This is a genomic window from Micromonospora rubida, from assembly GCF_009908295.1.
GTDB lineage: Bacteria > Actinomycetota > Actinomycetes > Mycobacteriales > Micromonosporaceae > Micromonospora > Micromonospora rubida.
The window spans coordinates 57,672-114,701 of the sequence record NZ_JAAALO010000003.1; the positions used below are offsets into that span (position 1 = coordinate 57,672).

General features: G+C 73.9%; 52 protein-coding genes (2 of these 52 running past the window's edge). 25 read left to right on the plus strand and 27 right to left on the minus strand.

Translation table 11 applies throughout. The features are described 5' to 3' along the window. The 4 genes from GVV04_RS09950 to GVV04_RS09965 all read left to right on the plus strand — a co-directional run. Window positions 1–842, plus strand: the 3' portion of a protein-coding gene (locus GVV04_RS09950) for an ABC transporter permease (RefSeq protein WP_161686917.1). Its footprint begins 439 nt before the window's first position; the window shows 842 of its 1,281 coding nt (coding positions 440–1,281); the start codon falls outside the window, past its left edge; it ends in the stop codon at window positions 840–842. A 176-nt stretch (window positions 843–1,018) separates the two neighbouring features. Beyond that, window positions 1,019–1,726 carry a cytidine deaminase gene (locus GVV04_RS09955; RefSeq protein ID WP_161686919.1) on the plus strand — a complete coding sequence of 236 codons (708 nt, stop codon included), beginning with the start codon at window positions 1,019–1,021 and terminating at the stop codon, window positions 1,724–1,726. 58 nt (window positions 1,727–1,784) lie between these two features. Continuing rightward, window positions 1,785–3,065 carry a thymidine phosphorylase gene (locus GVV04_RS09960; protein ID WP_161686921.1) on the plus strand — a complete coding sequence of 427 codons (1,281 nt, stop codon included), beginning with the start codon at window positions 1,785–1,787 and terminating at the stop codon, window positions 3,063–3,065. A gap of 111 nt (window positions 3,066–3,176) precedes the next feature. Then, window positions 3,177–3,857 (plus strand): DUF4272 domain-containing protein, encoded by a 681-nt coding sequence (locus GVV04_RS09965; RefSeq protein WP_161686923.1) that lies wholly within the window; start codon window positions 3,177–3,179, stop codon window positions 3,855–3,857. 27 nt (window positions 3,858–3,884) lie between these two features. On the opposite strand, the gene GVV04_RS09970 is transcribed toward GVV04_RS09965, so the two are convergent. From GVV04_RS09970 to GVV04_RS09980, 3 genes are all read right to left on the minus strand, one after another. Continuing rightward, window positions 3,885–4,763 carry a putative RNA methyltransferase gene (locus tag GVV04_RS09970; RefSeq protein WP_161686925.1) on the minus strand — a complete coding sequence of 293 codons (879 nt, stop codon included), beginning with the start codon at window positions 4,761–4,763 and terminating at the stop codon, window positions 3,885–3,887. A gap of 1 nt (window position 4,764) precedes the next feature. After that, window positions 4,765–4,962, minus strand: coding sequence for a hypothetical protein (locus tag GVV04_RS09975; RefSeq protein WP_161686927.1), 198 nt, complete (start codon window positions 4,960–4,962; stop codon window positions 4,765–4,767). 85 nt (window positions 4,963–5,047) lie between these two features. Next, window positions 5,048–5,521 (minus strand): MarR family winged helix-turn-helix transcriptional regulator, encoded by a 474-nt coding sequence (locus GVV04_RS09980; RefSeq protein WP_161686929.1) that lies wholly within the window; start codon window positions 5,519–5,521, stop codon window positions 5,048–5,050. A 59-nt stretch (window positions 5,522–5,580) separates the two neighbouring features. On the opposite strand from GVV04_RS09980, the gene GVV04_RS09985 reads away from it, so the two are divergent. The 4 genes from GVV04_RS09985 to GVV04_RS10000 all read left to right on the plus strand — a co-directional run bounded on the left by GVV04_RS09985 (window position 5,581) and on the right by GVV04_RS10000 (window position 7,664). Next, on the plus strand, window positions 5,581–5,757 hold the full coding sequence (locus GVV04_RS09985) for a hypothetical protein (protein ID WP_161686931.1): 177 nt from the start codon (window positions 5,581–5,583) through the stop codon (window positions 5,755–5,757). Beyond that, the gene (locus tag GVV04_RS09990; protein ID WP_235965946.1) at window positions 5,745–6,023 is read left to right on the plus strand and encodes an NADPH-dependent FMN reductase; all 279 of its coding nucleotides are present in this window, start codon (window positions 5,745–5,747) and stop codon (window positions 6,021–6,023) included. The genes GVV04_RS09985 and GVV04_RS09990 overlap by 13 nt, the downstream gene beginning before the upstream one ends. After that, entirely contained in the window at window positions 6,020–6,433 is a 414-nt protein-coding gene (locus GVV04_RS09995) for a PPOX class F420-dependent oxidoreductase (RefSeq protein WP_161686933.1), read from the plus strand. Before GVV04_RS09990 ends, GVV04_RS09995 begins: the two co-directional genes overlap by 4 nt. Before the next feature lie 151 nt (window positions 6,434–6,584). After that, window positions 6,585–7,664, plus strand: coding sequence for an adenosine deaminase (locus GVV04_RS10000; protein WP_161686935.1), 1,080 nt, complete (start codon window positions 6,585–6,587; stop codon window positions 7,662–7,664). On the opposite strand, the gene GVV04_RS32985 is transcribed toward GVV04_RS10000, so the two are convergent. Continuing rightward, window positions 7,665–8,003, minus strand: coding sequence for a hypothetical protein (locus GVV04_RS32985; protein WP_235965948.1), 339 nt, complete (start codon window positions 8,001–8,003; stop codon window positions 7,665–7,667). A 460-nt stretch (window positions 8,004–8,463) separates the two neighbouring features. Between GVV04_RS32985 and GVV04_RS10010 the strand changes: the two genes are divergently transcribed. From GVV04_RS10010 to GVV04_RS10025, 4 genes are all read left to right on the plus strand, one after another. Continuing rightward, window positions 8,464–12,021: a sensor histidine kinase gene (locus GVV04_RS10010; RefSeq protein ID WP_161686939.1), complete on the plus strand. Its 3,558-nt coding sequence runs from the start codon at window positions 8,464–8,466 to the stop codon at window positions 12,019–12,021. After that, a complete protein-coding gene (locus tag GVV04_RS10015) occupies window positions 12,018–12,422 on the plus strand; it encodes a roadblock/LC7 domain-containing protein (RefSeq protein WP_117671056.1) in 405 nt (134 codons plus the stop codon). The genes GVV04_RS10010 and GVV04_RS10015 overlap by 4 nt, the downstream gene beginning before the upstream one ends. 103 nt (window positions 12,423–12,525) lie before the next feature. Continuing rightward, window positions 12,526–12,903 (plus strand): DUF742 domain-containing protein, encoded by a 378-nt coding sequence (locus tag GVV04_RS10020; protein ID WP_161688301.1) that lies wholly within the window; start codon window positions 12,526–12,528, stop codon window positions 12,901–12,903. 1 nt (window position 12,904) lies between these two features. Then, the gene (locus GVV04_RS10025; protein WP_117671057.1) at window positions 12,905–13,498 is read left to right on the plus strand and encodes a GTP-binding protein; all 594 of its coding nucleotides are present in this window, start codon (window positions 12,905–12,907) and stop codon (window positions 13,496–13,498) included. A gap of 148 nt (window positions 13,499–13,646) precedes the next feature. Here the strand turns inward: GVV04_RS10025 and GVV04_RS10030 are convergent, their stop codons facing one another. The 11 genes from GVV04_RS10030 to deoC form a co-directional block, all read right to left on the minus strand. Then, window positions 13,647–14,870 (minus strand): ABC transporter substrate-binding protein, encoded by a 1,224-nt coding sequence (locus tag GVV04_RS10030; protein ID WP_161686941.1) that lies wholly within the window; start codon window positions 14,868–14,870, stop codon window positions 13,647–13,649. Between the two features lie 325 nt (window positions 14,871–15,195). Further along, the gene (locus GVV04_RS10035) at window positions 15,196–17,799 is read right to left on the minus strand and encodes a transposase (RefSeq protein WP_161686943.1); all 2,604 of its coding nucleotides are present in this window, start codon (window positions 17,797–17,799) and stop codon (window positions 15,196–15,198) included. A gap of 64 nt (window positions 17,800–17,863) precedes the next feature. Continuing rightward, window positions 17,864–18,880: a DNA primase gene (locus tag GVV04_RS10040; protein ID WP_161686945.1), complete on the minus strand. Its 1,017-nt coding sequence runs from the start codon at window positions 18,878–18,880 to the stop codon at window positions 17,864–17,866. Window positions 18,881–19,155: 275 nt separating this feature from the next. Then, a complete protein-coding gene (gene cydC / locus GVV04_RS10045; protein ID WP_161686947.1) occupies window positions 19,156–21,144 on the minus strand; it encodes a thiol reductant ABC exporter subunit CydC in 1,989 nt (662 codons plus the stop codon). Continuing rightward, complete coding sequence (gene cydD / locus GVV04_RS10050) at window positions 21,141–22,817, minus strand: thiol reductant ABC exporter subunit CydD (protein WP_161686948.1); 1,677 nt, start codon at window positions 22,815–22,817, stop codon at window positions 21,141–21,143. Before cydD ends, cydC begins: the two co-directional genes overlap by 4 nt. Next, window positions 22,814–23,368 carry a cytochrome d ubiquinol oxidase subunit II gene (locus GVV04_RS10055; RefSeq protein WP_328822299.1) on the minus strand — a complete coding sequence of 185 codons (555 nt, stop codon included), beginning with the start codon at window positions 23,366–23,368 and terminating at the stop codon, window positions 22,814–22,816. Before GVV04_RS10055 ends, cydD begins: the two co-directional genes overlap by 4 nt. 62 nt (window positions 23,369–23,430) lie before the next feature. Beyond that, entirely contained in the window at window positions 23,431–24,336 is a 906-nt protein-coding gene (locus GVV04_RS10060) for a M56 family metallopeptidase (RefSeq protein ID WP_161686950.1), read from the minus strand. A gap of 10 nt (window positions 24,337–24,346) precedes the next feature. Continuing rightward, window positions 24,347–24,793, minus strand: a complete 447-nt coding sequence (locus GVV04_RS10065; protein WP_161686952.1) for a BlaI/MecI/CopY family transcriptional regulator — start codon at window positions 24,791–24,793, stop codon at window positions 24,347–24,349. Window positions 24,794–25,187: 394 nt separating this feature from the next. Further along, window positions 25,188–26,012, minus strand: a complete 825-nt coding sequence (locus GVV04_RS10070; protein WP_161686954.1) for an aldehyde dehydrogenase family protein — start codon at window positions 26,010–26,012, stop codon at window positions 25,188–25,190. Further along, window positions 26,005–27,429 carry an aldehyde dehydrogenase family protein gene (locus GVV04_RS10075; RefSeq protein WP_161686956.1) on the minus strand — a complete coding sequence of 475 codons (1,425 nt, stop codon included), beginning with the start codon at window positions 27,427–27,429 and terminating at the stop codon, window positions 26,005–26,007. Before GVV04_RS10075 ends, GVV04_RS10070 begins: the two co-directional genes overlap by 8 nt. Window positions 27,430–27,434: 5 nt before the next feature. Next, window positions 27,435–28,394: a deoxyribose-phosphate aldolase gene (gene deoC, locus GVV04_RS10080; protein WP_161686958.1), complete on the minus strand. Its 960-nt coding sequence runs from the start codon at window positions 28,392–28,394 to the stop codon at window positions 27,435–27,437. A 179-nt stretch (window positions 28,395–28,573) separates the two neighbouring features. Between deoC and upp the strand changes: the two genes are divergently transcribed. Next, a complete protein-coding gene (upp, locus tag GVV04_RS10085; RefSeq protein WP_161686960.1) occupies window positions 28,574–29,206 on the plus strand; it encodes a uracil phosphoribosyltransferase in 633 nt (210 codons plus the stop codon). 130 nt (window positions 29,207–29,336) lie between these two features. Further along, the gene (locus tag GVV04_RS10090; protein WP_161686962.1) at window positions 29,337–30,014 is read left to right on the plus strand and encodes a GOLPH3/VPS74 family protein; all 678 of its coding nucleotides are present in this window, start codon (window positions 29,337–29,339) and stop codon (window positions 30,012–30,014) included. 196 nt (window positions 30,015–30,210) lie between these two features. On the opposite strand, the gene GVV04_RS10095 is transcribed toward GVV04_RS10090, so the two are convergent. Beyond that, window positions 30,211–31,935 carry a phospho-sugar mutase gene (locus tag GVV04_RS10095; RefSeq protein ID WP_161686964.1) on the minus strand — a complete coding sequence of 575 codons (1,725 nt, stop codon included), beginning with the start codon at window positions 31,933–31,935 and terminating at the stop codon, window positions 30,211–30,213. Window positions 31,936–32,001: 66 nt separating this feature from the next. After that, window positions 32,002–34,275 (minus strand): serine/threonine-protein kinase, encoded by a 2,274-nt coding sequence (locus tag GVV04_RS10100; protein ID WP_161686966.1) that lies wholly within the window; start codon window positions 34,273–34,275, stop codon window positions 32,002–32,004. Window positions 34,276–34,481: 206 nt separating this feature from the next. Here GVV04_RS10100 and GVV04_RS10105 point away from each other — a divergent pair, with 206 nt between their 5' ends. Then, the gene (locus GVV04_RS10105; protein ID WP_161686968.1) at window positions 34,482–36,065 is read left to right on the plus strand and encodes an acyl-CoA mutase large subunit family protein; all 1,584 of its coding nucleotides are present in this window, start codon (window positions 34,482–34,484) and stop codon (window positions 36,063–36,065) included. 456 nt (window positions 36,066–36,521) lie between these two features. Beyond that, complete coding sequence (locus GVV04_RS10110) at window positions 36,522–37,784, plus strand: amidohydrolase (protein WP_161686969.1); 1,263 nt, start codon at window positions 36,522–36,524, stop codon at window positions 37,782–37,784. Here the strand turns inward: GVV04_RS10110 and GVV04_RS10115 are convergent. Further along, window positions 37,741–38,667 (minus strand): DUF4349 domain-containing protein, encoded by a 927-nt coding sequence (locus GVV04_RS10115; protein WP_161686971.1) that lies wholly within the window; start codon window positions 38,665–38,667, stop codon window positions 37,741–37,743. The genes GVV04_RS10110 and GVV04_RS10115 overlap by 44 nt on opposite strands. A 114-nt stretch (window positions 38,668–38,781) precedes the next feature. On the opposite strand from GVV04_RS10115, the gene GVV04_RS10120 reads away from it, so the two are divergent. Genes GVV04_RS10120 through GVV04_RS10135 form a run of 4 tightly spaced genes read left to right on the plus strand, consistent with a single transcriptional unit; the run spans window position 38,782 to window position 41,587 of the window. Beyond that, entirely contained in the window at window positions 38,782–39,411 is a 630-nt protein-coding gene (locus GVV04_RS10120) for an MBL fold metallo-hydrolase (protein ID WP_161688305.1), read from the plus strand. A 4-nt stretch (window positions 39,412–39,415) separates the two neighbouring features. Next, complete coding sequence (locus GVV04_RS10125) at window positions 39,416–40,417, plus strand: hypothetical protein (protein WP_161686973.1); 1,002 nt, start codon at window positions 39,416–39,418, stop codon at window positions 40,415–40,417. After that, the gene (locus GVV04_RS10130; RefSeq protein ID WP_161686975.1) at window positions 40,414–41,190 is read left to right on the plus strand and encodes an SCO6745 family protein; all 777 of its coding nucleotides are present in this window, start codon (window positions 40,414–40,416) and stop codon (window positions 41,188–41,190) included. Before GVV04_RS10125 ends, GVV04_RS10130 begins: the two co-directional genes overlap by 4 nt. A gap of 25 nt (window positions 41,191–41,215) precedes the next feature. Then, window positions 41,216–41,587, plus strand: coding sequence for a GNAT family N-acetyltransferase (locus tag GVV04_RS10135; RefSeq protein WP_328822378.1), 372 nt, complete (start codon window positions 41,216–41,218; stop codon window positions 41,585–41,587). 74 nt (window positions 41,588–41,661) lie between these two features. Here the strand turns inward: GVV04_RS10135 and GVV04_RS10140 are convergent, their stop codons facing one another. After that, window positions 41,662–42,117, minus strand: coding sequence for a gamma-glutamylcyclotransferase (locus GVV04_RS10140; RefSeq protein WP_161686977.1), 456 nt, complete (start codon window positions 42,115–42,117; stop codon window positions 41,662–41,664). A 106-nt stretch (window positions 42,118–42,223) separates the two neighbouring features. Between GVV04_RS10140 and GVV04_RS10145 the strand changes: the two genes are divergently transcribed. Further along, window positions 42,224–43,627 (plus strand): NAD(P)H-quinone dehydrogenase, encoded by a 1,404-nt coding sequence (locus tag GVV04_RS10145; RefSeq protein WP_161686979.1) that lies wholly within the window; start codon window positions 42,224–42,226, stop codon window positions 43,625–43,627. A gap of 22 nt (window positions 43,628–43,649) precedes the next feature. Here GVV04_RS10145 and GVV04_RS10150 read toward each other — a convergent pair whose 3' ends face one another. The 5 genes from GVV04_RS10150 to GVV04_RS10170 form a co-directional block, all read right to left on the minus strand. Continuing rightward, on the minus strand, window positions 43,650–44,258 hold the full coding sequence (locus GVV04_RS10150) for a DedA family protein (protein ID WP_161686981.1): 609 nt from the start codon (window positions 44,256–44,258) through the stop codon (window positions 43,650–43,652). Window positions 44,259–44,683: 425 nt separating this feature from the next. Next, a complete protein-coding gene (locus GVV04_RS10155) occupies window positions 44,684–46,831 on the minus strand; it encodes an ABC transporter transmembrane domain-containing protein (protein WP_407938782.1) in 2,148 nt (715 codons plus the stop codon). Further along, on the minus strand, window positions 46,828–48,561 hold the full coding sequence (locus GVV04_RS10160; protein WP_161686983.1) for an ABC transporter ATP-binding protein: 1,734 nt from the start codon (window positions 48,559–48,561) through the stop codon (window positions 46,828–46,830). The genes GVV04_RS10155 and GVV04_RS10160 overlap by 4 nt, the downstream gene beginning before the upstream one ends. Continuing rightward, entirely contained in the window at window positions 48,555–49,037 is a 483-nt protein-coding gene (locus tag GVV04_RS10165) for a MarR family winged helix-turn-helix transcriptional regulator (protein WP_161686985.1), read from the minus strand. The genes GVV04_RS10160 and GVV04_RS10165 overlap by 7 nt, the downstream gene beginning before the upstream one ends. A 25-nt stretch (window positions 49,038–49,062) precedes the next feature. After that, window positions 49,063–49,509, minus strand: a complete 447-nt coding sequence (locus tag GVV04_RS10170) for a DoxX family protein (RefSeq protein WP_161686986.1) — start codon at window positions 49,507–49,509, stop codon at window positions 49,063–49,065. A gap of 86 nt (window positions 49,510–49,595) precedes the next feature. On the opposite strand from GVV04_RS10170, the gene GVV04_RS10175 reads away from it, so the two are divergent. Further along, on the plus strand, window positions 49,596–50,165 hold the full coding sequence (locus tag GVV04_RS10175; RefSeq protein WP_161686988.1) for a TetR/AcrR family transcriptional regulator: 570 nt from the start codon (window positions 49,596–49,598) through the stop codon (window positions 50,163–50,165). Between the two features lie 25 nt (window positions 50,166–50,190). On the opposite strand, the gene GVV04_RS10180 is transcribed toward GVV04_RS10175, so the two are convergent. Together GVV04_RS10180 and GVV04_RS10185 are read right to left on the minus strand one after the other, a co-directional pair. Beyond that, window positions 50,191–51,630 carry a GuaB1 family IMP dehydrogenase-related protein gene (locus GVV04_RS10180; protein WP_161686990.1) on the minus strand — a complete coding sequence of 480 codons (1,440 nt, stop codon included), beginning with the start codon at window positions 51,628–51,630 and terminating at the stop codon, window positions 50,191–50,193. A gap of 81 nt (window positions 51,631–51,711) precedes the next feature. Continuing rightward, on the minus strand, window positions 51,712–52,308 hold the full coding sequence (locus tag GVV04_RS10185) for a LysE/ArgO family amino acid transporter (protein ID WP_161688309.1): 597 nt from the start codon (window positions 52,306–52,308) through the stop codon (window positions 51,712–51,714). Window positions 52,309–52,404: 96 nt separating this feature from the next. Between GVV04_RS10185 and GVV04_RS10190 the strand changes: the two genes are divergently transcribed. Further along, window positions 52,405–53,295, plus strand: coding sequence for a LysR family transcriptional regulator ArgP (locus tag GVV04_RS10190; protein ID WP_161688311.1), 891 nt, complete (start codon window positions 52,405–52,407; stop codon window positions 53,293–53,295). A 115-nt stretch (window positions 53,296–53,410) separates the two neighbouring features. On the opposite strand, the gene GVV04_RS10195 is transcribed toward GVV04_RS10190, so the two are convergent. Next, the gene (locus GVV04_RS10195; protein WP_161686992.1) at window positions 53,411–55,162 is read right to left on the minus strand and encodes an acetyl/propionyl/methylcrotonyl-CoA carboxylase subunit alpha; all 1,752 of its coding nucleotides are present in this window, start codon (window positions 55,160–55,162) and stop codon (window positions 53,411–53,413) included. A gap of 131 nt (window positions 55,163–55,293) precedes the next feature. On the opposite strand from GVV04_RS10195, the gene GVV04_RS10200 reads away from it, so the two are divergent. Both GVV04_RS10200 and GVV04_RS10205 read left to right on the plus strand, forming a co-directional pair. Then, on the plus strand, window positions 55,294–55,956 hold the full coding sequence (locus GVV04_RS10200; protein ID WP_328822301.1) for a PadR family transcriptional regulator: 663 nt from the start codon (window positions 55,294–55,296) through the stop codon (window positions 55,954–55,956). Window positions 55,957–56,078: 122 nt separating this feature from the next. Continuing rightward, a protein-coding gene (locus GVV04_RS10205) for an ATP-binding cassette domain-containing protein (RefSeq protein WP_161686994.1) crosses the window boundary here: on the plus strand, window positions 56,079–57,030 show its 5' portion. The gene runs 8 nt beyond the window's last position; 952 of the gene's 960 nt are visible here — the first part of the coding sequence; its start codon is at window positions 56,079–56,081; its stop codon lies beyond the right edge, outside the window.

Below are 57,030 nucleotides of genomic sequence, written 5' to 3' on the forward strand. Positions count from 1 at the left end.
TGCTCTGCGAGCGCTCCGGCGTGGTCAACGTGGCCATCGAGGGACAGTTGCTGATGGGCGCGTTCAGCGGCGCGCTGTTCGGCAGCCTCTCCGGGAGCGTCTGGGTGGGCCTGGTCGCCGCCGCGATCGGCGGCGCGTTCATCTCGCTGCTGCTGGCCGTGTTCGCCATCCGTTACCTGGTCGACCAGGTGGTCATGGGCATCGTGCTGAACCTGCTGGCGGTCGGCATCACCGGCTTCCTCTACGAGCGGCTGATGCAGACCAACGCGGAGAAGTACAACTCCGCGCCCAGGTTCAGCAACTGGGAGATTCCCCTGCTCAGGGACATCCCGGTGCTCGGGCCGGCGCTGTTCCGCAGCAACATCTTCCTCTACCTCGGCCTGCTGCTGGTGCTGGTGATCCACATCGCGCTGTTCCGCACCCGCTGGGGCCTGCGCACCCGGGCGGTCGGCGAGCACCCCACCGCCGCCGACACCCTCGGCGTGAAGGTGCTGGGGCTGCGCTACCGCAACGTCCTGCTGGCCGGAGTGGTGGCCGGGATCGGCGGCGCGTCGTACACGCTGGCGCTCTACTCGTTCACCAAGAACATGATCGGCGGCAAGGGCTTCATCGCCCTGGCCGCGCTGATCTTCGGCCGTTGGAGCCCGACGGGGGCGCTGCTCGCGGCGCTGTTCTTCGGCTTCGCCGACCAGCTCGGCACGTACCTCGGGGCGATCGGCAGCAGCATCCCGAGCCAGTTCCTGGCCATGCTGCCGTACCTGGCGACCATGCTGGCCGTGGCCGGGCTCGTCGGCAAGGTCCGCGCGCCGGCCGCCGACGGCAAGCCGTACATCAAGGGCTGAGGCCCTCGTCGAAACCGCGCCCGGTGGGAAAACCCCGCCGGGCGCGGTCGTGCCTGCGGCACGTGACGCAGCTGGGCGCCCGCCGCCGACGGGGCCTCGTATACGTCGACCCCGGTGTCGAGGCACGGCCCTGCCCTGCCCGCGCCTGGCCGGCGTGAATTGGGCAGAATGGCGGGATGACCGACATCGACTGGGAGCGGCTGCGGGCCGCCGCCACCGAGGTGATGCGACACGCGTACGTGCCGTACTCGAAGTTCCCGGTCGGGGCCGCCGCCCTGGTCGACGACGGCCGGATCGTGGTCGGCTGCAACGTCGAGAACGCCGCGTACGGCGTGGTGCTCTGCGCCGAGTGCGGGGTGGTCTCCTCGCTGCACGCCACCGGCGGCGGCCGGCTGGTCGCGCTCTCCTGCGTCGACGCCACCGGCGAGCCGCTGATGCCGTGCGGCCGGTGCCGGCAGCTGCTCTGGGAGCAGGGCGGCCCGCAGTGCCTGGTCGAGGCCAAGGACGGCCCGCTGAGCATGGCCGAGCTGCTGCCGCACGCCTTCGACGTGGCCGACATCGAGGCGGTGACCGGCGAGCGGCCGGTGCCGGTGGTGCCGGACCGGCTGGCCGCCTGGCGGGGGCGGGGCACCGTCTTCGTGCACCCGGACCTGTCCGCCGGGCAGCAGGTGTGGACGGCGTACTGGGAGCGGTCGGCCGGGGACACGGAGGGCGCCGAGACCGGCGTGCTGGAGGAGGGCCCGAGCTGGGGCGATCCGGCCGAGGCGATCGCCTGGGGTCATGCCCGCACCCCGCGCGTGGTGGTGGTCGACGCGACCGGCACCATCTTCTGGGCCGGCGAGGGCGAACCGCCGATGGAGGTGCCGGTCCGCTGGGCGGGCTGAGCCGGGTGGTGGCTGGCCGCGGGCCGGAAGTTGCGAGGACGAGAAGAGGAACTCAACGGTGAGTGCTTTCACGGCGGTCGACGTCATCCGGGCCAAGCGGGACGGTGGCGTGCTGAGCGACGCCCAGATCGACTGGGTGGTCGACGCGTACACGACGGGTCTGGTGGCCGACGAGCAGATGTCGGCGCTGGCCATGGCGATCCTGCTGCGCGGCATGACCGGGCCGGAGATCGCCCGGTGGACCGCCGCGATGATCGCCAGCGGGGAGCGGCTGGACCTCTCCGCCGTCGACCGGCCGACCGTCGACAAGCACTCCACGGGTGGCGTCGGTGACAAGATCACCCTGCCGCTCACCCCGCTGGTCGCCGCCTGCGGCGCCGCCGTGCCGCAGCTCAGCGGCCGGGGCCTCGGGCACACCGGCGGCACGCTGGACAAGCTGGAGTCGATCCCCGGCTGGCGGGCGGCGCTGAGCAACGACGAGTTCATCACCCAGCTCCGCGACGTCGGAGCGGTCATCTGCGCGGCCGGCGCGGGGCTCGCCCCCGCGGACCGCAAGCTGTACGCGCTGCGCGACGTGACCGGGACCGTCGAGGCCATCCCGCTGATCGCCAGCTCGATCATGAGCAAGAAGATCGCGGAGGGCACCGGCGCGCTGGTGCTCGACGTGAAGGTCGGCTCCGGCGCGTTCATGAAGTCCGTCGAGCAGGCCCGCGAGCTGGCCCGGACGATGGTCGAGCTGGGCGGCGCGCACGGCGTGCGGACCATCGCCCTGCTCACCGACATGTCCACCCCGCTCGGCCTGACCATCGGCAACGCCGTCGAGGTGACCGAGTCGGTCGAGGTGCTCGCCGGGGGCGGCCCCGCCGACGTGGTGGAGCTGACCCTGGCGCTGGCCCGCGAGATGCTCGACGCGGCCGGGCTGCCGGACGCCGACCCGGCGGCCGCCCTGCGCGACGGCCGGGCGATGGACTCCTGGCGGGCGATGATCCGCGCCCAGGGCGGTGACCCGGACGCCCCGATGCCGACCGCGAAGGAGGTCGAGGTGGTCCGCGCGGACGCGGACGGCTTCGTGGCGGCGGTCGACGCGTACGCCATGGGGGTGGCCGCGTGGCGGCTCGGCGCCGGGCGGGCCCGCAAGGAGGACCCGGTCAGCGTGCCGGCGGGGGTCGTGCTGCACCGGCGTCCGGGCGACCCGGTGCGGGCGGGCGACCCGATCTACGAACTGCGCACGGACGACGCCGCCCGGATTCCGGCGGCGGCCGACGACGCCGCGCGGGCGGTACGGATCTCGTCGGTCGCGCCCGCCGCGACGCCGCTGGTCATCGAGCGGATCGGCTGAGCGCGACGGTCGCCCGGGCGGCATGGTGCCGGCCGACCCGGAGCGCTATCCTCCCTGGCCAGGGGGACAAGCCGGCGCTGAGTCGTCGCGAGCAGACAGGAATTTTCCGCCGTGACCGTACCCGCCCCGGATCCACGGGAGGTGCGTGAGGCGAGCCTGGACGAGTTGTCCCGGCTGCGTCTCCCGCTGCCGCCGGCCCAGTTCCCGCTCGTGTGGGAGCCCGGCGACCAGATCGAGCTCCGACCCACGGTGGAGATCGAGGCCCGCATCGCGGTGCTGCACCTGATCCTGGCCCGCTGCTTCGGGATGCCGCCGCAGTCGGCGATGAGCTGGCTGCTCGCCTCGCACCTGGTCGACATGGTCACGCCGCCGGAGTTCCAGTTCGTGACCGGCGGCAAGGGCGACCACCGGTCGTTCGTGCTGCACCACGACGCGCTCTTCGCGCTGGCGTGGGTGCTCGGCCTGACCAAGCAGCTCGACCCGACGCTGCCGGTCGACGAGCGGCTGGTGGAGCGGATGCCGCAGATCCCCGACGGGGAGACCCTCGGCCTTTGGCGGGCCCGGATCCTCACCGCCCCGCAGCATCCCGCCGACGCGGCGGCCCTGCTGGACCTGCACTACTGCCTGGACTGGGCGTACCTGGAGACGGAGCGGGCCGGCCGGACGCCGCCGGGGCTGGTGGACGCGAACGCGATCGGCCAGCGCCGGTGGGCCCTGGAGTGGGCGGTGATCCTGCGCGGGCCGTACCACGACGAGCCCCCCGGCTGGGAAGAGGTGGACCTCTCCACCTGACCGGCCGGCACGGAAAGCGGCGGGCGGTCAGCGGGGCGTCGGGCGCCAGACGGCCAGCCGCACCGCGACGGTCACCCGGACGGGCTCGGGGAGGGCGGCCACCCGGGCGGCGAGCCCGGCCGGGTCGGTGTGCCAGGCGCTGGGGCCCATCCCGACCAGCGTCGCGACCTCCGGGCCGGTCAGCGCCAGCTCCCGCCGGTGCGCCGTGGACGTCGCCGGGGTGAAGTGCCCGCCGAGGCTCTCGGCGACCCGGTCCGCCTTGGCCGGGTCCACCCGCAGCAGGCCGAGGGCGCCGACCAGTTCGGTGAGGTGATCCTCGGCCGGGGTCACCACGAGCAGGGACCCGGCCGGGTCGAGCACCCGGTGGAACTCGGCCCCGTTGCGCGGGGCGAAGACGTTCAGCAGCACGGCCGTGGCGGCGTCGGCCAGGGGCAGCCGCTGCCAGGTGTCGGCGAGCGCCGCCGCCGCGCGCGGGTGCGCCCGCGCGGCCCGGCGCAGCGCCGGCTTCGACACGTCCAGGGCGAGACCCGCGGCGTCCGGCAGCGCCGCCAGCACCGCCGCGAGGTGCCGGCCCGTCCCCGCCCCGGCATCCACCACCAGGGGGTACGCCCCGACGGCGCGCGCCCCGACCAGGTGCTCCACGGCCTGCGTGGCGGCGGCGGCGAGGGCGGTGGAGATCAGGTCGTAGTGGCCGGCGGAGAGGAAGTCGGCGCGGGCGGCCACCATCTCGGCGGTGTCCCCGACGTGCGGGGCGCGGCCGGCGAGCAGGTTCACGTAGCCCTGGCGGGCCACGTCGAAGCTGTGCCGGCGCGGGCAGCGCAGCGCGCTGGCACCGCCGGCGACGACCTCGGCCAGCGGCTCGGCGCAGACCGGGCAGCGGAGCCGGTCGACGATGCGGGGGTCCACGTCAGGCGTCCAGGTAGGTCAGCACCGCGCGTACCCGGCGGTGGTCGTCGTCGCAGTCGCGCAGGGGCCGGCCGACGCCGAGCAGGCTGAGCCCGGCGGTCAGGAGGGTGGCCAGGAAGTACACGATGCCCAGGAAGGCCAGCCCCGCCGCGACGGTCAGCCGGGTGACCTGCCGCCAGATCTGCCGCACGCCGCTCATCGGACCATTCTCCCAGCCGGCACGACGGCCTCCGGTGGCGCGGGGCGCGTACGCCGGTCCGAAGGTGGCGTGGGCACCACCAGGGTCACCGCCGCGCGTCGTCCGGGCCGGTCAGGTGGTCGACCACCCGGTGGGTCAGCGCGTCCAGCGCGGCGATCTCGTCGGGGGTCAGCAGGTCGATGAGGTGCCGGCGGACCGCCGCCACGTGGCCGGGGGCCGCTGCCTCGACGGCGCGTCGGCCCTCGGCGGTGAGCGCGACGACCGCGCCCCGCCCGTCCGCCGCGCACTCCTCGCGGGTGACCAGGCCACGCTGCTGCATGCGGGTCAGATGGTGGGAGAGCCGGCTGCGCGACCAGAGCATCCGGTCGGCCAGCTCGCTGAGCCGTAGCCGCCGGTCGGGCGTCTCCGCCAGGTCGGAGAGGACGTCGTAGTCGGGCTCGGAGAGCCCCGCGTCCCGCATCAGCTCGCGGGCCAGCTCCAGGTCGAGCAGGCGGCGCATCCGCCGGTATCCGCGCCAGGCGCTCTGCTCCCGCTCGTCGAGCCAGCGTGGTCGTTCCATGCCATCCATCCTAGACATCTGGTTGACATGTCATCAATCTGCCTCCTAATGTAGGTGACATGTCAACCAGATGGCCGAGCCGGCTGGTCCGCCTGCTGGCCGGCCGCGTCGGCCCCGGCACCCTCCTCTTCGCCGTCAGCATCGGGCCGCTGGCGCACCACCTCATCCCGAAGTTCACCGTGCCGGCCCCGCGCCGGCCCCCCACCACAGGAACGACACCGCCATGCCCTGCCTGACCGTCATCGTCGCCAGCACCCGGCCCGGCCGGGTGGGCCGCCGGACCGGCGACTGGTGCACCGCGATCGTCGCCGAGCACGACGCCTTCGACGACGTACGCCTCGTCGACCTCGCCGAGGTGGGCCCGCCCTTCCACGACGAGCCGCACCACCCCTCCGAGAGGCGCTACCTGCACCGGCACACCGCCGCCGTCGACGCCGGGGCCGCCTTCGTCTTGGTGGCCCGGCTGTCCGCCGCCCTCGCCCCGCTGCGGGTGCCGGCATGAACGCCCGCCTGTGGGAGCTGTTCGGGGAGCGCGGCCGGGGCGTGCTGGTCACCCTGCGGCGCGACGGTCGGCCCCAGCTGTCCAACCTCGACTACCTCGCCGAGCCCGGCCTGATCCGCTGCTCCACCACCGGCGACCGGGCCAAGGTGCGCAACCTGCGCCGCGATCCCCGGGCCAGCCTGCACGTCACCACCTCCGACGGCGGGGCGTACGCGGTCGCGGAGGGCGTGGTCACGCTCACCCCGCCGGCGGCGGCGCCCGACGACGCAGGCGTCGAGGAGCTGGTCGAGGTCTACCGGCGGATCCGCGGCGAGCACCCCGACTGGGCCGACTACCGGGCGGCGATGGTCGCCGACGGTCGGCTGGTGCTCCGGCTCGCCGTCGAGCGGGTGTACGGCTGGCGTCCCTGACCAGGCGCGGGGCCGGCCCCGCGGCCCGGCCACGCGGGCCGGGCCGGTCGGGTGACCCGGGGCGCCTGGCCGGACCGGACCGGCGGTACGCCGACCGCCGATCCCCGCCGGTCCCGTAGGCGGGCTCGGCGGGGCCGACTAGGGTCTGAGCATGGTCGCGACAATCCGTTACGAGGACATCGTCAAGATCCCGAAGGCGCTGCTGCACGATCACCTCGACGGCGGCCTGCGGCCGGCGACGATCGTCGAGCTGGCCGCCGAGGTGGGTCACGAGCTGCCCACCACCGACCCCGAGGCGCTGGGCCGGTGGTTCGTCGAGGCGGCCGACTCCGGCTCCCTGGAGCGCTACCTGGAGACGTTCGCGCACACCGTCGCCGTCATGCAGACCGCGTCGTCGCTGCGGCGGGTGGCCAGGGAGTGCGCCCAGGACCTGGCCGCCGACGGGGTGGTCTACGCCGAGGTGCGGTTCGCCCCCGAGCAGCACCTGGAGCGGGACCTGACGCTGGACGAGGTGGTGGAGGCCGTCGTCACCGGGTTCACCGAGGGCGCGGCGCTGGCCGCGGAGGCCGGCACCCCGATCCGGGTCGGCACCCTGCTCACCGCGATGCGGCACGCCGCCCGGTCGCAGGAGATCGCCGAGCTGGCCGTCCGGCACCGGGACGCCGGGGTGGTCGGCTTCGACATCGCCGGCGCGGAGGCGGGCTTCCCGCCCACCCGGCACCTGGACGCCTTCGAGTACCTCCAGCGGGAGAACTTCCACTTCACCATCCACGCCGGCGAGGCGTTCGGGCTGCCGTCGATCTGGCAGGCCATCCAGTGGTGCGGCGCGGACCGGCTCGGCCACGGGGTGCGCATCGTCGACGACATCACCCCCGGCGACCCGCCGACGCTCGGCCGGCTGGCCGCGTACGTGCGGGACAAGCGGATCCCGCTGGAGCTGTGCCCGTCGTCGAACGTGCAGACCGGGGCGGCGGCGTCCATCGCCGAGCACCCGATCGGGCTGCTGCGCGACCTGCGCTTCCGGGTGACGGTGAACACCGACAACCGGCTGATGAGCGGCACCTCGATGTCCCGGGAGATGGCGCTGCTGGTGGACGCCTTCGGCTATGGCTGGAAGGAACTCCAGTGGTTCACGATCAACGCGATGAAGAGCGCCTTCATCCCGTTCGACGAGCGGCTGGCGATCATCGATGAGGTGATCAAGCCCGCGTACGCGAAGGTGTTGGGCTGATCAGTGGTGGTGCGGGTGGCCGGCGAGCAGGTCGGCCACCCGGCGCAACACCTCGCGGGCCGGGGCCGGCTGCGCGCCGAGCCCCGCCTGTCGGCGCAGCACCGCAGGCTCGGCGCGCAGCAGGGCCAGCCCTCGGCGCAGCAGCACGCCTGGGGCCTTGCGCTGTTCGGCGAGGTCACGGGTCAGCCGCCGGAGGAAGGTGGTCCCCCTCGGGCGGCGCAGCGCGTACGCCCCGGCGAGCAGCCCCCGGCGTCGACACTCCTCGACGATTTCGGCGGCGAAGATTCCTTCGGCGACGAAGAGCGGCGACCCGGCGACCTCGAACGGCCGGGTGGCCACTCGGCGATCCGCACCGATCGCATAAACCGGCACTTCGGCCTTTCCGTCTCGGGACAGCCGGGCGATCGTCTCCACGGCGGCCTCGGCGTCCCACGACCGCGGTGAATCCCAGTCCACAAGGTTGTTTCGGCGTGGCAACGTAGGGTCATCGCCGTTCTTGTAGAAGTCGTCCAAACAGAGAACCGGAAGCCCGGTTCGTTGCGCGATGTACGACTTTCCGGAGCCGGATGGGCCAGCGAGCAGGACGACGCGGTGCGGGTGATCCATTACTTTGTGTGACTCCGGCCAGACGGATTGCGAGCAAATTGCATCAACATCTCATCACACCCCCGGCAACCGCCAACCTGGGCTTTCTCTTTGGAAGTCGGCGTGATGGAATCTCGGAGGTCCGACCCGCCGGGTCGGTCGCTGGGCGGTGCCCGGGACAACACGCGGACGCTGTGATCGCGAGGGCGGTGACGTGAGCAAACGGCCGAAGACGGCGGGCTCCTTCCTGTCGCGACTGCGTCGGCCGGCCGGCCGGCTCCGCGACATGCCGATCTGGTCCAAGCTCGGTCTCATCATGATCGTGCCGACCATCGCGACGGTGGTCGTCGGCACCAGCGGCCTCGTCGACAACCTGGACACCCTGAACAACGCCAACCGCTCCGGCGACCTGGCCAACCTCGTCGGCTACTCCGGTGAGCTGGTCAACAGCCTCCAGGACGAGCGCACCTCGGCGGTGCTGCTGCTCGGGGCCACCGGCGAGCAGCCCACGGCCCGATACCAGGAGTTGTACAACCGGGTCAACGGCCGGGTCGACCAGGCCACGAAGCCCTACCTGCAACAGCGCGCCAAGATCGAGGACCTGCCGGCCAGCCTGGACAGCATCCTCGACGGGATCGACCGGAACCTCAAGGACCTGCCCGGCACCCGCAGCCAGGTGTTCAACGGCAAGCTGAAGAGCATCGACGCGATGCAGGCGTACGAGGGTCTGATCAACGACCTGCTCGCCGTCCGCGACTCCGCCACCCAGCTCGCCGGCGACAACGACCTGAGCGACCGGATGCGGGCCGCAGCCGCCGTCGCCCGCGAGAAGGAATACCTCTCGGTCCGCCGGGTCGTGGTGCACCGCGCGCTGATCCAGCGCGAGCTGACCCCGGTGCTGCGCACCGACTACATCGCCAGCGGCACCGGCCAGCAGCAGGCGCTGCAGAGCTTCAAGGCGGTCGCCAACTCCGCCGAGGCGGACCTGCACGACCAGACCGTGTCCGGCGGTGACCGGCGCGAGGCGCAGAACTACACCGGCTGGATCGACGGCAACATCAACGGCAGCATGACCGAGGCGCCGTTCGCGGCGGACCAGTGGGACGCGGCCATGGTGGCCAACGCCAAGCTGATCCGCACCGTCGAGGCGAAGCTGGACGGCGACGTGGTCCGGCAGGCCGACGGGTTGCGCTCGGACGTGCAGCGCACGGTGTTCCTGCAGACCGGCCTGCTGCTCAGCATGCTGCTGCTGGCCATCCTCTTCGCCTACCTGGTCGCCCGGTCGATGGCCCGCTCGCTGCGCGACCTGCGGGAGGGCGCGCTCAACATCGCCCGGTACGGGCTGCCCCAGGCGGTCGCCCGGCTGCGCGACCCGCAGATCTCCAGCCAGCTCTCCCCGGTCCAGGTGGCCAACCAGATCGCCGAGCCGCTGCCGGTCCGCAGCAAGGACGAGTTCGGCCAGGTGACCGAGGCGTTCAACGCGGTCCACCTGGAAGCCGTCCGGACCGCGGCCGAGCAGGCCGCGCTGCGCGCGTCCGTCGCGACCATGTTCGTCAACCTGGCTCGCCGCTCGCAGATCCTGGTCGACCGGCTGATCGGCCACCTCGACCGGCTGGAGCGCGGCGAGGAGGACCCGGACCGGCTGGCCGAGCTGTTCCAGCTCGACCACCTGGCCACCCGGATGCGCCGCAACGACGAGAACCTGCTGGTGCTCGCCGGTGCCGACTCCACCCGCGTGCAGCGCGAGCCGGCGGCGTTGATCGACGTGCTCCGGGCCGCCCAGTCCGAGGTCGAGCACTACACCCGGATCGAGTTCGGGGTGATCGACCGGGACATCGAGGTCGCCGCGCACGCGGTCAACGACATGGTCCACCTGGTCGCCGAGCTGTTCGACAACGCGACCGCCTTCTCCCCGCCGGACTCGCAGGTGATGGTGGAGGCCCGTCGCGTCGGCGACCGCGCCTCCCTCTACGTCGAGGACCGGGGCATCGGCATCAGCGGCGACCAGCTCGCCGAGCTGAACGAGCGGCTGGCCACGCCGCCGCAGGTGGACGTGGCCGTCTCCCGGATGATGGGTCTGGTCGTGGTCGCCCGCCTGGCGTCCCGGCACGGGGTCAGGGTCGAGCTGCGGCCCGGAGCCGACCGGGGCACCGTCGCCGACGTCACCCTGCCCACCTCGGTCCTGGTGCCCCGCGCGCTCTCCGGCCGGGTCCAGCAGCCGTCCGCGCTGCCAGCCTCCGGTCCGCAGTCGGCCGGTCCGCAGCCCTTCGGTCCGCACTCGTCCTCCAGCCCGCAGCCGGCCGGGGCACCCCCGGCCCTGGGTGCGTTCGCCGCCTTCGGTGGCGGCCCGTCGGCCCCCGTGCCGACGCAGCGGCCCGGGCACTCCGGCAACCAGGTCACCCTGGGCGGCCGGACGTTCGACCCGGCCTCGCGCAACGGCCACGACACGCCCACCCCGGCCGGGGGTCCCGTCCGGTCGATGCCGGCCTGGTCCGACCTGACGGGGGCCAGCGGGGTCGGCGGCGGTGACGCTGTCGGCCCGCGCACCTCGAACGGGCAGCCGATCGACCCGCTGCCGCAACGGCGTGCCCCCGGCGGCGCCGGCCCGGACAGCACGGGTCAGCAGCCGGTGATCCCTCGGCAGCTGCCGAGCAGCCCTGAGGCCCGGGGTTGGACCCCGCCGCCGGTCTCCGCCCCTCCGGTTTCGGGCGTGCCGGTCTCCGGCCAGCCGATCTCGGCCGCCCCGTTCCCGGGCGCGCCGGTCTCCGGTCAGCCGTATTCTGCGGCGCCCGTCTCCGGTCAGCCGTATTCTGCGGCGCCCGTCTCCGGTCAGCCGTATTCTGCGGCGCCGCTGCCGAGCCGGCCGGCGCCGTCGGCTCAGGGGCCGGCCGCGCCGCCGGCTTGGCCGCCGGTGGCCCCGCCGGCGCGGGAGCCGGCCACCCCGCCGGTGCCCGAGCGCCTCGCAGCCGCCCTGGACATGACCACGGAACTGCCGCGGGTGCCGCGCACCGACGGGCCGCCCGGGCCGTACGCCCCGGTCGCCCAGCCGACCCCACCGGAACCGGTCCGGCGGCCGGTGCCCCCGCAGGCCCAGAACCAGCAGCGGTACGCCGACGAGACGATGGAACTGCCGATCTTCCGGGAGCTCGAGTCGGCGTGGTTCCGCACCCGCCGTGGGGGCTCCGAGGAGGGCGCCGCCCAGTCGGCACCGGCAAACGGAGCCACGGACCGGACCAGCAGCGCCGTGACCCAGCAGTTCTCCGCGGTCGACGTCGCCGACCGGGCCGTTCAGACACCAGCACCCGGGACGACAGGTAACGCACCGATGGCAGACATCCCGATGGCCGGAGGAGTGCCCCGCGACAACGGGCTGACGACCAGCGGTAGCGCCCAACGGGGTCCCGCCGTCGACCCGTTGACGGCCCGCCGGCCCGGTAGCGCCTGGCAGACCTCAGCCGACGACGGCTGGCGGGCCGCCTCGGCGGCCACCGAGGTCCCGGTCGCGGAGACCACCCGCCAGGGCCTGCCCAAGCGGGTGCCGATGGCCCAGTTGGTGCCGGGCGCGGTGGAGAAGCCGACCGTCTCCGCCCAGCGCCGTACGCCGGAGGGAGTCCGGGGCCTGCTCTCCGCATACCATCGAGGCGTGCAGCGCGGGCGTACCCAACCCGACGGCAACCCGACCAGCCCGGACGTGACTCCGGGAGGGCAGCAATCCTCGCAGTCTGGCTCAGGCCCGGTGGCCGGGAGCGGGCAGAAGGAGCAACAACGATGACAACTACGCAGGATCTCGGTTGGCTGCTGGCCAACTTCGCCGACCGGGTGCCCGGTGTCGCGCATGCGGTCGCCGTCTCCGCGGACGGCCTGCTCCTCGCGTCGTCACGAGACCTTCCGCGTGACCGGGCCGACCAGTTGGCCGCGATCGCGTCCGGACTGGTCAGCCTGACCCAGGGGGCGGCCCGCTGCTTCGAGGGCGGTGCGGTGTTGCAGACAGTGGTCGAGATGGACAATGGCTTCCTGTTCCTGATGTCCATCTCGGACGGTTCGTCCTTTGCCGTGCTCGCAGCCCGTAGCTGCGACGTCGGGCAGGTCGGCTACGAGATGGCCCTCCTGGTCGACCGGGTGGGCGACGCGTTGACCCCGCAGCCGCGTGCGGCTGTGGGAATGATGGGCTGACCTACGCGCTGGCCGGTGGGTCAGGCAGGGCGGCAAGGACAACGACGAGGGGTTCCCTTCCAGGGCCCAGCCGGTGTCAGGGACGAAGGAGGTGAGCGGCGAGATGGTCGATCGTGACGAGCCGACCGGAGCGTTGGTCCGTCCGTACGCCGTCACCCGCGGTCGTACCCGCCCCCGGTTGGACATCGCCCTGGAAGCGCTCGTCGAGACGACGGTGCGCGGCCGTACCGCTGCCAGCAGCAACGGCAGCCAGGGTCGCGAACACCAGTACATCGCCGCGCTGTGTGACGGACGTGTACAGTCGCTCGCCGAGATCGCGGCGCGGCTGCAGCTTCCGCTTGGCGTAGCTAGGGTGCTCATCGCCGACATGGCGACGGACGGCCTGGTCGCGGTCCACGAGCCGACCATTCTGGACGACTCCGACGACACGGTGGGCACTGAACTGCTGGAGAGGGTGCTGAGTGGACTTCGCAGGCTCTGACATGTCGCACCGCCCGCCCGCGCCGAGCGGTCGGGTGACGTCGGCGAAGATCGTTATCGCCGGTGGGTTCGGCGTCGGCAAGACGACGCTGGTCGGCTCGGTCTCGGAGATCACTCCGCTGACCACCGAGGCCATCATGACCTCGGCCGGCGTGGGCGTCGACGACACCCGGCAGGTGCCGGGCAAGACGACGACCACGGTGGCGATGGACTTCGGTCGTATCTCGATCGACCGGGACCTGATCCTGTACCTGTTCGGCACACCAGGCCAGACCCGGTTCTGGTTCATGTGGGACGAACTGGTCCGGGGCGCCATCGGCGCGGTGGTGCTGGTCGACACCCGACGACTGGCCGACTGCTTCGCGGCCATCGACTTCTTCGAGCACCGGCGGCTGCCGTACCTGGTGGCCATCAACTGCTTCGACGGGATGCAGTACCACGACCCGCAGGACGTCCGGGACGCGCTGGCGATCTCCCGGGACGTGCCGGTGGTGGCCTGCGACGCCCGGAACCGGGAGTCGACGAAGCACGTGCTGATCTCGCTGGTCGAGTACGTGCTGACGATGCGCCGCTCGCGCGCCGTCACGCCGGCCTGAGATCGCCCGGGCAGCGCCCGGCCACCGGCACGCCGCCGGTCGCCGGGCGCTGCCTGCTGTCCGAGACCGCCCGCCGCCGTCCGACCCGCTCCGCCTCTCGGCGGGCTGGCGGGGTGGGGCCGGCCGCTCGGGCGACGGGCGGATCGGGTCAGGACACCCGGACCCAGCCGCCGTGGTCGACCCGGTAGATGCCGAGGGAGTTGCGGTCCATGCCGCCGTGCCGGATCGGCGCGAACGCGTACGCCCCGGCGATTCCCTCGGTGACCTGGTTCTGCAGGTACGCCCGCAGCCGACCCCGGTCGACGCTGGCCGCCGACCGGGCCGCGTTGGCGATCAGTTGCAGCGCGTCCGAGGCGTACGGGGCGAAGCCGCTGAAGCTGCCGTGTCGCTGGATGTAGCGGTACACGAAGTCCCGCCGGGCCAGCGCCGCCGTGGTGGTGTTGGTGAGGGTGGACCCGCCGAGGCAGATCGGGTGCACCGCGTACGCGCCCTCCAGGGCGGCCGAGTTGCCGTCGGCCAGGGTGTCCTCGGCGACGCCGCCCGCGTCCAGGTAGAGCGGCCCACGGTGGCCGGCCTGGCGCAGCGCCAGTACCGCCCCGCCGGTGTCGGGGGCGGTGCCCCAGACCACCACGGCGTCGGGCTCCGCCGCCACCACCCGTCGCGCGGCCCGCAGGAAGCTCTCCCCGGCCCGGGGTAGCCGGACGACCTCGCCGGGCGGCAGCTCGACGGCCCGTAGGGCCGCTGACATCGCCCGTACGCCCGAGTTGCCGTGCAGCCCGTCTGCTGCCAGCACCGCGACCCGTTTCCGCCCCTGCGAGGCGATGAGGCGGGCCAGCCGGCGGGCCACGTCGGAGGCGTCCGGGGTCAGCTTGTAGACGTACGTCCGCTGGGCCAGCGGCAGCACGATCCCGTCCCCGTACGCCAGCGAGACGTACGGGGTCCGGAGTTGCTGGGCGACGCCGACGATGGCGGCGGAGGTCTCGGTGAGGGTCCCGCCGAGCAGGGCGTGCGCCCCGTTCCGTTGGATCAGCTCGGTGGCGTGCCGGGCGGCCAACTCCGGGTCGCTGGCGTTGTCGCGCACCTCCAGCCGGACGGTCCGGCGCAGGTTGCCGACGGGCACACCGTCGGCGTTGAGCGACTCCAGACTGATCCGCAGGGCCCGCTCCTGAAGCACCCCGAGCGCCGCGCCGGCACCGGTCAGCTCCAGGCTGACGCCGAGCACCAGTTCCTGGTCGCCGGTCCGGGGCGTGCCGTCGGTGGGACCGTCCCCCGCCCCGGTCCGCCCGCAGGCGGCCAGCAACAGGACGCCCGCCGCAGCCGCGAGCACCCCCCGCCGGTTGGGTGTGGCCGGGTCGATCGCCGGTGTCGCCATGTGCCAGTCGCCTTCCCCACCCCGGCGACACCTGCCGCCGGCCGATACCGCCGGGTATGTTCCCGGCCGCCGCAACCCGGCGTCAACTTATCCGGGTGTGGGCAGGAACACGCAGGTGGGAGGCGGTTTTCCGGGGATCGATGGCGGTGGCGGGCCGCTGTCCGAGAGACGGTCTCACACCCGCCGCTCCGGGTTAACCGTTGTCGTCCGGCATGCCGACTGACCCGCCACGGGCATGGCTTGCCGACTGACCCGCCACCGGACGTGGCGGGTCAGTCGGTCGGCGTTGCACCGGCGCGTCGGGCCGGATCGGGCCTGCCGGGTCTCAGGACCGGTATCCGGCGGACCGGTACTCGTACTCCCGGTCGTCGTCGCGGTCCCCGGTGTCCCGGGTGAAGTCCCAGCCGCCGGCCGCTTCCCGTCCCGGGCGCCCGCCGACCGCGAAGCCGCCGATCTCCTGCCCGCGACGCCAGCCCCGGAAGTAGCCGGTGGTGTTCTCGGCCAGGCTGGCCGCGTCGCGGACGATCCGAAGCGGACGCTCCTCGCGCAGCGGTGAGCCCGGGACCAGGTTGGCCTGCGGCACCCGCTTCGGCAGCCCGGCCTTCGTCTCGGCGCCCACGGCCGGGCGGGCGGCCTGCTCGGCGGCCTGCCAACCGGTGTCCGCGGTGCTCGACCATTCGACCTCGGCCTCGTCGTCCTGGCCCACGAACCAGGCCGACTTGGCGGCGGCGAAGATCAGCAGGTCGCCGTCGCCCTCGTCGGAGATCGGCGGCGTGCGCCGCTCCATCGGAGCGGCACGCGGCGGCTGGACCGGGGCCGGCCGGTGTTCCATCCCGGGCCGGTCAAGGCGGCGTTCGAGGGTCGGCCGTTCGGGGCGGTGTTCCATCGCGGGCGGTTCGGGACGGTGCTCCGTCCCGGGCCGCTCAAGGCGGCGTTCGAGGGTCGGCCGTTCGGGGCGGTGTTCCATCGCGGGCGGTTCGGGACGGTGCTCCGTCCCGGGCCGCTCAAGGCGGCGTTCGAGGGTCGGCCGTTCGGGCCGGTGTTCCATCGCGGGCCGTTCGGGACGTTGCTCCATCCCGGGCCGGTCAGGGTGGGGCTGCGGGGCGGGCCGGTCGGCGCGGGTCGACTCTCCCCGGTCGACCAGCCGCAGCGGCGGCGTCTCCAGTTGCGGGTCACCGGCCGGGGCCGGCCCCTCGCGCAGCGCCCGGTCCGCCAGCGGCGGCGGCTCGACCAGCCGCAGCATCGGTGGTTCCTGGGGCAGGTCGTCGGCGAGCCAGGGCGGGGTGACCCGACCGTCGGCCGGCACCAGCTCCGTCGGCGCGTCGATCTGTCGCGCCCCTCGGTCCTCGAAGGACCGGGCGACCGGGTTGTCGGCGGCGCTGTCGGACGGGGCCTCGGGGTTGTTGACCAACGGCCAGTTCGCCCGCGAGCCCGGGGGAGCGGACTCCGGGCCGGGCCGCGGGGTCGGGACCGGCACGCTCAGGTCGGTGACGCTGAACCCGCCGGTGGGCAGGGCGGGCTCGCCGGTGGTCTTGGGCCGGGGTGGGATGACGGTGCGTTGCCGCTCCGCCCTGGCGTGCTGGATCGCGGCGGTGGTCAGCGTGGGCCGGAACGGCTCGCCGGCCTCGGCCGGCGGCACCGAGCCACGCTCGCGCTGGGCCGGCGCGAACGGGGTCATCCCCGGCGGCGGGGGCGGCGGCGCGGACACCGGCCGGTTGGTCGGGCCGTCCACCATCCGGCGCGGGTCGCCGGCCGACGGCGGTGCGGAGACGGGCGGGGTGGCGGTGGCGGCCGGGGCCATCGGGCGCGGGGCGATCGGCGGCGGTGCGATCGGCTCCGGTGCGCTCGGCGGTGGGCCGAGGGGCCGGGGCGAGGGCGGCATTGCTCCGCCGGGGATCGGCTCGGGGCGGCTGCGGCGGCCGACCGGCTCAGGTTCGGTGGGCCGTAGCGTGCGCAGCCCGCCGGTGCCGCCGAGGCCGGTCAGCTCGGTGACCGGCTCGCCCCGGCGAGCGGCGGACCGTCGGCCAGCCCCCTGGGCCGGGTTGGTGACCCGGGCACCGAGCGCGCTGACCAGCGCCTCACAGCCCGCGTCGCAGGCCCGCACCGAGGCGACCGCCTGGCGGACCGTCTCCGCCACGGCAGAGGTGAGCGCCCGGCTGACCGCCGCGCGGCGCGGGGTCTCGGAGATGGCGACCTGCAGGGCGGTCACCGCGTCGTTGATCTCGTCGGCGTCGGCCACCCCGTCGGCCGCGAGGTGGGCGGCGATGGCGTCCGCCGCAACCGACATCTCCCGGCCCCGGCCGAGCGTGCCGCCCAGCATGCCGGGCTCGGGCAGCGCGTCGAGCACGGCCAGCGCGACCGGCTCGGCCGGGTCCGGGTACGCGCGCAGCGCGGCCGGGTAGAGCTCCCGCAGCACCTCGCGCAGCGCCACGGCGGCGGAGTGCCGGCCGCTGGCGAGCGCGGCATGGGCCGCGAGGACCTGCTTGTAGCCGGTGAGGTCCCGGTGCGCCGGCAGGGTGACTGCGGAGAGCGCCCCGGCCTGGAGGGCCCGGGCCAGCCCGACCGCCTGCCGCTCGGCCGGCGGGGACTGCATCTCCTCCAGCGAGTCGTCGTCGGCGAACCGCTCGGCGAAGTCGTCCACCGAGTCGTCGTCGGCGATGGCCAGTGGCCGCCCGGCGGCGCTGAGCAGCGAGGTGACCGTGTGGTCGTCGCTGTCAGCCGCGATCGCGGCGCCGCTCGGCCCGCCCGACCGCTCCACCAGCAGGGCGACCAGCTGGGCGTATCCGGCCGGGTCGTCGCCGATCTCGCAGACATGGAGCAGCCGGCCTGCGTCGTCGACGACAGCGGACGTCAGCGTCGAACCGGCCGAAGCCGGTCGATCGGCCGGATCCGCTGAGGCCAGACCGCAGTACACGCGCACGAGCGCCACGGCGTCGTCCTCCTCCCGGGACTGATGTCTTTCTCTGCCAGAGACTGATGCTCCCTGGAACGCGTCAGTCGCGCCAGTCCACGACCGCAGAGATCTTGCCGACAATGGTGCGCCAACCGAGACTCGCGGTCTGCGCCCCGATCTTCTTCAGCCGCCGCCGGCCGAGGAAGCCGCCGATCCCGCCGTTGACCGTGGACCGCAGCGCCTCGTCCAGGTCGTCCAGGCTGGAGCCGGAGGAGAGCATGTCCAGCACAGCGGGCAGACGCAGCGCGTACGCGACGTCCCGGGCCGCCTCGCCGGCCTCGATGAGCAGGGGAGCGTCCCAGGTGTCGTGTCCGCCGCGCAGGTTCTCCACGACCAGGTCGAGCTCGTAGGTGTCCTCATCGAGGGGCACGATGTCGCCCGGGCTCAGCCGATCGGACAGTTCATTCCAGCTGTCCAGCTGGGACATGTCGTTGGGTGCGCCGGACCGGACGAAGCTGACCAGCGACTCCGGCGTCTTGAACAGCAGCAGCTTGCCCTGGTGGCTGAGGAAGACCGGGACCTCCTCGTCGCCCTCCTCGTCGTCCTCGTCTTCGTCTTCGGCGTCCGTGGCCTCGTCGGCCTCGTCCTCGTCGGTCTTGGTCGAGGAGTCGTCGGAACCCCGGCGTCGGGACTTCCCGCCGTTCTCCTCCTCCTCGGCCTCGGCGAACTCGGCGGCCACCTCCTCGTCGAGGATCACGACCTCGTCCTCGTCGCCGTCCTCGTCGACCTCGATCGCCTGACGGCGGGCCAGGAACGGGTCGTCGGTGTCGCGGTCGGCGACGTCGGTGGGGGTTAGCTCCCGAGCCGGCCGGTACGCCCGCAGGGTGTAGCCGGTGCCGGAGGGCAGGGCGATCTCCACCGGGTCGATGCGCACCTCGTCCCAGAGGGAGCGGTCGGCGTCCCGCGCCGACGGACGCTCGATCTCCTCGTCGACCTCTTCAACGGTGCCGTCCTCTTCGACGGTGTCGTTGGTCTCGTCGAGCTCGGGCTCGTCGGCGTCGGGCCGTTGGGGCGACTGGCGGGCCACGCTGACCTCCGGGTGCTTCGGGTTGCCCACTCGGCGGCGTCTCCGGCTGCCGAGTGACTCTGGGCACATACCCTAGTGGGCCGCTCGCGGGGACCGGTGCCCGCACCCCGGTGGCGATCGGTCGGGCGGACAAGTAGCTTTGCTACCTATTAAGGCCCAGGCCCTGCACGGACACCTCGACGCGTGCAGCCGGGCGTTCAACTCGCGCAGCCGGTCCTCCACGCGTACGTCCTCGCAGCGGGCCATGGGGCCGAGCCTGCCACGGCGGGCCCCGGTGCGCGTCAGGGGATTCCCGGAACGCGGGCTCAGGGCCGCCGGGTCAGGGCCAGGTAGCCGCGTTCCGCCGCCTCCTGGAGCAGCCACTGGTCCCGGTACCAGCCCGGCGCGGCCACCAGCTCGGCGTGCCGGCCGCGCTGCACCACCCGGCCGGCGTCGAGCACCACGATCTCGTCGAGACCGGCCAGCCCGCTGAGCCGGTGGCTGATCAGCAGTACCGAGTGCCCCGCCGGGGTGGCGGCCAACGCCGAGGCGAGCACCGCGTCGGCCGCGGCCGGGTCGAGGCCCTCGGTCGGCTCGTCGAGCACCAGCACCCCGGGCGCGGCGAGCAGCGCCCGGGCCAGCGCGAGGCGTTGCCGCTGGCCGCCGGAGAGCTGCCCGCCCTCCTCGCCGACCACGGTGTCCCAGCCGGCGGGCTGGGCGCGCACCCAGTCGAGCAGGCCGGCGGCCCGGGTCGCGGCGGTCAGCGCGTCGGTGTCGGCGGTGGGCCGGCCGAGTAGCAGGTTCTCCCGGACCGTGGCGTGGAAGACGTACGCCTCGGCGAGCAGGCCGCCGATCGCCCGGGGCAGTTCCTGCGCCGGGTACGCCGACAGGTCCACCCCGTCCAGGGTGGCCCGGCCGTCCCCGGGGCGCACCGTGCCGGTGAGGACGGCCGCGAGCGTGCTCTTGCCGGCGCCGCTCGGGCCGACCACGGCGACCCGGCGGCCGGCTGGCAGGTCCAGGGTGACCCGGTCCAGCGCCGGCGCGGCACCCACCCGGTATCGCACGCTCACCTCGTCCAGGTGCACGTCGTGCGGGGCGTCGGCGGTCACCGTGGCGGTCCCTGCGGCGGGGGTCTCGGCGGCGCTGGTCTCGGTGCCGGCCGGCTCGGTACCGGTCTCGGGGCCGGTCAGCGGGGCAGGGCCGGTCCCGGGGCCGGTCAGCAGGGCGGCGACCCGGACCAGGCCGGCCCGGAGCTGGGTGCGCTGCCGGGCGGCGCCGACCAGGGCGAGCGCCACCTCGACGGCGGTCAGGGAACCGACCGCCAGCACCCCGACCATTACCCCGCCGACCCCGGCGCGCAGCGCGGCGACCACCACCCCCGCGGCGGTCGCCCCGGCGACCAGCACCCCGGCCGCGTCCACGGCGAAGCCGGTCGCGGCGAGCCGCCGTTCCAGCCGGGCCAGCCGCCTGGCCCGCCCCCCGGCGGCGGCCAGCGCCTGCCGGGTGGCGCCGAACGCGGCCAGGTCGGCCGCGCCGTGGGTCAGGTCGACCGCGTCCGTGGCGAGCGCCCCGCGCAGCGGGGCGACCTCGTCGGCGGCCCGGCGGGTCAGCGCCGTGGCCGCCAGGGGCAGTGCGACCCCGGCGACGAGCAGGCCCAGCGCCAGCACCCCGGCGGCCGGGAGTGAGACGAGGCCGGCTCCCGCCACGGCCAGCACGCTGACTCCGGCGGCGGCAGACCCGGGCACGAGCACCCGCAGCAGCAGGTCCTGTACGGCCTCCACGTCGGAGACCAGCCGGCTCAGCGCGTCCCCGGTGCGTCCCCGGGCGGCGTCGCCCCGGGCCGCCAGGGTGGCGAACACCCGGGCCCGCACGTCGGTGATCATCCGAAGCACGGCGTCGTGGCCGGCCAGCCGTTCGGTGTAGCGGAACACGCCCCGACTGATCGCCAGGGCCCGGACCGCGACGATCGCCACGGTGAGCCGGTCCAGCGGCGGCCGGCCGGCGGCGCTCATCAGCAGCCAGGTGGCGGTGGCCATCAGGGCCAGCCCGGCGAATTCGGTGGCGGCGGCGAGCAGCCCCGCCCCGACCAGCCGCCCCAGGTACGGCCGGGCCAGCCGGAGCACGGTCCGCTCGGCGGCCCGGACACTCCGGCCGTCGGGCGGTGGGGCGGCAGCGGCGTCCGCGCCCGGGTTCGGCAACGTGTCGCTCGGCGGGGCCGTGGCGTCCACTCCGGCCGGCCCCTCGCCGAGCGCAGCGGCGTCCGCGCCCGGGTTCGGGAGCGGGGGGGACGCGCCGTCGGCGGGACCGGTGCTCATCGGGCCCCCTCCGTGACCTTCGCGGGGGTCAGCTCGGTGACCCGGCCGTCCTCGACCCGCAGGATCCGGTCGGCGTCCTCCAGCAGCGCCGGCCGGTGGGCCACCAGCAGGGCGGTCCGCCCGGCGACGAGCCGGCGGGTGGCGGCCAGCACCACGGCCTCGCTGGCGGTGTCGAGCCGCGCGGTGGGCTCGTCGAGGAGCACCACCGGGGCGTGCCGGAGGAACGCCCGGGCCAGCGCCACCCGCTGCCGTTGGCCGCTGGACAGCCCGTGTCCGCGCTCGCCGAGCATGGTGTCGAGCCCGTCGGGCAGGGCGGCGACCACCTCGTCCAGCGCGGCGGCGGTGACCGCCGCGGCGAGCGCGTCGTCGTCGGTGTCGGGCGCGCCGAGCCGGATGTTGTCGGCCAGCGTCGCGGCGAACAGGTGGGCGCGTTGCGGCACCCAGGCGAGCCGGCTCCGCCAGCCGTCCGGGTCGACGCCGGCCAGGTCGACCCCGCCCACGGTGACCCGGCCCCGCGTCGGGGCGACGAAGCCGAGCAGCAGGTTGAGCAGGGTGCTCTTGCCCGCGCCGCTGGGCCCGACGACGGCGATCCGCTCGCCCGGCCGGATGGTCAGCGTGACGTCCCGCAGCGCGACCGTCCGCTCGTACTCGACGGTCACGCCCTCGAACCGGATCTCGCCCCGCCCGTCGGGGGCCGGCGACGGCTCCGCTCGGGCGGCGGCCGGCTCGACCGCGGAGAGGGTGAGCGCCTCGTCCAGCGCGGTCAGCCCCTCCATGCTGGCGTGGAACCGGCTGCCCGCAGCCCGCAGCGGCAGGTACGCCTCCGGGGTGAGCAGCAGCACCAGCAGCGCGGTGGAGAGGGTCAGCCCGCCGCCGAGCAGCCGGATGCCCACCGGCACCGCGACCAGCGCCACCGACAGCGTGGCGACCAGCTCCAGCACCAGCGCGGACAGGAACGCGATCCGTAGCGTCTTCATGGTGGCCGCGCGGTGTCCGTCGGCGATCCGGCGCACCACCTCGACCTGCCCCCGTACCCGGCCGAACGCGCGCAGGGTGGGCAGCCCGGCGACCATGTCGAGGAAGTGTCCGCCGAGCATCGACAGCCGCCGCCACTGGCGTTCCGTGGCGGCCTGCGCCTGCCAGCCGAGCAGCGCGCCGAAGACCGGGATCAGCGGCAACGTCAACGCGATGATCACCGCCGAGCCCCAGTCGGCGAAGACGATCCGGGCCAGCACGGCCACCGGCACGGTGACACTGAGCACGAGCTGCGGAAGGTATCCGGTGAAGTACGCGTCCAACGCGTCGAGCCCGCGCCCGGCCAGGGTGGCGAGCTGGCCGGCCCGCTGGCCGGCGACCCAGCCGGGACCGTGCCGGCCGACGGCCGCGAGCAGGTCCTCCCGGAGCGTGGCCTTTACCGTCGCGGCGGCCCGCGCCGCCACCGTGCCCTGCGCCCAGGTGACCAGCGACCGCCCGGCAACCGCGGCGAGGAAACCGCCCAGCGCCGCCCGGTCCAGCCGCCCGTCGATCGCGGTGGCCAGCAGCATGGCCAGCGCGGTCGCCTGCCCCACGACCAGTAGCGCCGTCAGCCCGCCGAGTAGCGCGAGCACGGCGAGGTCGCGCCGGGCCGCGGGGACCCGGCGCAGCAGACGCGGGTCGAAGGGACGGCGGTTCACCAGTACACCGGTGCCCTGCCGTCGGTCCGTCCTCGGAACACCCACCAGCACATTGCCTGAAAGCCTAGTAGGGCCGGCAGGAGCGGCACCGTCAGCCAGCCCAGCAGCGCCAGGGTCGGCCCGCTGGCCGCCCCGCCGGTCACCGTCAGTGATGCCGCCGGATCGGCGGTGGAGATTAGCGCGTAGGGCCAGAGCGACGCCCCGACCAGCGTCACCGGCAGCGCCAGCGCCGCCGAGGTGGCGGCGAAGGCGACCCCGGATCGCCGCCGCGCGAGCGCCGACCGCGCCGCCAGAAGTGCCGCGACCAGCACAAACGGCAGCAGTACGGCGAACAACGGGCGCTGCGTCGCGGCGCGTACCCGATCGGAGAGGCCGCCCGCGACGGTGGCCAGGGCGACTGCGGCGAGTGCCACCGCGACCAGCCTGCGGGCGGCCCGCGCCAGCGGCGCGGCGTCGGCGGCCGGGAGCCGGAGCGTGAGGAAGATCGCACCGTGGACGGCCACCAGGGCCACCATCGCGACCCCGGCGGCGGCCACGAACGGGGTGGCCACGTGCCCGAGCCCCGCCACGTGCCGCCGGCGGTCGGATCGACGGGAGTCGGTCCGGTGGGCCGTCAGCTCAGGAAGAGGGAGATCGGCAGCGTGAGCAGGGTGGCCGCCACCGTCAGCGCGGTGGCCCCGATCAGCCGGGGCGGCCGGTCGGCGATCAGCAGTCGCTGGACCCGGACGTCCAGGTCCCCTTCGCCCATGCCGAGCGCGCCGGCCGGGGTGACCCGGTGGCCGGCCGCGGCGAACCGCCGCAGCGCGCCCGCGAGGGGCGCCTCGGCGTGCAGCTCCCGGGCCTTGTCGTCGGCGCGCATCTCGACCAGCAGAGCGACCCGCGCGTGCGCGTCACGCACCCAGCGGAACCAGGGCAGCGCCCGGCACAGCGCCGTGAATGGCAGCAGTACGAGGTCGTGCCGCTCCTGTGCGTGCGCCCGCTCGTGGGTGAGCACCGCCTCCAGCTCGGCCCGGTCGAGCATGCTGAGCGTTCCGGCGCTGACCACCACCCGGGGCCGCACCCCGGGCAGGCAGTACGCCGCCGCGCCCGGATGGTCCAGCACCAGCGCACCCGGCACCTCGGGATCCCGGCGGGCGACCAGGGTCAACAGGTCCCGGTGCCGGCGCTGGGCCCGGACGGCCGCGTGCAGGCTGCGTACCGTCGTGCCGAACAGCACCGCCCCGATGCCGAAGCCGATGCCGACCAGCCCGAGGTGGATCGCGCCCATCCCGGCGGGGAGGGTGCCGTGGGTCAGGTCGGAGCCGAGGGCGAGCAGCGCGCCGCCCGTCGGCCGGTCGTACGCGGTCAGCCCGAGCGCCATGGGCAGGCCCATCGCGGAGAGGCCGAGCGCGAGCCCGACCGCCTGCCAGCAGACGATCGCCACCCGGGGGCTGCGCCACGTCCAGGTGGAGGTCGCGAGGACCTGGGCGGTCAAATAGCAGGCCAGGACCGTCGCGGCGAAGTGCGCGGCGTACGCCATGACGGCGGCCCTACCGGTCCGTCGCCTCGTCGGCCAGGGCGGGCTGCCCGGCCCGGTCCGTACGCGGATCCTCGACCCGATCGGTCAGCGAGCCGGCCGCCTCGGCGCCCAGGGCGGCGCGTAGCACGTCGGCCTCGGTCCCGGTGACCGAGCGGGCGAAGCGCACCAGTGCGGCGTCCCGGCTGCCGCCGAGGTCCAGCGCGTCGAGCATGAGCTGGGCAATGTACGCCTCGCGGCTGGCCGTGGCCCGGTACCGCCAGGCCCGCCCCTCCCGCTGGCGCTGCACCATGCCCTTGCCGGCGAGCCGGTCCAGCACGGTCATCACCGTCGTGTACGCCAGCTCGCGCCCGTCGAGCGCGTCGGCGACCTCGCGCACGGTCACCCCGTCCGACGTGCCCGGGACGGTGTCCCACAGCACATCCATCACCGCACGTTCAAGATCCCCAAGCCGCGTCACCCGTCAATCCTACCCTCCGTAGTAGACCCCCACGGCCCGGCCGCTCCCACCGCCCCCCTCCGCGCGGGCCGCCCTCTCCGCGCGGGCCGCCCTCTCCGCGCGGGCCGCCCTCCACCGCACTGCCGAGCACGCTCTTTCCGTGAATTAGTGGCCTTCCCCCGTCGAATGGCCACTAATTCACGGAAACTGCGCGGGGTGCGGGGTGCGGGGTGCGGGGTGCGGGGCGCGGGTCGCGGGTCGGGCGGGGTGCGGGTCGGGCGGGGGCGGGCGGGCGGTCGGCCCGCCGGGCGCCCCAGTGGGCGGGCGCGGGCGGGCACCGCCGGGCGTGGGCGCGCTCGCACGGCAGGGCGCGGGCTGGGCTGGGTGTGGGCGGAGGTGGGTTCGGCGGGTGGGTTCAGGTGCCCTTGGGGTGCCAGACCGTCTTCGTCTCCAGCAGGGCGGTCATCCGGGTGATGCCGGGGTCGGCGGACCAGTCGTGGTCGGCCGGGGCCGGCCGGAGCACCCGCTTCAGGTTCTCCGCCGCCTTCACCTCCAGCTCGGTGGCGAGCGAGGGGTCGGTCACCCCGGTCAGGTCGATCGCGTTGACGTCCATGTGGCCGGCGAGCGCCGGCGCGGTCTCGGTGATCTTCCCAGTGAGGATGTTGACCACCCCGCCGGGCAGGTCGGAGGTGGCCAGCACCTCGGCCAGGGTCACCGCCGCCAGCGGCTGCGCCGGGGAGGCCGCCACCACCACCGTGTTGCCGGTGACGATCGCCGGGGCGATCACGCTGACCAGGCCGAGCAGCGCCGGCTGCTCGGGTGCCACCACCGCCACCACGCCGGTGGGCTCGGGCGCGGACAGGTTGAAGTACGGGCCGGCGACCGGGTTCGCGCCGCCGTACACCTGGGGGAGCTTGTCGGACCAGCCGGCGTACCAGACCCAGCGGTCGATCGCCGCGTCGACCTCGTCGGCCGGCACGCCGAGCGCGACGAACTGCTCGCGGCGGCCCTCCAGCATCTCGGCGACCCGGTAGAGGATCTGGCCCCGGTTGTACGCGGTCGCCCCGGCCCAGCCCTTCACGGCCGCTCGGGCGGCGACGACGGCGTCCCGGGCGTCCTTCCGAGAGGCAAGAGACACGTTCGCGGATTGCACGAGATACGACCGTCCCGACTCGCTGCGCGGGAACTTCCCGCCGATGAAGAGCTTGTACGTCTTGCGTACCGCGACCCGCTCAGACATTGAGGTAGCCCTCCAGCCCGTGCCGGCCGCCCTCGCGACCGTAGCCCGACTCCTTGTACCCGCCGAACGGCGAGGTGGGGTCGAACTTGTTGAACGTGTTGGCCCAGACCACCCCGGCGCGCAGCCGGTCGGCCATCCACAGGATGCGGGAGCCCTTGTCGGTCCAGATCCCGGCCGACAGCCCGTACGGCGTGTTGTTGGCCTTCTCGACGGCCTCGGCCGGGGTGCGGAAGGTCAGCACGGACAGCACCGGCCCGAAGATCTCCTCCCGGGCGACCCGGTGCGCCTGGGTGACCCCGGTGAAGATCGTCGGCGCGAACCAGAAGCCGCGCTCGGGCAGCTCGCACGGAGGCGACCAGCGCTCGGCCCCCTCGGCGGAGCCGGCGTCGGACAGCTCGCGGATGCGGGCGAGCTGGTCGGCCGAGTTGATCGCCCCGATGTCGGTGTTCTTGTCCAGCGGGTCGCCGACCCGCAGCAGGGCCATCCGCCGCTTCAGCGACTCCAGCACCTGCTCGGCGACGGACTCCTGGACCAGCAGCCGGGAGCCGGCGCAGCAGACGTGCCCCTGGTTGAAGAAGATGCCGTTGACGATCCCCTCGACCGCCTGGTCGATCGGGGCGTCGTCGAAGACGATGTTCGCGGCCTTGCCGCCCAGCTCCAGGGTGAGCTTCTTGCGGGTGCCGGCGACCGACCGGGCGATGGCCCGGCCGACCTCGGTGGAGCCGGTGAAGGCCACCTTGTCCACGCCCGGGTGCTCGACCAGGGCCCGGCCGGTGTCGCCCGCCCCGGTGACGATGTTGACCACGCCGGCCGGCAGGTCGGCCTGCTGGCAGATCTCGGCGAACAGCAGCGCGGTCAGCGGGGTGGTCTCGGCGGGCTTGAGCACCACCGTGTTGCCGGCGGCCAGCGCCGGGGCGATCTTCCACGCCAGCATGAGCAGCGGGAAGTTCCACGGGATGACCTGGGCGGCCACGCCCAGCGGCTGCGGGTCCGGCCCGAAGCCCGCGTGCGGCAGCTTGTCGGCCCAGCCGGCGTAGTAGAAGAAGTGCGCGGCGACCAGCGGCAGGTCGACGTCCCGGGACTCCTTGATCGGCTTGCCGTTGTCCAGCGACTCCAGCACGGCCAGCTCGCGGGAGCGCTCCTGGATGAGCCGGGCGATCCGGAACAGGTACTTGGCCCGGTCCCGGCCGGGCATCGGGCCCCACACCTTCTCGTACGCCTTGCGGGCGGCGCGGACCGCGCGGTCCACGTCCTCGCTCCCGGCCCAGGTGACCTCGGCGAGGACCTCCTCGGTGGCGGGGTTGACCGACTTGTTGAGATGCTCGCCGTCGACGAACTCGCCGTCGATGAACAGACCGTAGGAGGATCTGATGTCGACGATCGCGCGCGACTCGGGCGCAGGGGCGTATTCGAACATCACTCTCAGTCCAGGGTGAAGTAGTCGGGACCGGAGTAGACGCCGGTCGTCAGCTTGGTGCGCTGCATGAGCAGGTCGTTGAGCAGGCTGGACGCGCCGAACCGGAACCAGTCCGGGTCGAGCCAGTCCGCGCCGACGGTCTCGTTGACCATGACCAGGTACTTGATCGCGTCCTTGGTGGTCTTGATCCCGCCGGCCGGCTTCACGCCGACCTGCCGGCCGGTGGCGTCGCGGAAGTCGCGGACCGCCTCCAGCATCACGAGGGTCACCGGCAGGGTGGCGGCGACCGGGACCTTGCCGGTGGAGGTCTTGATGAAGTCGCCGCCGGCCAGCATGGCCAGCCAGGAGGCCCGCCGCACGTTGTCGTACGTGGCCAGCTCGCCGGTCTCCAGGATCACCTTGAGGTGGGCGTCCCCGCAGGCCTCCTTGGTGGCCACGATCTCGTCGTAGACCTCCTTGAAGCGCCCGGACAGGAACGCGCCCCGGTTGATCACCATGTCGATCTCGTCGGCGCCGGCCGCCACGGCGGCCCGGGTGTCGGCGAGCTTGACCTCCAGCGGCGCCTGCCCGGACGGGAACGCGGTCGCCACGCTGGCCAGGTGCACGCCGCTGCCGGCCAGCACCTCGGCCACGTGCGGGACCATCGCCGGGTAGACGCAGACCGCGCCGACGTGCGGGCAGGACGGGTCGGCCGGGTCGGGGCGCAGCGCCTTGGCCGCGAGCGCCCGTACCTTGCCGGGGGTGTCCGCCCCCTCCAGGGTGGTCAGGTCGACCATCCGGATGGCCAGGTCGATCGCCTGCGCCTTGGCCGTGGTCTTGATGGAGCGGGTGCCGAGCTGTGCCGCCCGCTGCTCCGCGCCCACCTGGTCCACGCCCGGCAGGCCGTGCAGGAAGGTCCGCAGAGCGGTCTCGGATCGTCCCAGCCCGGAGAGATCCGACCGGGCCGACGTCGCTGTCGCCGTCATGCCGGGAAGTCTACGCATCCACGGGCGTTGTGAGACTGGTCACGATGCGGCCGTCGCGGGCGCCGCCGCGCCGCCGCAGGCTCGTCGGGCTGCCGTCGAGGCACCGTCGGGGTGAGCCGGGTCGCTGCCGGGCCCGCTCCCGCACTGCGGGAGCCGACCGTTCGGTAGGTTGAGCGATCGTGGACGTACACGTCATTGACCACCCGCTCGCCCAGTCGCGGCTGACCGCCATGCGGGACGCCCGCACCGACTCCTCTTCGTTCCGGGCCGCGCTGCACGAGCTCACCACCATGCTCGTGTACGAGGCCGCACGATCCTTCCCCGTCGAGAAGTACCCGGTGCAGACCCCGGTGACCGGCGCCGAGGGCACCCGGCTGGCCAACCCGCCGCTGCTGGTGCCGGTGCTGCGGGCCGGTCTCGGCATGGCCGACGCGGCGCTCGGCCTGCTGCCCGAGTCGTCGATGGGCTTCGTCGGCCTGGCCCGGGACGAGGAGACGTACGAGCCGCGGGCGTACATGGAGTCGCTGCCCCGCGACCTGGCCGGCCTGCCGGTGCTGGTCCTGGACCCGATGGTGGCCACCGGCGGCTCCCTGGAGCACTGCTGCCGGCTGCTGGCCGACCGGGGCTGCACCGACATCACCGTGCTCTGCGTGCTGGCCGCGCCGGTCGGCATCCAGCGGCTGGAGCAGTCCGGCCTGCCGCTGCGGCTGGTCACCGCCTCGATCGACGAGGGCCTCAACGACAAGATGTTCATCGTGCCGGGCCTCGGCGACGCCGGCGACCGCCAGTTCGGCGGCATGCCCCGCTTCTGACGCCCGCTCGTACCATTCCGCCCGCCCCGGCATTGCCGGAGCGGGCGGTCTTTTCCTGCCGCCCGCTCGGCGCGCTATCGGGCGTCGAGTTGGTGCGCGGGAGTGCCCGCACCCGCTAGCGTGTCCGGCCATGACTGGTGTTGCTCTCGCCGAAGAGTTGCTTCTCCTCGCGTACGACGACGAATCCGGCAAGGCGACCATGCCGCGGATCAGCCTCGACCTCGGGATGGCCGCCGCGGTGTTGATCGAACTGGCCCTGGCCGGCCGGATCACGTACGCCGCCGGGAACCTGACGGTCGCCGACCCCACCGGAACGGGCGAGCCGACCCTCGACGGGGTGCTGGCCCGGATGGCCGCCGACGCCCCGAACACCCCCTCCTCGTGGGTGCAGCGGCTGCGCCACGGCCTGCGCGACCGGATCCTCGGCGACCTGGTCGCCCGGGGCGCGGTGCGCGACGTCGAGGAGACCGAGTTGGGCTTCATCGTCGTGCATCGCTACCCGGCGGCGGACGCCTCCGTGGAGGAGGACAGCCGTCGCCGGCTCGCCGAGGCGCTGGCCGGCGGGCAGCTACCCGACGAGCGGACCGCCGCGCTGGCCACCCTGGTCGCGGTGCTCCGGATGGAGCCGGCGCTCGGCCTGACCGGCGACGCCGCCCGGGACGCCCGGGTACGGCTGGAGGAGATCGCCGGCGGGGCCGGCTTCTCCGGCACGGTCGGCCTGGACGCCTCGGTGGTCCGCCCGTCGGTGGCACTGGTCGTCACCGCCCTGGGCACCGCCGTCGACGCCGCCCTCGGCAAGCGCGCCTGACCGCTCCAGCCGGGACGAACGACCCGGACCGACTGCCCACCCACCCCCCACCCCGCCCCGCATGATCGCGCTCTTACACGGAAAGAGTGGCCTCGAAGCGCTGCGAGGCCACTCTTTCCGTGTAAGAGCCAACATGCCGAACCCGCGTAACGGGGTTGATCGACTTTGGGGGGTGGGGGGTGGGTGGGTGGGTGGGTTAGAGGTTCAGGGTGGTGGCGATCTCGGTGCGGAGGGTGGCCGTGGCCGTGGCCGCGCGGGTGCGGGCCGCCGGCACGTCGCCGTCCGCGACCGGCTCCACGACCTCCAGGTACGCCTTGAGCTTCGGCTCGGTGCCTGACGGGCGGATCACCACCCGGGCCGTGTCGGTGCGCAGGATCACCACGTCCGCCTCGGGGAGCAGGTCCCGCGCCTCGGTGACCGGGTGCCCGAGCAGCGTGGTCGGGGTGGCCGCCCGGACCCGGGCCATCGCGTCGGCGATCACCCGCAGGTCGTCCACCCGGACGGAGAGCTGGTCGGTGTGGTGCACGCCGAACTCGGCGGCCAGCTCGTCCAGCCGGTCGGTCAGCGTGCGCCCCGCCGCCTTGAGGCCGGCGGCCAGCTCGGCGATGGTCAGCGCGGCGGTGATGCCGTCCTTGTCGCGCACGTGTTCCGGGGCGACGCAGTAGCCCAGCGCCTCCTCGTAGCCGTACACCAGCGGCGCGGACCCGCCGCCGGCCCGGACGATCCACTTGAACCCGGTCAGCGTCTCGTCGTACGGCAGGCCCCTGGCGGCGCACATGGCCCGTAGCAGGGACGACGACACGATCGTGGTGGCGTACAGGCCCCGCACGCCCCGGCGCATCAGATGGTCGGCGAGCAGGACGCCCACCTCGTCGCCGCGCAGCATCCGCCAGCCGCCGGGCTGCTCCTCGCCCGTGGCCGGAAGGCTCGCCGGCTCACCGCTCGGGCTCGCCGGCCCGCCGTCGCGGACGGCCACCGCGCAGCGGTCCGCGTCCGGGTCGTTGGCGATCGCCAGGTCCGCGCCGGTCCGCTCGGCGAGCGCGACGAGGCGGTCCACCGCCCCCGGCTCCTCCGGGTTGGGGAAGCTCACGGTCGGGAAGTCCGGGTCGGGCTCCGCCTGATCGGGCACCACGCCGGGGATGCCGAACCCGGCGTGGGCGAAGGCGGCGGTCAGCACCGCCGCGCCCACCCCGTGCAGCGGGGTGTAGGCCACCTTCAGGTCCCGGGGCCCGGCCGGGTCGATCACGGCGGCGGCCCGGTCCACGTACGAGGCGACCAGGTCGTCGCCGAGCACCTGGCCGGCCGGGCCGAGCGGCACCTGGGCGAGCGGGCCGACCGCCCGGATGGCCGCCTCGATCCCGGCGTCGGCGGGCGGCACGATCTGCGCCCCCGCGCCCAGTTCGCCGCCGAGCCGGGCGCCCAGGTACACCTTGTAGCCGTTGTCCTGCGGCGGGTTGTGGCTGGCCGTGACCATCACGCCGGCCGCCCCGTCGAGCTGCCGCACCGCGTACGCCAGCACGGGGGTGGGCAGCGGGCGGGGCAGCAGCAGCGCCGGACGGCCCGCGCCGGTGGCGACCTGGGCGGTGCGCTCGGCGAACTCCCGGGAACCGTGCCGGGCGTCGTACCCGATCACCAGCGGGCCGGTCGCGCCCTGGGCGGCGAGCCAGCCGACGAGCCCGGCGGCGGCCTGGCTGACCACGGCGAGGTTCATCCCGTTCGGGCCGGCCCGTAGCGGGCCACGCAGCCCGGCGGTGCCGAAGGTCAGCGGCCCGGCGAACCGGTCGGCCAGCTCGGGCGCGCTCGCCGGCAGCCGGTCGAGCACGGCTCTCAGCTCCTCGCGGGTGGCCGGGTCGGGGTCGTCGTCGAGCCAACGCTGGGCCCGGTCGCGAATGTCGTCAAGGTCAATGGTGTCCGCCGCCATGCCTCTTGATAGCAGGCGGCGGATCACCACGTCCCGGCGGCCTCGCTCCGGTCGGCCCGGTGGGGCTCAGTTGGCCCCGCCGAGCTTGAACGACTCCACCATCCGGTCGAAGATCGGCTTGCTCTCCGCGAACCGGGCGTCGGTGGAGGAGAGGTAGAACGAGTAGACCTTCCCCTCGTGCACCACCCCGCGCCACACGCCGTGCCGCATGCCGTCGCCCTCGCCGCAGGTGTACTCGAACTCGGCCGCAGCCTGACCGTCCAGCTTCTGCTCGGTCATCGACACCCGGTTGTACGGCTTCGGGCAGGAGGTCGACTTGGTCCGCAGGCCCTTCTCGGCGACCTCGGCCCAGCGCGACGACGACGTGCCGCCCCACTCCTCGGAGAGGACGCGCACCTTGCGGCCGCTGTCCTCCGGGTCGACGAAGTCGACCCACACGCCGGCGCTGTTGCGCTGCCAGCCCTTGGGCACCTGCACCGTGACGCCCCGGGTCGACTGCTCCTGCATCTCCACCGGCGCGGCGGCGGGGGCGGTGGGCTGCGCCGAGGGGGTGGTCGGCTGGTCCGGTTCGCCGCCGCCGAACAGGACGACCGCGCCGACCACCAGCAGCACGACGAGGCCGCCGGCCGCCGCGAGCTGCACCTTGCGCGGCCAGCCCTTGACGGTGGCGACGAGGCCGCCGATCCCGCCGGTCGCACCGCCGCCGGCCGGGGCGGGCGCCGTGGCCGGGGTGGCCCACGGCTGGCCGGTGCCGGGCACCGACCACTGGGCGCCGCCGTACGTCCCGCCCACCCGCTGGGTCGCCTCGGGCGGGCCACCGAAGCCGGGCACCGCCTGGGTGGCGTCGGGCTGGCCGACCCCCTGGGCGGCGTTCGACCCGGCGCCGAACGGGACCTGCTGGGTGGCGTTCGACCCGGCGCCGAACGGGACCTGCTGGGTGGCGTTCGACCCGACGCCGAACGGGACCTGCTGGGTGGCGTTCGAACCGACGCCGAACGGGACCCGCTGGGTGGCGTCCGGGCGGGGCCCGAACGGGACCTGCTGGGTGGCGTCGGGCGACGTGCCGTACGTCACCCGCTGGGTGGCCTCCGGCGCACCGCCCGCGTCCACCCGCTGGGTGGCCTCCGAGGCCCCGCCGTACGTCCGGCCGGCCGGCGACGTCGGCGTCTGCGTGGGCATCGCCCCGGTGGGGGTGTGCAGCGGGCCGGCGAGCGCGTCGGCGCTGGTGTCGTCCAGCGCGGCGGCGCTCGCGGCGGCGGCGGTCTTCTTCCTCGCCTTCTCGCCCCTGCGCAGGGCGGCCAGCCGGTCGGTCAGCGACTCCTCGGGGGAGAGCATCGCCCGGCCGCCGATCTGCCCGCTCGGCTTCGGCTCCGGGTCGGGCGGCGGTGGCGGGGCGACCACCGGCCGCTGCGCCGGCACCACCGCGTACGGGTCGGTGACCGAGTTGACGGCGGTCGCGGTGCTGGTCAGCGGGCCGGCCAGCAGCTCGCGCAGCATCGCCCGGGAGGTGTGCACGTCGAGCCGGCGGGCCGGGTCCTTCTCCAGCAGGCCCATCAGCACCCGGGTCAACGGGCCGCTGCGCTGCGGGGTGGCGGGCGGGTCCTCGACCACGGCGTGCATGGTCTCGATCGGGTCGCCCCGGTCGAACGGGGGCCGGCCCTCGACCGCCGTGTACAGCGTCACACCGAGGGAGAAGAGGTCGCTGGGCGGGCCGAACTCGTGGCCCATGGCCCGCTCGGGGGAGATGAAGTGCGGCGAGCCGAGCACCATCCCGGGGGTGGTGAGCTGCACGTCCGTGGGGAGCTTGGCCACCCCGAAGTCCGTCAGCACACACCGGCCGTCGGTGCAGATCAGCACGTTGGCCGGCTTCACGTCGCGGTGCAGCACGCCGATCGCGTGGGCCACCTCCAGCGCGCCGAGCAGGGCGATACCGATCTTGGCGACCGCGCGGGGCGCGACCGGCCCGTCCTCGATCACCATGTCGGCCAGGCTGCGGGCGTCCAGTAGTTCCATCACGATCCAGGGGCGGCCACCCTCGGTGACCACGTCGTACACCTGGACCACGGCCGGGTGCTGGATGGCCGCGGCGGCGCGGGCCTCGCGCAGCGTCCGCTCGTACATCGAGTCGCGGTCGCTGGGGGCGAGGCCCGGCGGAAGGATGACCTCCTTCACCGCCACGTCACGCCGCAACAGGGTGTCTGTGGCACGCCAGACCGTACCCATGCCGCCGTTGCCCACCGCGGACCGGAGCGAGTAGCGACCACCGATGGTGGTGCCGGGCGCCGCGCGTCCGTGGGGTGGACTGACCGGTCCGCCGCTCCACGTCGGGATCTGAGTCACAGAAAAGCCACCGGGGGAAATCGAGGGGGCTGGGACACAACTCCCCTATCTTGCTGGTTCCGACGCCCGATGCGAAACCCGACGCGACGGACGTTTCCCGAACTCCACGGTACGTGCTCGGTCGCTCACCCTGGGGTCGCCGAAGTTGGGGCCGTTGTGCGGAATCCCTCACCCTTCGATGCATCGGCGCGTCCTACCATCCGGGGATGAGCGAACGGCGGTCAAGCGAGTCCGGCTTCCCCATCAAGGGCCTCTACGCGGCGGATGACCTGCCCGAGGGCCTGGACTCCCGGCTGGGCGCCCCCGGCGAGTTCCCGTACGCCCGCGGGGTCTACCCCACCATGTACACGTCGCGTCCGTGGACCATGCGCCAGTACGCCGGCTTCGGCACCGCCACGGAGTCCAACGCGCGCTACCACCAGCTCCTGCGGGCCGGCACGATGGGTCTCTCCGTGGCCTTCGACCTGCCCACCCAGATGGGGTACGACTCCGACGACCCGATCGCGCACGGCGAGGTGGGCAAGGTCGGGGTGGCCATCGACTCCGTCGAGGACATGCGGCTGCTCTTCGCCGGCATCCCGCTGGACAAGGTCTCCACCTCGATGACGATCAACGCGCCGGGCTCGGTGCTGCTGCTGCTCTACCAGCTCGTCGCCGAGGAGTCCGGGGTCGAGGGTTCGGCGCTCAACGGCACCATCCAGAACGACATCCTCAAGGAGTACATCGCCCGGGGGACGTACATCTTCCCGCCGAAGCCCTCGCTGCGGCTGGTCGCCGACACGTTCGGCTACTGCCGCAAGGAGGTGCCGAAGTGGAACACCATCTCCATCTCCGGCTACCACATGGCCGAGGCCGGCGCGACGCCCGCGCAGGAGATCGCGTTCACCCTGGCCAACGGCGTCGAGTACGTCCGGGCCGCGCTGGCCGCCGGGCTGGCCGTGGACGACTTCGCGCCCCGGCTGTCGTTCTTCTTCGTGGCCCGGACCACCCTGCTGGAGGAGGTCGCGAAGTTCCGCGCCGCCCGGCGGATCTGGGCCCGGCTGATGCGCGACGACTTCGGGGCGAAGAACCCGAAGTCGATGATGCTGCGCTTCCACACCCAGACGGCGGGCGTGCAGCTCACCGCCCAGCAGCCCGAGGTCAACCTGGTCCGGGTGGCGGTGCAGGGGCTCGCCGCCGTGCTGGGCGGCACCCAGTCGCTGCACACCAACAGCTTCGACGAGGCCATCGCGCTGCCCACCGAGAAGGCCGCCCGGCTGGCCCTGCGCACCCAGCAGGTGCTGGCGTACGAGACGGACCTGACCGCCACCGTCGATCCGTTCGCCGGCTCGTACGTGGTGGAGGCGATGACCGCCGAGATCGAGGCGGCGGTGGTCGAGCTGATGGACCGGGTGGCCGACCACGGCTCGGCGGTGGACGCCATCGAGGTGGGCTTCCAGAAGCGGGAGATCGAGCAGTCCGCGTACCGGATCGCCCAGGAGATCGACTCGGGCGAGCGGGTGGTGGTGGGGCTCAACCGGTTCACCATCGACACCGACGAGCCGTACGAGCCGCTGCGGGTCGACCCGACGATCGAGGCGACCCAGGCCGAGCGGCTGGCCCGGCTGCGCGCGGAGCGCGACGGCGGTGCCGTCGAGCGTGCCCTCGCCGAGCTGCGCGCCGCCGCCGAGGGCACGGAGAACGTGCTCTTCCCGATGAAGGAGGCGCTGCGGGCCCGGGCCACGGTGGGCGAGGTCTGCGGCACCCTGCGCCAGGTCTGGGGGACGTACCGCCCGAGCGACCGGTTCTGACCACCCCCCGCCGGCCGCCCCGCGCTCGGGTGTGCGGCCCGGGGGCGATGGGTAACCCGTTCGGGTGAACGGGACGGACAGCGTGTGCGCGAGCGTCGCGTCCCGCCGTGTCACCGTCAGGAATCGCCCCGCCACCGCGTGCGGTCGGCTAATTGTCCGAGCGGCAGGCAACCGAAGCGACTAATGCGACAATTCGGGAAACGGCGGCCCCGGATCGACGGTGATTTCGTGACGCCGACTCGGTTACGGGTTGTAGGAGGTGGGGGGCAGATGACGGCGTTCGACCGCGATCTACCTGCTGTCCCGCAGATTGTCGAGCCCTTCCACCAGGGCTTTCGTGACTCTGCGCCATCTGATCGCTACGGGAATGAAGTTGCACAGCGTCACCGCCGGAGGTCTAGGCTGTCTGCTGTCATCCCCGATGATCCATCCATTTCTACTGATCGAGATTTCGACGTGACGAGTGCGTTGACGCTGCCGAACGGCAGCAAGCTGGCGTCGTCGGACTCGCCGGAGGCGCCGTCCGGATCCCAGCCCCTGCCCTTCGAGCTGGACCATCTGCTCGCCCTGCGGGTGCCCGGGCTCATCGCCACCCGACGGCACATCCACTCCCATCCGGAGCTCTCCGGCGAGGAGTTCGAGACCGCCGCCCTGATCGCCCGCGAGCTGTCCCTCGCCGGGCTGAACCCGCGCCTGCTCCCGAAGGGCAACGGGGTGATCTGCGACGTCAACGGCCGCCCCGACGGCCCCGTCGTCGCGCTCCGCGCCGACATCGACGCGCTACCGCTCACCGACATCAAGGACGTGCCGTACCGGTCCACGAAGGACGGCGTGTGCCACGCCTGCGGGCACGACGTGCACACCGCCGTGCTGCTCGGCGTCGGCATGTTGCTCGCCCAGCTCGCCGACCTGGGCGAGCTGGACGGCCGGGTCCGGCTGATCTTCCAGCCGGCCGAGGAGATCCTGCCCTGCGGCTCGCTGGAGGTCATCGAGGCCGGCGGGCTGGACGACGTGGTGCAGATCTTCGCCCTGCACTGCGATCCCAACCAGCCGGTCGGCAAGATCGGCCTGCGGGTCGGCCCGATCACCGCCGCCGCCGACAACGTCACCGTCAAGCTCACCGGGCCGGGCGGGCACACCGCCCGCCCGCACCTGACCGTCGACCTGGTCGACGCGCTCGGCCGGCTGGTCACCGAGGTGCCCGCCCTGGTCGCCCGCCGGGTGCCGGCCAACAGCGGGCTGCTGCTGGTGTTCGGCCACGCCTCGGCCGGCACCCGGAACAATGTCATCCCGTCCGAGGCGAGCGCCTCCGGCACCCTGCGGGTGATGGACCGCGACACCTGGGGGCAGGCCCCCAAGATCGTCGCTCAGGTGGTCCGGGACGTCATCGCCCCGACCGGCGCCACGGTCGACCTGGAGTATCTGCGCGGCCGGCCGCCGGTCTGCAACGACGCCAAGGCGATCCAGGTGCTCACCGCCGCCACCGTGGCCGCGCTCGGCCCGGACGGCGTGGCGGAGACCCCGCAGAGCATGGGCGGCGAGGACTTCTCCTGGTACCTGGAGAACGTCCCCGGCGCGCTGGCCCGCCTCGGCGTCGGCCGGTCCGGCCCGAACGTCGACCTGCACCGGGCCTCGTTCGACGTCGACGAGCGGGCCATCGCGTTCGGCGTCCGACTCATGGTGCAGACCGCGCTGCGGGCACTGGCGGCGACTCGCTGAGCACCGGCGCCGGCCTGCGCCGGCGCCGGCGCAGCACCGCCACCAGCAGCGCCACGGGCACGCCCAGTGCCACCGCGAAGGGCAGCAGCGCGCCCAGCACGGTGAGCAGCACGCCCAGCGAGGTGACGAACGCGTCCCAGCCGCCGCGCAGCCCCACCAGGAAGCCGGTCCCGTCCTTCTCCTCCTCGGAGGAGGCGTCGCCGTCCGACCCGACCAGGGTGAGGGTGACGGTGGAGAGCGCGGTCAGGTCGGCCAGCCGGCGCTTCTTCGCCTCCAGCGACGCGAGGTCGGCCTCCCGCCGGGCCACCTCGCCCTCCAGCGTCACCAGGTCGCCGATCGAGCTGGCCCGGGCCAGCAGCTTGCGGCCGCTCTCCACCCGGGCCCGCTGCGTGATGATCCGGGCGTCCAGGTCGACGGTCTCCTCGGTGACGTCCTCCGTGCGGATCGAGCGGCGCTCCTGCCGGCCCAGCTTGGCCAGGTCCTCCACCACGGCGGTGAACCGCGCCGCCGGCACCCGCAGCTCCAGTTCGGCGCGGGCGTTGTCGCCCGTGCTGTTGCGCTCGTCGCCGCCGACGAAACCGCCGACCGCCGTGACCGCCGTGACGGCGGACCGGGCGGCGGCGTCCACATCGTCCACCCGTACCCGCATGTTTCCCGTGTAGATGATCGACCGCTGGTCGACCCGTAGGTCCGGGGCGCCGGCGCCGGCCTTCGCCCCTCCCGCCTCGGCCGGGGCCGCGCCGGCCGGCGCGGCCTTCTCCGGCGCCGATGCGGCCGAGTCCTCCGACGAGTCCCCGCCGCTGAGACCACCGCACCCACCCACCGCCAGCAGGGCCGCCAGCCCCACCGCGGTCAGCAGTGCACCTCGTGCGCGTCCGTCCATTCCCGCTCCCCTTTTCCTGGCCCGTCGGGCGATACGTCAGACGTGACGCGGAGACCCGCAGGTTCCGGCAGACTGCGCTCAGGGACGTCACGATTTGATAATCAGGGGGTCATGATGCAACTCACCAAGTACGCCCACTCCTGCCTGCGGGTCGAGCACGACGGCGGGGTGCTGGTCGTCGACCCGGGCGGGTTCAGCGACCCGGCGGCGCTGGACGGGGCGGACGCGGTGCTGATCACCCACGAGCACCCCGACCATCTCGACGTCGAGGCGGTCACCCGGCAGCTCGACCGCCGGCCGTTCCGCGTCCACGGCCCGGCCTCGCTGGCCGGCGTCCTCGGCGACGCGGCCGAGGCGCTGGAGCCGGTCGTCCCCGGGCAGTCGTTCACGGCGGCCGGCGTGCCGGTCCGGGCGTACGGCGGGCGGCACGCCGTCATCCACCCGGACATCCCGGTGGTGGACAACCTGGGGTACCTGCTGAACGACGTGGTCTACCACCCCGGCGACTCCCTCGTGGTGCCCGAGGACGTCCAGGTGGACACCCTCTTCGCGCCGATCCACGCCCCCTGGTCGAAGTTCTCCGAGGTGGTCGACTTCATCCGCGCGGTCGCCCCGCGCCGCGCCTTCGCCGCGCACGACGGGCTGCTCAACGACAACGGCCTCGCGGTGCTCAACCGCCAGTACACGGCGCTGTCCAAGACCGACTATCAGCGCCTCGAACCGGGCAGCCGGCTCGACGCCTGACCCGGTGCCGCCCCCTCGGGACCTGGTCCGACGGCTCTACGAGGAGCCGCCGGACCGGTTCGTCGCCACCCGGGACGCCGCCGTCGCCGAGGCCCGGCGGGCCGGCGACCCGGCCACGGCCCGGGAGATCGCCCGGCTGCGCCGCCCGACCGTGGCCGCCTGGCTGGTCAACCTGCTCGCCGTCCGCTGCCCCGAGCTCGTCGCCGACCTGGGCCAGCTCGCCGAGGCGCTGCGCGCGGCCCAGCGCGACCTGCGTGGCCCCCGGCTGCGGGAGCTCTCCGCCCAGCGGCGCGCGGTGGTCGCCGCGCTGGTGGCCGAGGTGCGCCGGCTGGCGGCCGACGCCGAGGGCGGCCCGCCGGGCGGAAAGCTGCCCCTGGCCGAGGTGGAGGCGACGCTCAACGCCGCCCTGTCCGACACCGCGGTCGCCGAGCAGGTGCGTACCGGCCGGCTGCTGCGGGCCGCCAGCTACGCCGGCTTCGGCGAGGTGCCCCGCCCCCAACTGCGGCTGGTCACCGACGACGAGGAGCCCGCACCGGCCGCCCCGGGCCGATCGACCGACCGGGATCGGGCCCTCGACCGGGATCGGGCCGCCGACCGGGATCGGAACCGGCAGGAACGCGACGAGCGGGCGACGGAACGCGCCGCTCGGGCCGAGCGGGCCCGGCAGCGCCGGGCGCTGGAACGGGAACTGGCGAAGGCGCGTACCGACCAGGGCCGGGCCGAGGCGGAGCTGGCCGGCGCGGCGGACGCCGAGCACGACGGCGCCGAGGAACTGGCCGACATCGAGCGGTCGTTGGCTGAGCTGGAACGGCGGCGGGCCGAGGCCGAGCAGGAGCTGAGCCGGCGGAAACTGGCCCGGCGGGCGGCGGAACGGACCGTCACCGCCGCCCGCCGGCGCACCGGCGAGGTCGAGGGGGCGATCGAGGCGATCGACGCCGAAGAAGGGACTGACGCCGAAGAGGGGACTGACGCCGGGGCGGCGGCGGGGCAGACTGAACGACGATGACGCCGGAGCAGGTCGCCGCCGCGAGCAAGCCGTTCGTGCTGGAGCTCGGGGAAACGTTCACCCGCTGCCCCGGCACGCTGCGCCGGGCCCGCCTGCTGGGCATCTCCGGCTGGGCCTTCTACATCACCGGCCGGGCCGGGGCGCTGGGCGACGTCCGGGCCCCGACGGTGGCCGCCGCCCTCGGCTTCATCGCCCCGGACGCCGTCGCCGACGGCTGGGACGGCGCCGCCCGGGTGATCCGCCCGCTGGAGGTGGCCGCCGCGAACCTCGCGGAGTGCTGCCGCTGGGGCGACGAGCACCTCACGGCCCTGCCCGGGGTGCACCGGCTGGGCGCGCTGCTGCGTCGGGTCGTCGACACGGCGGACGCCAGCGGCATGCCGCTGTTCGCCGCCTGGCAGGCCATGCCGACACCGGAGGGCTCCCCGGGCGCCCGGGCCGCCGTCGGGTTGCTGCTGCTGCGCGAGCACCTCGCCGGGGCGTACCTGATGGCCGTGCGGGCCGGCGGGATGACCCCGCTGGAGGCGGTGCTGGCCGGGCCGGAGGGGGAGGCCGGCGCGCTGGCCTGCGGCTGGCCGCCGCCGTACCCCCGGGTCGGGCCCCTGGTGCGGCGGCGCTTGTGGGCGGAGGCGGTGACCGACCGGCTGGCCTCGGCGGGCTTCCGCGCCCTCGCCCCCGGCGAGGGCGCCGAGCTGCTGGACCTGCTGGCCGCCACCCGCGTTCAGGTGCGGGGACGGCCCGCCCAGCGGAACCCCGATTGGCCGGGGCGGAGATAAATGGGCGGCGGCGCGCGGTGAGTGGCTGCCAGGATCGGGGTACGACCAGTGGCGGGAGCACCTGCCCCCGTACGCCCGGACCTGGGACGAGTGGTTCGTCGCCGAGGTCGACGGGGTGCCGGCCGGCGCGTTGCAGTCGTCCGACCAGGCGTTGGAGCAGGACCAGGGGTGGGTCCGCACCCTGTCGGTGCTGCCGGCGTACCGGCGACACGGGGTGGGCGCCGCGCTGCTGCGGCGGGCCTTCACGGTCTACGCCGCCAAGGGCCGGCGGTCCGCCGGCCTGGGCGTCGACCTGGCCAACCCGACCTCCCCGGCGACGCTCTACCGCTCGGTGGGGCTGGGCGAAGTGCGGTGGACCGACATGTGCGAGCGGGTGGTTCCGGCGGCCGGCGTGTGACCGGAGCCGCCCGTCGGGGGGCGGCTCCGCGCGCCGCCACTCACCGGGAGCAGACTGGGGGCGTGGGAGACGCGCTACGCCGACGCGGTGCCGGTGGGGCGGGACCGCAGCTCGCTGACGTAGTCGTCGGGCGCGCCCGCCTTCTCGGCGGCGTTGGCGATCTCCGACAGGTACCACGCCGTTGGCAGGCCGCCCTCGTACCCGTCGAAGACGTAGACCCAGGCGGTCACGTCCCCGTCGAGGGTGGAGACCCGGACGTGCAGCTTGCGGTACGTCCCGGAGGTCACCCCCTCGATCTCGTCGAGCTGGACGGTGTCGTACGGGTTGATGTCGTAGAGCGCGACGAACACCCGCTCGCCGGGGGACTCGACGATGGTGCTGACCGCACCCTCCCAGCCGATGACGCCCTCGCCCGCGAATGTGAGCCGCCAGCCTTCCAGCCAGCCGATGCCAACCATCGGCGAATGCGGGCAGTAGGCACGCATCCGGGCGGGGTCCAGGTTTGAGCCGTAGGCGGCGTAGTGACGCACGGCGATGACGATAGCCCTACGGGCGGGTGGGGGAGAATACGACGGTGCGTGTCGGACGTGTCGGAGAGAAGAAAGTCACTGTGAGCATGGACGAGGGGCGAGAGCTGTGAGCCAGATCGTGATCATCGGCGGGGGGCCGGCCGGGTACGAGGCGGCCCTGGTCGCCGCCCAGCTGGATGCTGATGTCACCGTGGTGGAGGCCGACGGGGCCGGCGGTGCCTGCGTGCTGTCCGACTGCGTCCCGTCCAAGACCTTCATCGCCAGCTCGGAGGTGGTCACCGGGTACCGGGACACCGAGGAGTTCGGGGTGCACTCCGACGGGCTGGAGGCGGTCACCGTCGACGCCCGGACGGTGCACGAGCGGGTCAAGCGGCTCGCCCTTCACCAGTCCGCCGACATCCACGCCAAGCTGGTCAAGGCCGGCGTCACCTTCGTGGCCGGCACGGCCCGGCTCGGCGAGGACACGCTCGGTCACACCCACCGGGTCGTCGTCAATCCCGCCGACGGGGCCGAGGAGTACTCGATCGCCGCGTCGACCGTGCTGGTCGCCACCGGGGCCACCCCGCGTCAGCTCCCCACCGCCCTGCCCGACGGCGAGCGCATCCTGACCTGGCGACAGGTCTACGACCTGCCCGAGCTGCCCGAGCACCTGATCGTGGTCGGCTCGGGCGTCACCGGGGCGGAGTTCGCCAGCGCGTACCTGGCCATGGGGGTCGAGGTCACCCTCGTCTCCAGCCGGGACCGGGTGATGCCGCACGAGGACGCCGACGCCGCGATGGCCATCGAGCGGGTCTTCCGCTCCCGGGGGATGACCATCCTCAACAACTCCCGCGCCGAGGGCGTCCGCCGCACCGCCGACGGGGTGGAGGTGGAGCTGGCCGACGGCCGGCTGGTGCAGGGCTCGCACGCGCTGATCGCCGTCGGGTCGATCCCCAACACGGCCGGCCTGGGCCTCGGCGAGTACGGCGTGGAACTGGCCCGGGGCGGCTACGTCACCGTCGACCGGGTGTCCCGGACCAACGTCCCCGGCATCTACGCCGCCGGCGACTGCACCGGGGTGCTGCCGCTGGCCAGCGTCGCCGCGATGCAGGGCCGGATCGCGATGTGGCACACGCTCGGCGAAGCGGTCCGGCCGCTGCGGCTGCGTACGGTCGCGGCGAACGTCTTCACCGACCCGGAGCTGGCCACCGTCGGCGTCTCCCAGGACGAGGTGGACTCCGGCAAGACGCCCGCCCGTCAGGTGATGCTGCCGCTGGGGGGCAACGCCCGGGCGAAGATGGACGACCTGGCCGACGGCTTCGTCAAACTGTTCTGCCGCCCGGCCAGCGGCCAGGTGATCGGCGGCGTCGTGGTGGCCCCCAAGGCCAGCGAGCTGATCCTGCCGATCACCCTGGCGGTGGAGAACAACCTCACGGTCAACGAGCTGGCCCAGACGATCACCATCTACCCGAGCCTGTCGGGCTCCATCACGGAGGCCGCCCGCCAGCTCATGCTGCACGAGCTGGAGTAGCCGCCGTCAGCCGGCTCGTCGGTCAGTCGGCCGGGGCCTCGGGGCTGGTGCGGCGGGCGCTGAAGGCCGACATTGCCCAACCGGCGGCCGCGAAGCCGCCCGCCGCCGCCCCCGCGATCACCAGCAGTTGCCACGCCGACTCGGTCAGCGCCGTGCCGCCCAAATGCCCGACCAGCGCCCCGTACGTGGCCCAGCCGGCCGCCGCCACCGCCTCGTACGTCAGGAACAACCGGTACGGGTACCGGCTGCGGCCGGCGGCGAAGCAGGCGGCCATCCGGCCGCCCGGCACGAACCGGCAGAGCAGGATCACCAGCGGGCCGGGTCGGCGCAGCCCCCGGGTCATCCGTCCGGCCATCCGGCGGGCCCGGCTCGGCTCGGCCTGCCGGCCCTGCCGACGGTCGGGTGCGCCCCGGCCGATCAGGTAGCAGGCCAGGTCGCCGGCGAAGACGCCGAGCGCGCCGACCCCGATGGTCAGCGGGAGGTTCAGCCCGCCGTACACGGTGAGCGCCCCGCCGGTGATCATGATCGCCTGGGTGGGGATGACCGGCACGAACGCGTCCACCGCCAGCAGCCCGAGCAGCGCCGCGTACGCCCACAGCGGCGACGCCATGTGGGTGAGTAGCTCAAGCACGACTGACACCTCGGCGGGTCCGGCAGATTGGGTACCCCGAGCCTGACCCGGTGGCGGGCATCACCGGGGCCCACCCCGGCCGGTGGTGACCGCCGACACGGCGGTTCCGGCCCCTGACGTGCCGGAACGTGGCGGCTCGACCGCCCTGGGCGACCTCGGCGTACGGGCCGGGGCGGGCGGCGGATCGGCTACGGGCGGCGTACCGTTGTCGGCGCGCGGCCCCGGGCGCGTCGGGCCCCCCGTTTCCGACGACCGGGCCGCCGCGGGCCGCCGGCAGGTCCCGTGCCGGCGGCCCGCCCCTGCGCCGCCCACCCGCCGGAAGCCCGCGCTGACGCGATACGCGCACCAGGCTCGCTGCTGCCCCGACCCCGGGCCGTCACTCGGCCCGGGGTCGGTCGCTGTCGCTGGATCTCCGGCCACGACGATCAGCCCTGGACCGAGGCGGCGGTCTGCGGGGTGGGGTCGGGGGGGAGGACCGGGTCGGGCTGGCTGAACTGGGACTGGTAGAGCCGGTGGTAGGCGCCCCGGGCGGCCAGCAGCCGCTCGTGGGTGCCCTGCTCGACGATGCTGCCGTTCTCCATCATCAGGATCAGGTCCGCGTCCCGGATGGTGGAGAGCCGGTGGGCGATGACGAAGCTCGTCCGGTCCGAGCGCAGCGCCGCCATGGCCCGCTGGAGCAGCACCTCGGTCCGGGTGTCCACCGAGCTGGTCGCCTCGTCGAGGATCAGCAGCGACGGCTCGGCCAGGAATGCCCGGGCGATGGTGATGAGCTGCTTCTCGCCGGCGCTGACGTTGCTGCCCTCCTCGTCGATGACGGTGTCGTAGCCGTCGGGGAGGCTGCGGACGAACCGGTCCACGAAGGTGGCCTTGGCGGCGGCGACGATCTCCTCGTCGCTGGCGGTCGGCCGGCCGTAGGCGATGTTGTCCCGGATCGTGCCGCCGAACAGCCAGGTGTCCTGGAGCACCATGCCGATCCGGCCGCGCAGGTCGTCCCGGCTCAGGGTGGTGACGTCCACCCCGTCCAGGGTGATCCGGCCGGCGTCCAGCTCGTAGAACCGCATGATCAGGTTGACCAGGGTGGTCTTGCCCGCCCCGGTCGGCCCGACGATCGCCACCGTGTGTCCCGGCTCGGCGACCAGCGACAGGTCATCGATCAACGGCTTGTCCGGCTCGTACCGGAAGGAGACGCGCTCGAACTCGACCCGGCCGTGCGGGTCGGTCACCCGGGCCGGCGCGGCCGGGTCGGGGCTCTGCTCGTCGGCGTCGAGGACGGCGAACACCCGCTCGGCGGACGCCACCCCGGACTGGAGCAGGTTCGCCATCGCGGCGACCTGGGTGAGCGGCTGGGTGAACATCCGGTTGTACTGGATGAATGCCTGCACGTCGCCGAGGCTCATCGACCCCGACGCCACCCGCAGGCCGCCCACCACGGCGATCGCCACGTAGCTGAGGTTCCCGACGAACATCATCGCCGGCATGATGATCCCGGAGATGAACTGGGCGCCGAAGCTGGCCTGGAACAGCTCCTCGTTCTTGGCGGTGAAGGTCGCCTCCACCTCGCGCTGCCGGCCGAAGACCTTGACCAGCTCGTGGCCGGTGAAGGCCTCCTCGATCTGGCCGTTCAGCTCGCCGGTGTGCTTCCACTGGGCGATGAACTTCTGCTGCGAGCGCTTGGCGATCGCGCCGGTCACCACCACCGACAGCGGCACCGCCACCAGGGCGACCAGCGCCAGCAGCGGCGAGAGCCAGAACATCATGGCCAGCACGCCGACCAGGGTGAGCAGCGCGGTGAGCAACTGGCTCAGGGTCTGCTGGAGGGTCTGCGAGATGTTGTCGATGTCGTTGGTGACCCGGCTGAGCAGCTCGCCGCGCGGCTGCTTGTCGAAGTAGGGCAGCGGCAGCCGGTTCAGCTTCTCCTCCACCTCGGCGCGCAGCCGCAGCACGGTGCGCTGCACCACGCCGTTGAGCAGCCAGCCCTGCCACCACATCAGCAGGCTGGCCGCCAGGTAGAGGCCGAGCGCCAGCAGCAGCACCCGACCCAGCGCGGTGAAGTCGATGCCCACCCCGGGCACCAGGTCCATCCGGGCGAGCATGTCGGCGAAGTTGTCGTTGCCGGACGCCCGGGCCGCAGCCACGGCCTGCTCGGCGGTGGTCCCGGCCGGGAGCTGCCGGCCGATCACCCCGCTGAAGATCAGGTCGGTGGCGTGGCCGAGGATCTTCGGCCCGTACACGCTGAACCCGACGCTGACCAGGGCGAGCCCGACGATGACGACGAGCGGGAGCCGGTGTGGCCGCAGCCGCCCCATCATCCGGCGGGCCGACGGCCCGAAGTTCATCGACTTCTCGGCCGGCATGCCGGCGCCCGGCATCGGGCCGCCGCGATGGCCGCCCGGCATCGGGCCGCCGCGATGGCCGCCCGGCATCGGGCCGCCGCGATGGCCGCCCGGCATCGGGCCGCCGCGATGGCCGCCCGGCATCGGGCCGCCGCGATGGCTGCCCGGGGGCAGCCGCGTCGGCGTCCGCGCCTCGGCGCCGGCCGCGGGCGCGGGCTTCTGACCCGGTACGGCGGTCATGCCGGCACCCCCGCACTCTGCTGGGAGGCGACGATCTCCGCGTACGTCGGACAGTTCTCCAGTAGCTCGGCGTGTCGGCCCATCCCGACGATGCCCCCGTTCTCGAGCACGATGATCTGGTCGGCGTCGACGATCGTGGAGACCCGTTGGGCCACGATCACCACCGCGGCGTCCGCGGTGACCGGTCGCAGCGCCGCCCGGAGCCGGGCGTCGGTGCCGAGGTCGAGCGCCGAGAACGAGTCGTCGAACAGGTAGATCTCCGGCCGGCGGACCAGGGCCCGGGCGATGGCCAGGCGCTGCCGCTGCCCGCCGGAGACGTTGGTGCCGCCCTGCACGATCGGGGCGTCCAACCCCTCGGACAGCTCGGCGACGAAGTCGCGCGCCTGGGCGACCTCCAGGGCCGCCCACAGCTCCGCGTCGGTGGCGTCCGGGTTGCCGTACCGCAGGTTGCTGGCGATCGTCCCGCTGAACAGGTACGGCCGCTGCGGCACCAGCCCGATCCGCCGCCACAGCTCGTCGGGCGCCAGGTCGCGGACGTCCACGCCGTCGACCAGCACCGCCCCCGCCGTGGTGTCGACCAGCCGGGGGACCAGCGAGAGCAGGGTGCTCTTGCCGGATCCGGTGCTGCCGATGATCGCCGTCGTGCGCCCGGCCTCGACCCGGAAGGAGATGTCGTGCAGCACGGGCTCGCTCGCACCCGGGTACTGGAACCGCACGCCGCGCAGCTCCAGCTCGCCCCGGCTGGCGACCTCGGTGACCGGCGCGGCCGGTGGGACCACCGAGGAGTCGGTGTCCAGCACCTCGATGATCCGCTCGGCGCAGACCGCGGCGCGCGGCACCATCATCAGCATGAAGGTGGCCATCATGATGGCCATCAGGATCTGCATCAGGTACTGCAGGAAGGCGGTGAGGGCACCGACCTGGATCTGGCCGGCGTCCACCCGTTCCGCGCCGAACCACAGCACGGCGACGCTGGAGACGTTGAGGACCAGCATCACCACCGGGAAGACCAGGGCCATCAGCCGGCCGGTGCGCAGGGCGGTCGCGGTCAGGTCGGCGTTCGCGCGGCCGAAGCGCTCCTTCTCGTACGGCTCGCGGACGAACGCCCGGACCACCCGGATGCCGGTGATCTGCTCGCGCAGCACCCGGTTGACCGTGTCGATCCGCTCCTGCATGAGCCGGAACCCGGGCACCATCCGCCGGATGATCAGCCCGAACGCGATCGCCAGCACCGGGACGCAGACCAGCATCAGCCAGGACAGCCCGACGTCCTCGCGCAGCGCCATCACCACCCCGCCGACGCTCATGATCGGCGCGGCGACGAGCATGGTGCAGCTCATCAGCACGAGCATCTGCACCTGTTGCACGTCGTTGGTGTTGCGGGTGATCAGCGAGGGCGCGCCGAACCGGGCCACCTCGCGGGCGGAGAAGCGGTTGACGTGGCCGAAGATCTCCGCCCGGACGTCCCGGCCGAAGCCCATCGCTGTGCGGGCGCCGAGGTAGACCGCAGCGATCGAGCAGGCGATCTGAACCAGGCTGACCAGCAGCATCCAGCCGCCGGTGCGCACGATGTAGCCGGTGTCGCCACGGGACACGCCCTGGTCGATGATGTCGGCGTTGAGGCTCGGCAGGTAGAGCGACGCCATCGTGCCGACGAACTGGAACGCCACCACGGCCGCCAGCGGGCTGCGGTAGGGCCGCAGGTGGGCGCGGAGAAGCCGGATCAGCACGCCGGCTCCTGCGGTTTCGTTTCGGGACTTGTCATCTGTGGTTCCTCTCCACTGCCGATGACCTCGATCAGGAACTTCCGGATCACAGCTGCGTTCGCGGGGTCGGCGTCGACGGAGGTCAGCGGTCCCCTGGTCTGCATGAGGGTGGTGAGCTTGGCGACCCGGTCCCGGCCGGCGGGGGTGAGGGCCAGCCGCACGCTGCGCCGGTCGGCGTCGTCGCGGTGCCGCTCCACCAGGCCGTCGCGTTCCAGCGTGTCGACGATGCCGGTGAGGGTGGCGGGCCGGACGAAGCAGCGCTCGGCGACCACCCGGTGCGGCAGTTCACCGTGCCGGGCGAGGGTGATCAGGGTGCCCATGCCGGCCTGGGTGAGGCCGTGCTCCTCCGCCAGGTAGCGGTTCCACTGCTGGCCGACGATGTGGCCGGCGGTGACCAACAGACGGCCCAGCGGCACGTCCCCCAGCCCGATCACATCCATGTCCCTCAGATTAGCTCCCTGATGGTCAGGCCCCAAACGATATTACGGCGGCGGTAGCGAGGAACACCGCTTGGAGCAACGTGCGTGGGGCGAGCGGGGTCACGGGCCGCCCGGCCAGTGTCAGGCCGCGGCGGGCGGCCGAGACGTTGGCCGGGAACATGGCGATCAGTAGGAGCCCCAGCCCAGCCGCCGCCCATCGGGCCGTGGCGGGGACGAGCAGCCCGGCCGCGCCGGCCAACTCCAGCACCCCGGTGGCGGTGACCAGCAGCCCGGGGCGGGGCAGCCGGGGCGGCACCATGGCCAGCAGGCCGGCCCGGCGGGGGTTGGTGAAGTGGGCCAGGCCGGTGAACACGAACATGACGGCCAGCCCGACGCGCAGCGCGGGGTGCCAGCCGTCGAGGGGGCCGACGCCGGCCAAGCCGGCCAGCCGGGCGAGCGCGGTGCCGGCCACGAGGGTGATCAGCGGAACCATCAGGGAGCCTCCTCAGGGTGAATCTTGTCGCTGGCAAGTTTCCCCTCCCGGCGGCCATCTTGTCAACAGCAAGATAGGCTGGCGCCATGACTGGAACGCGCGGCTACCACCACGGCGATCTGCGCCGAACCCTGCTCACCACGGCGGTGCAGGTGATCGAGGAGTCTGGGCCGGCTGCACTGAGCCTGCGTGACCTGGCCCGCCGGGCCGGTGTCTCGCACGCCGCCCCCGCCCACCACTTCGGCGACAAGGCCGGGCTGCTCACCGCCCTCGCCGCCGACGGGTTCGACCTGCTCGCCAAGGCGCTGCACGGCGCGGGCGACGCCCTGCTGGACAGGGGCGTCGCGTACGTTGACTTCGCGGTCCGGCACCGCGCGCACTTCGAGGTGATGTTCCGTGCGGACCTCTACCGGCCCGACGCGGAGGAGCTGGTGGCGGCCCGCCAGCGCGCCGGCGCCGCGTTGAACTTGGGCGTCGCCGCGCTGCCCGAGGACCGCCCGACGGCGGAGGATCCACAGGGCGACGCGCTCGCGGCCTGGTCGATCATGCACGGCTTCGCCACGCTCTGGCTCTCGGGCGCGCTGCCGGCCCGGATCGGGGACGACCCCCGGGCCGCGGCCCGGGCGATCGCCGGCCGCCTCTTTCGGATGGAGTGACGGCGCCGGCCGCCGGACCGGCGGCTCACCAACTCGTGGGCAGTGGCATCCCCTCGGTGTAGCCGGCCGTGCTCTGGACCCCGACCAGTGCTCGGTCGTGGAACTCGGCCAGGTTCCGCGCGCCCGCGTATGTGAAGGCGCTGCGTACCCCGGCGATGATCTCGTCGATCAGGTCCTCCACGCCCGGCCGGGTCGGGTCCAGGTGCATCCGGGCCGAGGAGATGCCCTCCTCGAAGACCGCCTTGCGGGCCCGGTCGAACGGGCTGTCGTCGGCGGTCCGGGCGCTGACCGCCCGGGACGAGGCCATCCCGAAGCTCTCCTTGTACCGCCGGCCGTCCACGTCGGTGTACAGGTCGCCCGGCGACTCGTACGTGCCGGCGAACCAGGACCCGATCATCACGTTCGACGCGCCGGCCGCCAGCGCGAGCGCCACGTCGCGGGGGTGCCGCACCCCGCCGTCGGCCCAGACGTGCCGGCCCAGGTCCCGGGCCGCCGCCGCGCAGTCGAGCACGGCGGAGAACTGCGGCCGGCCGACCCCGGTCATCATCCGGGTGGTGCACATCGCGCCCGGTCCGACGCCCACCTTCACGATGTCCGCGCCGGCCTCGACCAGGTCGCGTACCCCGTCGGCGGTGACCACGTTGCCGGCCGCGACCGGGACGCCCGGGTCGAGCTTGCGCACCGCCCGCAGCGCGGAGAGCATCCGTTCCTGGTGGCCGTGGGCGGTGTCCACCACCAGCGTGTCCACCCCCGCCTCCAGCAGTGCGGCGGCCTTGCCGGTGACGTCGCCGTTGATCCCGACCGCCGCCGCGACCCGCAGCCGGCCCTGGTCGTCCGTCGCCGGCCGGTAGAGGGTGGCGCGCAGCGCGCCCTTGCGGGTCAGCACCCCGACGAGGCGGCCCTCGCCGTCCACCACCGGCGCGAGCCGCCGCCGGCCCGCCGAGAGCCGGTCGAATCCGGTACGCGGGTCCGCGTCCGCCGGCACCGTGTGCAGTTCGGTCGACATCACGTGCCGGAGCTGGGCGAACCGGTCCACCCCGACGGTGTCCGCCTCGGTCACCACCCCCAGCGGGCGGCCGGCCTCGTCGATCACGACCACCGCGCCGTGTGAGCGCTTCGGCAGCAGGTGGATGGCGTCGCCGACGGTGTCCGTCGGGCCGAGCGTGATCGCGGTGTCGTGCACCAGGTGCCGCCGCTTGACCCAGGCGACGACCGTGGCCACCACCTCGATGGGAATGTCCTGCGGGATCACCGCGATGGCGCCGCGCCGGGCGACCGTCTCGGCCATCCGCCGGCCGGCCACGGCCGTCATGTTGGCCACCACCAGGGGAATCGTCGTGCCCGTGCCGTCCGCGGTGGCCAGGTCGACGTCCAACCGGGAGCCGACCTCGGAGCGGGCGGGCGCCATGAAGACGTCGTTGTAGGTCAGGTCGTGCGCGGGGACCGCGCCTTGAAGGAAACGCACGTCGCCATCATTCCCGCCCGCCGGTGCCCGCGCCCCCGGTGGTAGCCGAAAACACCCTGACCCCGCCCGGAGCCGGCATGCTCAGCCGAGCAGCAGGGTCACCGCGACCGCGACCATCACGAGGGCGACCAGGCCGTCGACGAGCCGCCAGGCCGCCGGGCGGGCCAGCACGGGCGCGAGCCGGTGGGCGGCGGCGCCGATGACCGTGAACCAGACCGCGCTGGCTAGCGCGGCACCCGCGCCGAAGACCCAGTGGTGCGGATGCTGGCGGGCCACCCCACCGAGCAGGAGGACGGTGTCGAGGTACACGTGCGGGTTGAGGTAGGTGAACGCGAGGCAGGCCAGCAGCGTCGCCCCGAGGGGTGCCGGCGGCCGGTCGGCGGGGGAGAGCGCGCCGGGCCGCAGCGCGCGGCGAACGGCCAGCGCGGCGTACCCGAGCAGGAACGCGGCGCCGAACCAGCGGACGGCGGTGACGGCGGCGGGGTGTTCCGCCGTGGCGGTGCCCATCCCGGCGATGCCGAGCGAGATGAGCAGCGCGTCGGACGCGGCGCAGACGGCGACCACCGGCACGACGTGCTCCCGGCGCAGGCCCTGCCGCAGGACGAAGGCGTTCTGCGCGCCGATGGCGGCGATCAGCGCGATGGAGAGGGAGAAACCTGCGGCGGCGGAGCCGGCCACGGAGCTGCTGAGGATTTCGGGCACGGGCAGACGCTACGAGCCACCCGCGATGCAGCCCAGCTAAGGATTCTCATGGTGGATAAGCTCAGCTTCATCATGCTGGACTCGACGCAGCTCCGGACGTTCGTCGCGGTGGTCCGCGAGGGCAGCTTCGAGGCGGCGGCGCGGTCCCTGCACGTCACCCCCTCGGCCGTCAGCCAGCGGATCAAGGCGCTGGAACAGGCCGTCGGGCAGGTGCTCATCCGTCGCTCGAAGCCGTGCCGGCCCACCGACGCGGGCCGTCCGCTGCTGCGGCTGGCCGGGCAGGTGGCCCTGCTGGAGCGGGAGGCGCTGCACGCCGCCCGGCCGCCGACGGTCGGCGGGCCCGCCCCCACCCGGGTGACGGTCGTCGCGAACGAGGACTCGCTCGGCACCTGGTTCGTCGGCGCGCTGGCGCTGCTGCCCACCGAACTGGCGCTGCTGTTCGACGTCCGCCGGGACGACGAGGAGCACACGGCGGAGCTGATCCGCGACGGTACGGCGATGGCGGCGGTGACCGCGCAGCGGGAGGCCGTCCAGGGCTGCCGGGTGGAGCGGCTGGGCGCGATGCGGTACGTCGCGCTGGCCCGGGCCGGGTTCGCCGCCCGTCACTTCCCCGACGGGCTCACCGAGGCAGCCCTCGCGTCGGCGCCGATGATGGCGTTCGACCGCAAGGACCAGCTTCAACACAGGTTCGCCCGTACGGTGACCCGCCGCCGGATCGACCCGCCGATCCACTACGTCCCGTCCTTCGACGGCTTCAACGAGGCGGTTCGGCTCGGGCTGGGCTGGGGCCTGGTCCCGGAGCGGTTCGCCCGCGCCGACATCGCCGCCGGGCACTGCGTCGACCTCGGCGCCGGGCGTCACCTGGACCGCCCGTTGTACTGGCAGCACTGGCGGGTCGCCTCGGCCACCCTGGACGCGCTGACCGTCGCCGTCCGGGCGGTGGCAAGCGCCGAACTGCGCTGACGTCGCCGTGTCCGGGCGGTGGCGGGCGCCGAGCCGCTGACGTCGCCCCGCCTGCGCCGCGCCGGGGTGGGGTCGGCCTGTGCCGCGCTGGGGCCGCCCCCGCCCGGGGTGTGGGTCAGGCGATGGTGCAGATTGCCGCGCCAGCGGTGATGACGGCGCCGACCTCGGCCGCGAGGCCGCTGACCGTGCCCGCCTTGTGGGCGTGCAGCGGCTGCTCCATCTTCATCGCCTCCAGCACCACGACCAGGTCACCCTCGGCGACGGTGTCGCCGTCGACGACCGCGATCTTGACGATGGTGCCCTGCATCGGGGACGTGAGCGCGTCGCCGCTGACCGCGACGCCGGCCTTGGCCCCGCCGCCCCGGCGGGCCGGCCTGCGCGCGGCGGGCGCGGCTGCGGTCGTACCCCCGTTGAGGCCGGCGGGGAGGCTGACCTCCAGCCGCTTGCCGCCCACCTCGACCACGACGGTCTCCCGCTCGGCCGGGCCCTCGGCGGGGCCGGCGGCGGCGGTGAACGGCGGGACGGTGTTGTCGAACTCCGTCTCGATCCACCGGGTGTGCACGGTGAACGGCTCGGCGGTGAACGCCGCGTCGCGTACCACGAGCCGGTGGAACGGCAGGGCGGTGGCCATTCCCTCGACGACCATCTCGTCCAGCGCCCGCCGGGCCCGCTCCAGGGCCTCGGTGCGGGTCTCACCGGTGATGATCACCTTGGCCAGTAGTGAGTCGAAGTTGCCGCCGATCACGTCGCCGGCCGAGATGCCGGTGTCCACCCGGACGCCCGGGCCGGTCGGCAGCCGCAGCGCGGTGACCGTGCCGGGGGCGGGCAGGAAGTTGCGGCCCGGGTCCTCGCCGTTGATCCGGAACTCGATGGAGTGCCCGCGCGGGGTCGGGTCCTCGGTCAGCCGCAGCTTCTCGCCGTCGGCGATCCGGAACTGCTCGCGGACCAGGTCGACGCCGGCGGTCTCCTCGGAGACCGGGTGCTCGACCTGGAGCCGGGTGTTTACCTCCAGGAAGGAGATGGTGCCGTCCGCGCCGACCAGGTATTCCACGGTGCCGGCGCCCTGGTAGCCGGCCTCCCGGCAGATCGCCTTGGCGCTGTCGTGGATCTGGGCGCGCTGGGCGTCGGTGAGGAACGGCGCGGGGGCCTCCTCGACCAGCTTCTGGTGCCGGCGCTGCAGCGAGCAGTCCCGGGTGCCCACGACGACCACGTTGCCGTGCTGGTCGGCGAGGACCTGCGCCTCGACGTGCCGGGGCTTGTCCAGGTACCGCTCGACGAAGCACTCGCCCCGCCCGAACGCGGCGACCGCCTCCCGGGTGGCCGACTCGAACAGCTGCGGAATCTCCTCCATCGTGCGCGCCACCTTCAGGCCGCGCCCGCCGCCGCCGAAGGCGGCCTTGATGGCCACCGGCAGCCCGTGGTCGACGGCGAAGGCGATGACCTCGTCCGGGCCGCCGACCGGGTCGGGGGTGCCGGGGACCAGGGGAGCGCCGGCCCGCTGGGCGATGTGCCGGGCGGTGACCTTGTCGCCGAGGTCGCGGATCGCCTGCGGGGCCGGCCCGATCCAGGTGAGCCCCGCGTCGAGGACGGCCTGGGCGAAGTCGGCGTTCTCGGCGAGGAAGCCGTACCCGGGGTGCACCGCGTCCGCGCCGGCCCGCGCGGCGACGTCGATCAGCTTGTCGATCCGCAGGTACGTCTCGGCGGCGGTGTCGCCGCCCAGGGCGTACGCCTCGTCGGCCAGGGTGGCGTGCAGGGCGTCCCGGTCGGAGTCCGCGTAGACGGCGACGCTGCCGAGGCCGGCGTCACGGCAGGCGCGGATGACGCGGACGGCGATCTCGCCGCGGTTGGCGATGAGTACCTTGCGCACCTTGGTGGCTCCTCCCCGGAGGTTACTGACCGGGAGTTTATCGGCCACTGCCGTCGCCCTAACGATCGCTCAGTGTGGCATATGGCACTGCCCGAACGTCGATAGTCAAACTTGTCTAATACGCTCTTCCGGTGTCTGCCACGCGCATGATGATTCTCGGGCTGGTCAAGTGGATGCAGCCGGTGCACGGCTACGACGTCCGTCGTGAGCTGCTCAGTTGGGGCGCCGACAAGTGGGCCAACGTGCAGCCCGGCTCGATCTACCACGCGCTGCGCAAGCTGGCCCAGGACGGGCTGCTCCGCGAGGTGGCGACCGAGCAGGTCGGGGCCCGGCCGGCCCGGACGACGTACGAGATCACCCCGAGCGGGCTCGACGAGTTCGAGACCCTGCTGCGCGACCTGTGGTGGGGCAACCAGCAGCCCGCCGATCCGTTCATGGCCGCGTTCGCGTTCCTGCCGGCGCTGCCCCGCCCGGAGGCGGTGGCCGCGCTGCGTAGCCGGGGCAAGGTGATCCGGGCCGGCGTGGAGAGCATGCGCGCCTCGATGGAGTCGTCCTGGATCCGGGATTCCAAGCCGGTCGGGGTCGCCTGGACGTACGAGTTGTGGATCGCCCGGGGGGAGGCGGAGGCGGACTGGTGCGACCGGGTGGCCGACCGGATCGAGGCCGGCGTGCCGTACCTGCCGGAGGGCCTGGTCGGCCGCGACGGCTGGACCGTGGTGGAGCCGGCCCCGGCCGCCGCCCCGACGCCGGGGTCGGAACCCGGGTCCGCCCCGGACGCGGACGGGAACGCGTAATAAACAAAGTTGACTAGTGAAGCTATATCGCGTTAGTCTCGGCGGGACGTCCGGGGTGACGCCCCCGTGCCACCCCTGGGGAACGGCCGGCTCCGTCCGGCCACGGACGACCAGGAGCGAAGATGATCGAGACCAGAGGGTTGCGGAAGTCGTTCCGCTCCCGTGCCGGTCGGGACAAGAAGACCGTGGACGCCGTCCGCGGGGTCGACCTGAACGTCGCCGAGGGGGAGATCTTCGGCTTCCTCGGGCCCAACGGGGCCGGCAAGACCACCACGCTGCGGATGCTGGCCACCCTCATCGAACCCGACGGAGGCGCGGCCACGATCGCCGGCGCCGACCTGCTCCGCCAGCCCGCCGAGGTGCGCCGCCGGATCGGCTACGTCGCCCAGGGCGGCAGCACCTGGGACGAATCCACCGCCCGCGAGGAGCTCGTCCTGCACGCCCGGATGTACGGCATCCGCAAGGCCGACGCCCACCGCCGGGCGGAGCGCGCCCTGGCCGCCTTCCAGCTCACCGAGTACGCCGACCGCAAGTGCAAGACCTACTCGGGCGGCCAGCGCCGGCGGGTCGACATCGCCCTCGGCATCATCCACGAGCCACGGATCGTCTTCCTGGACGAGCCGACCAGTGGCCTCGACCCACAGAGCCGGGCCCACATGTGGGACGAGATCCGCCGGCTGCGCAGCGAGGGGATGACCGTCTTCATCACCACGCACTACCTGGACGAGGCCGACGCGCTCTGCGACCGGATCGCGATCATGGACCATGGCGAGGTGGTCGCCGAGGGAACCCCGGCCGAGCTGAAGCGCGAGATCTCCGGTGAGGTGGTCGTCGTCGGGCTGGACGCCGCCGCCACCCCGGACGCCGCCCAGCTGCTCGACTCCGAGCCGTACGTCAACAAGCTGGAGACCGTCGACGGCGGTGGCCTGCGCCTGCACGTCGACGAGGGGGCGACCGCCATCCCGCAGATCCTGCGCCGCATCGACCACGCCGGCCTCGCGCTGAGCTCCATCGAGCTGCACCGGCCCAGCCTCGACGACGTGTTCCTCACCAAGACCGGCCGCTCGCTGCGCG

Excerpts from the sequence above, each read along its gene's own strand:
- GVV04_RS10190 (WP_161688311.1), top strand. The coding sequence starts at position 52,405 with ATGCTGGACTCGACGCAGCTCCGGACGTTCGTCGCGGTGGTCCGCGAG.
- GVV04_RS10075 (WP_161686956.1), bottom strand. The coding sequence starts at position 27,429 with ATGTTCGAATACGCCCCTGCGCCCGAGTCGCGCGCGATCGTCGACATC.
- GVV04_RS10120 (WP_161688305.1), top strand. The coding sequence starts at position 38,782 with ATGCAACTCACCAAGTACGCCCACTCCTGCCTGCGGGTCGAGCACGAC.
- GVV04_RS10025 (WP_117671057.1), top strand. The coding sequence starts at position 12,905 with ATGTCGCACCGCCCGCCCGCGCCGAGCGGTCGGGTGACGTCGGCGAAG.
- GVV04_RS09955 (WP_161686919.1), top strand. The coding sequence starts at position 1,019 with ATGACCGACATCGACTGGGAGCGGCTGCGGGCCGCCGCCACCGAGGTG.
- cydC (WP_161686947.1), bottom strand. The coding sequence starts at position 21,144 with ATGAGCACCGGTCCCGCCGACGGCGCGTCCCCCCCGCTCCCGAACCCG.
- GVV04_RS10000 (WP_161686935.1), top strand. The coding sequence starts at position 6,585 with ATGGTCGCGACAATCCGTTACGAGGACATCGTCAAGATCCCGAAGGCG.
- GVV04_RS10105 (WP_161686968.1), top strand. The coding sequence starts at position 34,482 with ATGAGCGAACGGCGGTCAAGCGAGTCCGGCTTCCCCATCAAGGGCCTC.
- GVV04_RS10020 (WP_161688301.1), top strand. The coding sequence starts at position 12,526 with ATGGTCGATCGTGACGAGCCGACCGGAGCGTTGGTCCGTCCGTACGCC.
- GVV04_RS10130 (WP_161686975.1), top strand. The coding sequence starts at position 40,414 with ATGACGCCGGAGCAGGTCGCCGCCGCGAGCAAGCCGTTCGTGCTGGAG.
- GVV04_RS10170 (WP_161686986.1), bottom strand. The coding sequence starts at position 49,509 with ATGGTTCCGCTGATCACCCTCGTGGCCGGCACCGCGCTCGCCCGGCTG.
- GVV04_RS10115 (WP_161686971.1), bottom strand. The coding sequence starts at position 38,667 with ATGGACGGACGCGCACGAGGTGCACTGCTGACCGCGGTGGGGCTGGCG.
- GVV04_RS10155 (WP_407938782.1), bottom strand. The coding sequence starts at position 46,831 with ATGACCGCCGTACCGGGTCAGAAGCCCGCGCCCGCGGCCGGCGCCGAG.
- GVV04_RS10030 (WP_161686941.1), bottom strand. The coding sequence starts at position 14,870 with ATGGCGACACCGGCGATCGACCCGGCCACACCCAACCGGCGGGGGGTG.
- GVV04_RS10165 (WP_161686985.1), bottom strand. The coding sequence starts at position 49,037 with ATGGATGTGATCGGGCTGGGGGACGTGCCGCTGGGCCGTCTGTTGGTC.
- GVV04_RS09990 (WP_235965946.1), top strand. The coding sequence starts at position 5,745 with ATGCCCTGCCTGACCGTCATCGTCGCCAGCACCCGGCCCGGCCGGGTG.
- GVV04_RS10175 (WP_161686988.1), top strand. The coding sequence starts at position 49,596 with ATGACTGGAACGCGCGGCTACCACCACGGCGATCTGCGCCGAACCCTG.
- GVV04_RS10095 (WP_161686964.1), bottom strand. The coding sequence starts at position 31,935 with ATGGCGGCGGACACCATTGACCTTGACGACATTCGCGACCGGGCCCAG.
- deoC (WP_161686958.1), bottom strand. The coding sequence starts at position 28,394 with ATGACGGCGACAGCGACGTCGGCCCGGTCGGATCTCTCCGGGCTGGGA.
- GVV04_RS10070 (WP_161686954.1), bottom strand. The coding sequence starts at position 26,012 with ATGTCTGAGCGGGTCGCGGTACGCAAGACGTACAAGCTCTTCATCGGC.
- GVV04_RS09985 (WP_161686931.1), top strand. The coding sequence starts at position 5,581 with ATGTCAACCAGATGGCCGAGCCGGCTGGTCCGCCTGCTGGCCGGCCGC.
- GVV04_RS09975 (WP_161686927.1), bottom strand. The coding sequence starts at position 4,962 with ATGAGCGGCGTGCGGCAGATCTGGCGGCAGGTCACCCGGCTGACCGTC.
- GVV04_RS10090 (WP_161686962.1), top strand. The coding sequence starts at position 29,337 with ATGACTGGTGTTGCTCTCGCCGAAGAGTTGCTTCTCCTCGCGTACGAC.
- GVV04_RS10060 (WP_161686950.1), bottom strand. The coding sequence starts at position 24,336 with ATGGCGTACGCCGCGCACTTCGCCGCGACGGTCCTGGCCTGCTATTTG.
- GVV04_RS09980 (WP_161686929.1), bottom strand. The coding sequence starts at position 5,521 with ATGGAACGACCACGCTGGCTCGACGAGCGGGAGCAGAGCGCCTGGCGC.
- GVV04_RS09995 (WP_161686933.1), top strand. The coding sequence starts at position 6,020 with ATGAACGCCCGCCTGTGGGAGCTGTTCGGGGAGCGCGGCCGGGGCGTG.
- GVV04_RS10015 (WP_117671056.1), top strand. The coding sequence starts at position 12,018 with ATGACAACTACGCAGGATCTCGGTTGGCTGCTGGCCAACTTCGCCGAC.